This is a genomic window from Proteobacteria bacterium CG1_02_64_396 (genome assembly GCA_001872725.1).
Lineage (GTDB): Bacteria > Pseudomonadota > MNWR01 > CG1-02-64-396 > CG1-02-64-396 > CG1-02-64-396.
Genome location: MNWR01000048.1, coordinates 1 through 56,559, shown reverse-complemented (window position 1 = coordinate 56,559; position 56,559 = coordinate 1). Strand labels below are relative to the sequence as shown.

Sequence of the window (56,559 nt, the reverse complement as noted above, 5' to 3'; positions counted from 1 at the left end):
GTGGTAGAGGCGGTGGGCTTCGGAGAAGCGGTAGGTGCGCAGGGCGTGGCCCCGCCAGCGGGTGGGGGATGGGATCATGGGCGCCTCCATGGCGTTGAGGGTGTTCCATTGATGATGGTAGGAGCGCCGCCCCCGGCGCGATCCATCGGGGCAAGAACGACCAAAAACCAAAACCTATCGCGCCGGGAAGCCGCTCCTACCGCCTTGCGGGGGGGGCCGGGAAGCGCATCAAACAAAAACCCAACCATCCCCACTCGTAGGAGCGCCGCCCCCGGCGCGATCAACGGAGCAAGAACCGGCCAAAAAACAAAACCTATCGCGCCGGGGCGGCGCTCCTACCGCCTTGCGGGGGGGCGGGGCGGCGCCTTAAACAAAAACCAACCATCCCCACCCGTAGGAGCGCCGCCCTCGGCGCGATCCATCGGGGCAAGAACGGCCAAAAAACAAAACCTATCGCGCCGGGGCGGCGCTCCTACCGGCCTGCGGGGGGAGACGGACGAACCATCGATGTTGGGGATGATCCAGGCCAGCAGGCGGTGGCAGTGATCCACCGCCTGAGGCGTCGTATCGCGCTCCGGCGTCATGCCCCCCCCAAAAAAATCGCCGGGCGGCGTTGCCGCCCGGAATCCAAAACCCATCGCGCCGAGGGCGGCGCTCCTACAAAAAAAGGGAAAAAGTCAAAAGAGCAAAGGGTTAAAAGTCCTGGGCCAGACGCAAGCCGTAGTTGGTGCTCCGGAAGTCGGGATTGTCCCTGAAGCGGTTCGCCGAACGCAGGTTGTTCGGTAGGTTGTACCAGGAGCCGCCGCGCAACACACGGCTTAACGAAGATCCCGAGGTCCAAGCCGAACCATCGCCGGGGGCGCCGTTGTAATTGTCGTGGTAGCGATCCTCGACCCACTCCCAAACATTGCCGTGCATGTCGTACAACCCAAAACCGTTGGGGCTTTTTTGCCCCACGGGGTGGGTTTGGTCGCCGCTGTTACCGTCGTACCAAGCGTATTGCCCGGCAACCGAATCGCTATTCCCCCAACTCCACCGCGTCGTTGTTCCCGCCCGCGCCGCATACTCCCACTCCGCCTCGCTCGGCAGCCGAAAATGCTGACCACTGTGTTGGTTCAGCTTGCGAATGAAGATTTGAATGTCGTCCCAACTTACCTTCTCCACGGGGCGGTCCGCCCCCTTGAAGCTGCTGGGATTGCTCCCCATCACCGCCTCCCACAACGCTTGGGTCACCTCGGTTGTCATCATCTTGAAACGGCGAATCTGCACCGTGTGCACCGGCTTTTCCTCGTCATCGACATCGTTGCTGCCCATGGTGAAGCTGCCGGCGGGGATGACGACCATCTCGGGTAGTTCGATGCCCCTTTGATCCAGGGCGATGCCATGAGTCATGTCGCTGCGACCCAGTTCGACCCATTCGGTGTGGGTCGAATACCCCGCACGGCTCGCCTCGATGTGGTACCGCCCCGGCTCCAACTGAATACCGGGCTGGTACGCGGGGCCGATGTTGAGAATGCGGATGCGGGCATCGGAAGGGGTGGCGGCGATGGTTAGGCCAAAGGTGGTTCGTGCAGGCTCGACGTGCGGCGCACTGCCCGCCTTGAGCCGCGCCAGGGTAACGAAAGTGCCATTGGGGAATTGGTCGAGGTAGGCCCTGAATTGGGCCGGATCGGCGCTGTCTTTAATGGCGTTCCAAAAGGCCAACTCCATCGCATTGCCGCCCGAATCGGCCGTCCCGGCAGGGAACGGTCTGGAGGCGGCGGTGACGCCGTCGCTGCGGATGAAGACGAAGGCTCCCCCCTCGTCGTCCACATTGCGAATCGGATTGGCCTGGGGCACCTGGTCGGAGTTGTTGCTGATGACCGCCGCGATGCGTTGGTAGATCTCGCGCGGGGTCACAAAGGGCTGGAGGTTGCCTTGCAGCGCCTTGATGAACTGACCGGCGAAGAGCGAGTGCCCCCCAGAGCTCCCGTCGGCCACCGGCGTTAAATTTCCCGAGGTCATCCCCCAGCGGGAGCGCTCCTTGAACATCGCGGCGTAGTACTTGTCGTCGATCACCTCGGGCATCGCCCGGCTGGCCCCGAACAGGGTGCCCGAGAAACAACTGTCGGAAACCAGCAACACATGCCGGGCCGGAATCGCCTTGAGGTATTTCTGGATGACCGCGTTGTCCATGTAGGTGAACGAATCGCCCGCCGTGGCGCTGGCGGGGATCCACCAGCCGTCGCCAGTCACCCTGTCGAGATCGCCGTGCCCGGCGTAGTAAATCAGCACCGAATCGTCGGGGCGGCTGGTGGTGGCCAAGCGGCGCAACTGCTTTTGGATGCTGGAACCATCGGCGAGGCGGTCGAGCAACAGGGTAACGTCGGTGAAGCCATAGCTCTTTTTAAGCAACTCGGCCACCGCCCTGGCGTCGGCGCTTGCGGTTTGCAGATCGGGGATGTTGGGATCGACATAATCGTCGATACCAATGACCAGAGCGCGGTAGGCCCCCACCTTGACCCCCGCTTGCTGCTCCATCTGCCCCCTGATGGTGATGCCTCGGTCGGCCCAAGCCGAAGACGACAACCCCGCTGCAACCATTGCCACAGCCAGCCATTGTGCGAAAGCCTTCATTGCCGATGCTCCTGTTCGAATATGTCCACCGTGCTCAAATCTTGGGATGAAACGATGCTATGGGGATGGGAACGGCGGGAGAGAGGGGTGTGCCGGGGGTGGCGGCATTGCCACTTCAATCCCGCCTCGATCACCGCCCCCGGCGTGATCGCCCTCACGGCCCGGTCGTCATCTCGGCCTGTTCCTCGGCGAATTCGACGGCAGCGGGGGTCGTGTGGCTCCCCCCCTGGGATGCGACCAGCTTGATCCCTCGACTGCGTACCCCCACATCCCCTTCAACCACATAGACTCCGCCCGCCTCCTGGGTCGGCACCTCCCCCAAGGGGGCTGTGCTGGCGTAGACCGATACCGACTCCTTGCCGAAGGGGGGGGAAACATCCAGATCGAAACGGTCACCGTCGCCGGGAATCGCATACACCACCCCGCCCTGAAAATGGTTGGCGCCACGGTAGGGGTTGGGAAGCAACTGAATCTGGGCACCATCGACCTGGCGGTACACCACCCGCGCATAAAAGGGTTTGTTGCCCTTGAGGTAAATCTGCATCCGCTCGCTGGGGCGGTAATGCTCTTGACTGGTCCAAACCTTCACCGCCAAGGGGGCGGTGGGGTCGTCAATGCCACCCCCGCCCGCTTTTTTGGCCACTCGGGCAATGGCCGCCTCGTCGGGGGTAACCTCGGTGCGGATCCGCATCCCAAAGCAATCGCCCGCCGCCTGATCGCGATACCACCCCTTTTGCAGCACCTCCAAGACCGTCACCTGGGCCGCCGAGTAGGCGGCGATCAGATCCTTGGTCAGCATGGCGTCCTCAACCTCGCTCTGGCTGCGCACATAGGTCGCCGCCGATTCCGCCGCCACCCGCTTGGCGTCGGCCATCGCCTGGGTTTCGGTCTGCTTGCGTGAAAGATCGTCGCCCATGCAGGCGTTGCCCTCGGCTTCGACAATGGTCGAGGAGCCCGCCCAGGCGGGAAGGGCGATCAAGGCGATGGCGACGGCGAACCAAAAAGGGGTAGGGCGCATAGGGCGGTCCTCTTTCCTTGAATGGGGGGATGATGACAACAGGTTAGGCAGGATGACCGGGAGAGGAAAGGATGCGGGGACTTGGTGTGACGATCGCACCTCACCTTGTCGGGGTGCTGGATCGAATCGCGTCGCGTTGCCTCTTCGTATCGCGCCGAGGCGGCGCTCCTACCGGCCTGCGGGGGGCGGGGCGGCGCCTTAAACAAAAACCAACCACCCCCACTCGTAGGAGCGCCGCCCTCGGCGCGATCCATCGGAGCAAGAACCGCCACAAAACCAAAACCTATCGCGCCGAGGCGGCGCTCCTACCGGCCCAATGAAACGAAGGGGTTGCACGAAACATCGCCACCAACGGGGGAACACATCCCTTACAACCCCAACCGCTCAACCCCGCCTCCCCTCGTAGGAGCGCCGCCCTCGGCGCGATCAACGGGGTAAGAACGACCACAAAACCAAAACCTATCGCGCCGGGAAGCCGCTCCTACCGGCCCAATGAAACAAAGGGATCGCACGAAACATCGCCACAAACGGGGGAACACATCCCTTACAACCCCAACCGCTCAACCCCGCCTCCACTCGTAGGAGCGCCGCCCCCGGCGCGATCAACGGTGGCAAGAACTGCCAAAAAACCAAAACCTATCGCGCCGGGAAGCCGCTCCTACCGCCCTGTGGGGGGGGCGGGGCGGCACATCAAACAAAACCCCAACCACCCCCAATCGTAGGAGCGCCGCCCCCGGCGCGATCCATCGGAGCAAGAACGGCCGAAAAGCCAAAACCTATCGCGCCGAGGCGGCGCTCCTACACGTGCTTGCGCTCCCCCATCGGCACATAGGGCTGCCCGTGCCGACCCGTATAAACCTGGGTGGGACGGAACAACACATTGGCTCGCATCTGCTCGTACCAGTGGGCCAGCCAACCGGCGGTACGGGCAATGGCGAACAGCGGAGTGAAGAGGTCGGTGGGGATCCCCATCTTGTGGTAGAGGATGCCCGAATAGAAATCGACGTTGGGCCACACCCCCTTGTCTTGCCCCAGGCTCGTCCCCTCGATCCGCTCCAGCTCTTGGGCGATGGCGTAGTGCAGATCCTTGCCCCCTCCCGCCTCGAACGCGCCCTCCAACAGGTTTTGCAGCACCCGAGCGCGGGGATCTTTGACCTTGTAGACCCGGTGCCCCAGCCCCCAGATCTTCTCTTTGCGCTCCAGCTTGCCGACCAGATAGGGCTCGACGTTTTCCAAGGTGCCGATCTCTTTGAGCATCCCCAATACCCGTTCGTTGGCTCCGCCGTGCAGCGGCCCCGACAGCGCTCCGATGGCGGCGGAGACCACGGTGTAGGGATCGGCCAGGGTCGAGGCGGTGACTAGCCCTGCAAAGGTCGAGGCGTTGATGGTGTGTTCGGCGTGCAGAATCAGGCTGACGTCGAACGCCTTGGCAACCTCGGGTTGGGGATCCTCTTCGAGCAGCATCCACAAGAAGTTGGTGGCATGGTCGAGGTCGTCGCGGGGGGGGACCGGATCGTAGCCGACCCGCATGCGGGCGAAGGTGGCAACCAGGGTGGGGAGCTTGCCAAGCAAGCGGATCGCCGCCTCGTAGACGAAGCGCTCCTGGCTGTACTGAGCGATGTCCTTGATGGGATAGAACATCCCGGTGGCGGCGATCAGCGCCTGAATGGCGTCCATCGGATGGCCGGTGCTGGGCAGCAACTTGACCATGTCGCGCAGGTGCCATTTGATCCTGCGGTGGTAGAGGATGTCGGCCTCCCAGCGGGCCAGTTCGTCGGCGCGGGGGAAACGGTCGAAGATCAACAGGTAGGCGACCTCCAGGAAGGAGGACTCCTCGGCAAGCACCTCGACCGGGATCCCCCGGTATTCGAGGATGCCGCTACCCCCATCAACAAAGCTGATCGAGGACTGCACGGCGGGGACCTTCTCAAGACCGGGACGGTATTCGATGGTGGACATGGCGCCTCCTCGATGAAATGGGACGAACAGCCTCCCCATTTCGATACGCCGCGGCAACCCTGCCGTTTTTGCAATAAAAAAGCCCCGGCCTTGCGGCCGGGGCTTTTTTGGAACTGCACTGGTGCGGTTGGGATTAGAAGCCCATGCCGCCCATACCACCCATACCGCCCATGTCGCCACCGCCGCCCATGGCGGGAGCATCCTTCTTGGGCAGCTCGGCAACCATCGCCTCGGTAGTGATCATCAAGCCGGCAATCGAGGCGGCGTTCTGCAGAGCGGTACGGGTCACCTTGGTAGGATCGACCACGCCCATCTCGAACATATCGCCGTAGACGCCGGTGGCTGCATTGAAGCCGAAGGCGGGATTGGCGTTGTTCTTGACCTCGTTAACGACCACCGAACCCTCGCCACCGGCGTTCTTCACAATCTGACGCAGGGGCTCTTCGATGGAGCGCTTGATGATGGTCACGCCGACGTTCTGCTCGGCCACATCGAGGACCAAGGAATCGAGGGCGGCCAAGGCACGGATCAAGGCGGTACCGCCGCCGGGGACGATCCCCTCTTCCACCGCAGCGCGGGTGGCGTGCAGGGCATCCTCAACGCGGGCTTTTTTCTCTTTCATTTCGACTTCGGTCGCAGCCCCAACCTTGATGACGCCGACACCGCCAGCCAACTTAGCTAGACGCTCTTGCAGCTTCTCGCGGTCGTAGTCGGAGGTTGCATCCTCAGCCTGCTTGCGGATCTGGGCGATGCGGCCCTGGATCGCCGCCTCGTCGCCTGCCCCATCGACGATGGTGGTGTTCTCTTTGTCGATGGTGACCTTGTCGGCCTGACCCAGATCGTCGAGGGTGACGTGCTCCAGCTTGACCCCGATGTCTTCAGAAATCAGACGACCGCCGGTCAGAATGGCGATGTCTTCGAGCATCGCCTTGCGGCGGTCGCCAAAACCGGGGGCCTTGACGGCGCAGACGTTCAGGCTACCGCGCAGACGATTGACCACCAGGGTCGCCAATGCCTCGCCGTCCACATCTTCGGCGACGATGAGCAGGGGGCGACCGGTGCGCACGACCTGCTCCAGCACGGGGAGCAGATCCTTCATGGTGGAGACCTTCTTCTCGAACAGCAGGATGTAGGGCTTATCGAGATCGGCAACCATCCGCTCGGGATCGGTCACAAAGTAGGGCGACAGGTAACCGCGATCAAACTGCATCCCCTCGACCACATCGAGGGTGGTTTCAAGACCCTTGGCCTCTTCGACGGTGATGACACCCTCTTTGCCAACCTTGTCCATCGCCTCGGCGATGATCCCGCCGATCTCCTCGTCGGAGTTGGCCGAGATGGTCCCGACCTGGGCGATGTCGGCCTTGCCGTTCACCGGGCGGGAGATCTTCTTCAGCTCGCCGATCACGGTCTCGACGGCGCGGTCGATGCCGCGCTTGAGATCCATGGGATTCAAACCGGCGGCCACGTTCTTCATGCCTTCACGCAGGATCGCTTGGGCCAGCACGGTGGCGGTGGTGGTACCGTCGCCAGCCACATCGGAGGTCTTGGAGGAGACCTCTTTGACCATCTGCACACCCATGTTCTCGAACTTGTCTTCGAGTTCGATCTCTTTGGCGACCGAAACGCCGTCCTTGGTGATGGTGGGGGCGCCGAAGGACTTCTCCAGAACCACGTTACGACCCTTGGGACCCAAGGTCACCTTGACCGCATCGGCCAGGACATTGACGCCCCGGAGCATCCGGCCGCGGGCACTTTCTCCGAACAACACTTCTTTGGCAGCCATTGCGTTAGCCTCCAGTTACTTGAATTTGAACAGTGGTGGGGGGAAAAGAGATCAACCCTCGACGACGCCGAGAATGTCCTCTTCCCGCATGATCAGGTACTCTTCGCCGTCGATCTTGACCTCGGTTCCGGCGTATTTCCCGAAGATCACTCGATCCCCGACCTTGACATCCAGGGGACGAACCTCGCCCTTATCGTTGACCTTGCCGTTGCCGGCAGCCTTGACGATGCCCTGAATCGGCTTCTCCTTGGCGGAGTCGGGAATGATGATTCCGGACGCGGTCTTTTGCTCTTCCTCGACACGCTGGACCAACACGCGGTCGTGCAAGGGACGAATGCTCATACAGCTTCCTCCTTCAAACAGATGAATGCAGGTTAAACGGGCAATTTCTGCCGGGTGGTAGCACTCCCGGCCAGCGAGTGCTAATCATAGTGTCGCGCCCTGGAGCGTCAAGGGCGGTCGGCTCCAAGAAGTTTTTGACCAACGCCAACGAACGTCATGAGCAAAATCGCCATCAAAACCCCTCAAGATCTTGTCGACATGCGCGCCAGCTGCCGCTTGGCGGCCCAAGCGTTGGCGATGATCGAGCCCCATGTGCTCCCCGGCATCACGACCAACGAACTCGACCGAATCGTGCACGGGTGGATCGTCGGCAAGGGGGCTCACCCCTCCCCCTTGAATTACCACGGCTTCCCCAAATCGATCTGCACCTCGATCAACCAGCAGGTCTGCCACGGCATTCCCTCCGACCGGGCGCTTGAAAAGGGGGACATCGTCAACGTCGACATCACGGTCTATTTCAAAGGATTTCATGGCGACACCAGCGCTACTTTTTTCGTCGGCGAACCGACTGCCAAGGGGCGCCATGTCACCGATGTGGCCCACCACGCCCTGTGGATCGGGATCGACCAGGTCAAACCGGGGGCAACCCTGGGGGACATCGGTCAAGCGATTCAAAGCTTTGTGGAATCCAACCGGTGCAGCGTGGTGCGGGAGTATTGCGGGCACGGGATTGGGCGGGAGTTTCACGAGTCGCCAACGGTGCTGCACTACGGTCGTCGTGGCGAGGGGACGGTGCTCAAACCGGGGATGACCTTCACCATCGAGCCGATGGTCAACTTGGGCAAGGCCCCCATTAAGGTGTTGCCCGACGGTTGGACGGTGGTGACTCGGGATCGCAGCCTTTCGGCGCAGTTTGAGCACACCATTCTGGTTACTGAAGCTGGGGCCGAGGTGCTGACCCTGGCCGAAGAATCGACCGCCCGGACCCGGCGGCTTGAGGATTGAAAAAAATGGGCGACCCATCCGTCGATAGGTCGCCCAAGTGTAAGGAGGAGTCCACGAAACACGCCACAACTCAGTGAGTAACTGATTTGCTACGTCGTGGATCCGTTTAGTAGAGGCCTCTAATACAAAGTTCCGCCTTTTTTTGAGATTACAAAATCTTCACTTTCAGGGGTTTGCAGCCCCTTCTCTCCGCTTAGCAGCCTCTTTGGCTTGACAGGTCGGACACACCCCATAGAGCTCATGGCGGTGCCCCTCTAGGCGGTAGCCGAAACGCTCGGCGACCTCCCGCTGCAAGATTTCAATCGCAGGATTGTTGAACTCGGTGACCTGCTGGCAGCGCACACACACCAGATGATCGTGGTGTTCGTGGGGGGCAACCTCGTAGCGGGCCCGGCCATCGCCGAAGTCGACCCGCAAGATCAGCCCCTGCTCCTCGAACAGTTTGAGCGCCCGGTAGACCGTGGCCAACCCGACTGCGGGATCGATCTCACGCACCCTTTGAAAAACCGCCTCGGCATCGAGGTGGTCGTCGCTACCGAACAAAATCCCAGCGATCAAACGACGCGGCTTGGTCAGGGTGATGCCGCATTGAATCAACCGTTCTTGAATGTCGTTTCCCATGGGGACTTTCCCCTTTCCCACTTTGGTTTAACGCACCAACACGTCGATGGCGTCGGGATCGTCGGGATCGCCCAGCACCCTGAGCATAACCTGATTGGGAATACATACCGCCAACGAACCGACCCGATTAACCCAGCCCTGGCGCACACACAGTTTGTGTTGGCAGGGGCCGTCGACAAAGCGGGCGCGGCCCGAGGCGACCTCAATTTCTGAATCGCCCAGGGGGCCGGGGATGTCGAGCGCCCTCGGGGCAGCCAGCGACAAGGTCTGCACGACTTTGCCCCCCACCGAAACCTCAACCGCCGCCCCGACCGGCATCGACACCACCCATGAAACCGCGACCACAACCAAACAGGCGGCCACGACCAACAACGCCCGGTCGCCCACGGTCGTCGTACGTACCACCAGGGCGCCCAGGGAGCGAAGTGCCGCCCAACGTCCCCCGTCGTCAGCGCGCCCCCCTAGCACCGCCTAATCCGCCATGAAACGGCCAAAGCCGGTCGTGCGATAGATTTTCTGATCCTCATCGATCAGCAGCGCCTCGACCCCGAGCAATCCTTCGGCCAGAGCGAGCCCCTTGTCGATCCCCAGCACGAACACGGCGGTCGACAGGGCGTCGGCCTCGGTGGCGGTCGGGGCGATCACCGTCGCCGAGATCACTCCCCGACTTGAATACCCGGTATGGGGATCAAGGATGTGGTGGTAGCGCTTACCCTCGTACATAAAAAACCGCTCGTAATCGCCCGAGGTGACCACGGCGCGGTCACCCACCGAGACAACCCCGATCACATCGTCCTCTTGGCGCGGATCGGTGATGCCGATACGCCAGGGGCGATCACCCCGTTGGCCGTGCAATCGCACGTCGCCCCCAGCGTTGACGATGATGTTGTCATACCCCTCCGCCCGCAGGGTTTCGAAAGCTCGGTCGATGGCATACCCCTTGGCGATCCCTCCCAGATCGAGCCAAAGGTTGTCGTCGGCAAAGCGGATTTCCCGTCCGCTGGGAGCTTGGCGGATGGCGATGCGGGTCCGACCCGCACTCTTGAGCAGCACTTGAAGCCGGTCGGGATCGGGGGGGGCGGTGGGAGCGACGTCGTTGGAAAAACCCCAGAGCTGATTGAGTTTGCCTAGGGTGGGGTCGAAGCTGCCGCCTGAGATCTCATCGACCAACAGCGCTTGATCGAGCACCTGTCCAATCTCCCAGGACAACGGCGCCCAACCTTGGCCCGCAGCGGCGTTGAGCGCCTTAAGGGGGGTTTGCTTCTGCCACGGGGTCATCAGCGCCTCGATGCGCCGAATTTCGTCCATGGCCGCCTGGATCGCCCCCTGCACCTTGGGATCATCCTTGCGGGCATACACCGAGAGATCGACCACCGTCCCCATCAAAAACTCGGTGACGTGATGGACCGTCATGGCCTCGGCTACGGCCTCTCCCTCCCCCTTCTTGCCGCTGTCGCAACCAGCGACGAGCACCAAGGTAAGCAGCGCCGCTGTCACCCCCCGCAACCACCTCACCCCCCCTCGGGCCATCACTCCTCCACGTCGGTTCAATCGTCAAGCCGCGGGCATCAACAGCGCCTGGGCCTCCCGTGCCGCCGCCATCGCCGCCGCCTGAGCGACGGTGGCATACAGGTGGTAGCGACAGGAATCCTCAAAACAATCGGCGGGATGTACATCCCGGGTCAAATCGGTGAAACACAGCCGCATGAAGGTCATTCCGGCGGCGTTGAGACTCTTGTAACGGTCGCGCCCTGCGTGGATGCGGTAAAAACCGCCGAACACCTCGCCGTCGGCCAGGTACATCACCGGCTCGGCGGTTTGTCCCCCCACCTGATCGACGGTCGGCACCCCCTCCTGAATGAGGATCGAGGAGACCTTCTGGCGATCTTTGATGACATCCATCTTGTTGCGCTGCTTGCGGTTCATTGCCCGCACCTCGTCGGCCGAGGTCACGGTCATGATCCCCATGCCGTAGGTCCCAGCGTTGGCTTTGAGGTAGACGTGGGGGTTTTCTTGGATGCCGTAGCGGCGGTAGGCATCGGCGATCTCGTCGAGGGTTTGCTCCACGTTCGAGACGACGCAGTCGACTTGTCCCTCTTTAAAATCGACCTGATGGCACACCCGGGTGATGGGCTGTAGGAACCAGGGGTCAACCTCAAGGATGGAACTGAGTTCTTCGATGACCTGTTGCAGATGGTGGAAGTGGTCCGACTTGCGGCGGCGGTGCCAACCCAAATCGGCGGCGGGCAGGACCGGCTGACTCAGACCGATCAACTCCTCGCGCACCCCCCCCGACAAGTCGTTGTTGAGCATGACCAGATCGGGCAGTCCCGCCTGCGTCCCCAGAACCGAGCCTTGCCGTTCGATGGGCAACAGTGTGAGCGCAAGCCCCTGATTCCCCTCCAAAACCAACGGCTCGTCGACAAATCCACCCAACGAAACCCGCTTGCCGGTTCCCTCAAGAAGATCGACCAGAACCCTTAAATTATCGACATAAAAGGGGTTTCGGGTATGGGGCTCGGGAATCAGTAGGATGTGGCTAGCGGTCGGAAAATGGCGGTCGAGGTGGCGCTGAAACAGGCGCACTGCCTCCTGCCGGAAGCGGCTGCACAGGTTGTTGAATCCAGCAGGAAAGAGGTTTGCGTCGACGGCAGCGATTTTGAATCCGGCGTTGCGCAGATCGACCGAGGTTAAAAAGGGTGGCGGCACTTGGGCCGAGCTTTCTTGCCACCATTGGGCGACCCGATCCCGCTTGAGGGTCAGCCGGGATTCAAGCTCCCGCAGCATGTGAATCATAAATGCTCCGTCACGACGTCTGCGTCGCCACTTCCACAGGCTGTCCCCCAAATTTACGCAGCGCCCCAACACCGATGTAGAGCGCCAACCCCAGCAACAGCAGCGCCACCACTCCGAGGAAGACGTTGCTCGGCTCGGCGGTCAGGAAGCTGTAACTCTGCCAAACCAACGCCCCCATGGTGGTCACCCACATGAAGATCGCCGGAATCAAGGTAAAGCGCACGCTGCGTCCCTGGGCGAGCAGCACAGTGGAAATCACGAACAGCGCCATCACAGCAATGAGCTGATTAGTGGCACCGAAGACCGGCCAGATGGTGACCCAGGAATTGGTCGCCCCGATCAAAAAGGCGGGCACCAGCACTAACGCCAGGGCCACGGAGGGGTTGCGGAACAGGGGAATCCGCCGCCCCACCGACTCCTGCACCAGAAAGCGGGTGATGCGGGTGGCGGTGTCGAGGGTGGTCAGGATAAAGGTGTTCAGGGCGATCATGGCGATCATGGCGGCGATGGCGACCGAAACGAAGGGGAGCATCTCATGCACAACCCGCCCAAAGGCGTTGCCGAAGACCACAATCCACCCCCCCGCCGCCATCGATTCTTGAAACCCGTAGCTGGCGGGAGCCCCTTCGGGCAGCACCCAGTACAGCCCCCCCGCCACCAACATCAGGGTCATGGTGGCCAACACCCCTTCAGTGAGCATGCCGCCGTAACCGATCAAACGCCCGGCACGCTCACTGGGCAGCTGCTTGGAGGTTGTCCCCCCCGCCACCAAGGCGTGAAAACCCGAAATGGCGCCGCAGGCGATCAGGATGAAGAGCATCGGCCAGAGGGGCCCCTGGGTTGCGTCCACCATACCGGTGAAGGCGGGGGCCTGAATCGTGGGATGGACGACGATCAGACCCACGATTCCCAACCCCAAGGCGATATAGAGGTTATAGGTAGCCAGATAATCACGGGGTTGCAGCAGCCAGTGGACCGGCATCATGGCGGCGGTACCTGCGTAGATCATCAAGGCGACGAACCAGAACTGAATCGGATCCATCCCCCAGGTTGTCCCCTCAACGGCCACCGGATAGAGGTAACCAACCCAAATCGAGGCAAAGTTGACAATCAATGCCGCCAGGGTCGCCAACATCAACGGCGCCCCCTTGCGGTAAACCGCCCAACCCAGCGCCATGGCGGTGGGAATGAGCACCAGGGTCGGGATCACCATCTCGGGCTTGGCGACCAGGGTCTTGGCCCCAACCACCCCGAAGACCGCCACCACCAGGATCATCGCCAGCCACAAAAAGACCGAGAAGATCGTCGCGGCCCGCTCCCCCAACGCTGTGCGGGAGATCTCGGCGATGCTGGCCCCACCGTGACGCACCGAGAGCATCAACGCCAAATAGTCGTGGACGGCGCCGATGAAGATGTTGCCCGCCACGATCCAGAGCAGGGCCGGGAGCCAGCCAAAAGCGGCCAGCACCACGATGGGGCCAATGATCGGCCCCGCCCCGGCGATGGATGAAAAATGGTGTCCGAAGAGGACCGGAAGGCGGGCCGGAACATAATCGACCCCGTCGTTGATCGTCACCGCCGGGGTCGGCTGGTCGCTCGGGACCACCAACCGCGACTCGATCACCTTGGAATAAACCCGAAAGCCGACGAAATAGAGCACCGCCAGCGTCGCCACCATGGGAAAGACGGAATTCATGCCGCCACCCCGATCCGCATCAGCCCGTTCATCGCTTTAGGTCAACCGGCCGTAGGAGTGCATACCCGCCAGGAACATGTTCACCCCAACGAAGCAAAACAGGGTGACCAGGAACCCAGCCACCGACCACCAGGCCATCGGCAGTCCGCGCCACCCCTTCGAAATGCGGGCATGCAGGAAACCGGCGTAGACCAGCCAAACGATCAGCGACCAGGTCTCTTTGGGATCCCAAGACCAGTAGCCGCCCCAGGCCTCGTTGGCCCAAGCGGCGCCAAGGATGATCGCCAGGGTAAAGGTGGGCAGGCCGATCAGAATCGCCTTGTAATTGAGCTCGTCAAGCTGATCGAGGGTGGGGAAATACTTCACTGAGAAGGCGTTGGGATTGCCCTTGCTCTCGGCCCGTTCGCGCAACAGGAACATCATCCCAGCGCCGCAAGCGACCATGAAGGCGCCATACCCAACAAAGTTGGCCGGAACGTGGATTTTCATCCAATAGGACTGAAGCGCCGGGACCAACGGCTTAATCATGCTCCCGTTGTTGGAGGCCAGCCAAAGATCGAAGAGCACCGCTCCCACGATCAAGGGCAGAACAAAAGCCCCCAACGTGCGAACCTGATAACGGCGTTCTAGGTAGAGGTAGATCAAGCCCGTGATGACCGAGAGCAGAATAAAAACTTCGTAAAGGTTGGAGACCGGAGCATGGCCCCATTCGGGGTTGATGAGATAGGTCTCCTGCCAGCGTACGAGCAAACCGGTGAACCCAAAGATCACCGCCGACCAGGTGGTGAAGGTCGCTACCTTGCCGGCAAAGGGGTTACGGACCACCAAATGCACGATGTAAACCACCGCCGCAATCATGAACAGGGCGTTCATCCAGGCGATGGCCGATTGGCTGGCCAGCAGGTATTTCAAGAAGAAGTTCTGCTCGCTCCGTCCGATTTCGCCGCCGTACAGACCATAGGCCGACAGAGTCATGATGGCGATGAAGGCGATGGCGATCAGATACGGGCGAAACAAATACCCGGTGGTGGGAGACCATTGGGTATTAAAAGGTGAAATCGTGGTGGCGTGATCGCTCACGAAGGCATCCTCCTACAGGGAATACATGAAAAAGGGCCGCAAAATACGGCCCTCTGGAGGTCGGGCTACGCTTGGTGGGCACGACCCTTGAGGAGTTCCATGGGATGCCCCTCCTCAACCGGTTTGCCCAGCGCCTCGGTCAGACGTTGCCCCAGCACGTAAAATTGTTGGGCAAAATCGATGACGTTCTTTTGGGTCGTCCCGACCAGATAAACCTCATGCTCCCCTGCCTCTTCGCTGGGCCGCACTACGATGCGCACCAAACGGTGGGGCATGTAGAACATCACCCCCATGCCGAAGACCAACAATGCCGAACCGACCCAGACCAGCCAAACACCGGGATCCCGGGTCATCTGTAGACCGGTGTAGCGCTTCTGTTCCCAATGATCGATCGAGAGCAAGAAGGGGGCAGGGTAGGCGCGCATGAACTCGGGGTTGGTCGCCAAGTTCACGAAACTCCACTGCCGATTGGCATCGTCCCAGCGTTCAATCAGATTTTGGTAATTTTGGTAAATGCGGTACTTCCATGCGCCCTGGCCGTCGCGCAGCACAAACTCGACGCTTGGCCCCACATCCTGAAATTCAGGCGCCACCGGGTTGTCTGAGAAGTTCTGTACGTTGTACTGGCGGAAATCGGTCACCTCAATTGACCAGCCCGACTTGTCGTCCATGATCCGCCCGTGGACCTGGGCTTCGAGCAGGTCTTCGCTGCCGTCAACCCGGTATGCCTTGAAACGGATGATCGAACCGGAGTCGCCGAAAGAGGACTGGTAAATCGTTACCCCGCGGTAGGTGAGCGGCTTGTTAACCTCAATGGTCTGCCGTTTGACCTCTTTGCCATCCTCCAGAATCACCAAGTCGCTCTTGAAGCTCTTGGGGGCACCGGTCTCCCAAAACTCGATGTCGAACGCGTCGCATCGCACCTCGAAGGGGAGTTTCTGCACCAGATACGAGTCGCCGAAAGGCAAATAGAGGTACTGAACCGAGTCGCCCTCGGGGATGCTGATGCTGCCTCGGAAGGCGGTATTGTCTTCCCAGTTCATCTCGTCCTGGGGCTCGATCTGCCCGGTCAGCACCTTGAGCTGCAAAGGGATGTTCCCCCCCAGAAGCCCTCCGAAACAGATCACCAGGATGGCCAAGTGGGTAAAGATGTAACCGACTCGATTGAGACGCCCCTTCTGAGCCAGCAGGTAGGTCGCCTCCCCCGCATCCTCCCTTTGAAAGTGCCACCCCCGTCCACTCAAGGTGGACTGCGCCAAATCCAGCAGACCTTCACGGGATTCGGCGGTGCGGTAGACTTGGCGAAAGTGGTGGTTTTTAAGGGACTTATCGGCGATCACGACCCGATGACGGCGCATGTCGCGGATCATCCGGGGCGTATTGCGCCACAGGCAGGTGGTCACGCTGATGACCAGGAAGATCAAAATCCCCAAAAACCACCATGAGTGGTACATGTCGAACATGCTCAGGGCGCGCAGCACTTCGAACCAGAAAGGGCCGAATTGGTCGCGGTAATCGGCAAAGGGTTGATTTTGCTGCAACACCGTGCCGATGACCGAGGCAATGGCCATCACCACCAACAGATTGATGGCCAGTTTCATGGATGCCAGGGAGGCGACGATTCTGCTCCCCTGGGGTCCGGGGGATCGTTGGACGCTGGAGGACATACCTGGAGGGCTCAACCAAAGAGGAATGGGGAACAACGGTCGGGAAGTCTCGCCGGGAAGGGCGATGCAAACAACCCAGAAAACCCGAGGGACATTGTCGAAACGGGGGCTCCCAGAAAAAGAAACGCCCCGCAGTTTCCCTGCGGGGCGTCCCGGTACGGCAAACGATCAGCCAAATTACTTGGCGAGCGACCGGATGTAGTTCACGAGCGACCACATCTCGGTATCGCTGTAGAGGTCGAGCTTGGATTGTCCGAAGCCCTCCATCTTGGTGTGCTTGGAACCATTCTGAATCAGCCAGAAAATCTCGCCATCGGTACGGGTCTTCTGCCAAACCTTGCTGGTGAAGTCGCGGGGCTTGGGATCCAGCAACTCTGCAGAGCGACCATCGCCCACCCCGGTATCGCCATGGCATGCGCTGCACAGCTCCGTGAAGATGACCTTGCCAGCAGCAACATCGTTCTTCATGGTGGGGTTCTTCATGGTCACGGCCGACTTAGGCGCCCGGGGGGCCAGCGCGTCGGTCTCAGCCATTGCTGTGCTGGCCATCAACCCAAACCCGACCCCGGCGACGGCAGCAAGGCCAATGATGTGGCGAATGCTCATTCTCTTCCTCCTCTTCGCAACGTTTGTTTGCGTATCTCGGATTTTTGTTATACGCGCCGTGTAGGAATCGCGACGCTGTCTCGGGTGTTAAGAGGGGGAAACGAAACACCAAGCACCCTGGGCTTGTCAAGTTTGGTCTCTGGAAGGCGCCCGGTAAACCGAAGCAGAACATTGCTCCCCATTCCTAGAGGTGGCTAAAATCCCCTCGGGCTCGGCGAGCTCCGCTCTTGTGTACCATTTTGGCGAGGCATCAAAGATTGCATTCTTACCTTCGACCCATTAATGCGCTCCTGACCGTCCTGGCCTCCATGCTGTGCTGGTGCCTGGAGGCTGCGGCACAGGATTACGATCTCTCGATCCCCCGTGTCGCGGGCAAGGAATTGCAACTGGCCAGCAGTATGGTCAGCCCCATCCACCTTTCGGACGAAAACCTGGAGCAAGGGCGCATGTTGTTTCGCTCACGTTGCACCTGGTGCCATGGCGACAATGGCCAGGGCAATGGGCCGGGCAGCGAAAACCTGGCCCCCAGGCCCCGTGATTTTACCGACGCCAATTTTCATGCCCTTCGCAGCGACGGCGAGCTATTTTGGGTCATCAAAAACGGCTCAACCGTTACTAAGCGGATGCCTGCCTGGAGCACGATAATCAAGGATTCCGACATTTGGGCCTTGGTCTACTACCTGCGGACCTTAGCGCCCCGACAAGCGGCCAATACCCCCGTCGATGGCCTCACCCCTTTCGGGAACGAACCTCCTGGGCGTGAACCAGCCATCGCACCACGACCTCGTCCAGCATCATCCAGCCTTCACGACTTGCCGCGATCCGCGCACCCCGTTCATTAAGCCAGCCCCCGCCAAGCAAGGTCTCGGGAATCAGGGGGAGGCTGAGTCCGGTCCTGGCCTGGACCCTCTTGCGGACCACCCCCTCGCTTGTCCTCAACCCCGAAAGCAAGGCCTCCTCAAGCCCCTGTTCGGGCAATACCCTCTGCCAAGGCCCCTGATGGGGATCGGCCAAATACCCCTCGGGCGATTTTGGATTGGCCCGTCGCCAGATTTTCCCCTCTTCGCCCCACTTGCCATGCCCCCCCGCCCCCAACCCGATGTAGTCGCCGTAACGCCAGACATGCAGGTTGTGGCGGCAGCGCTGCCCCGGCCGGGCGAAATTGGCCAGCTCGTAAGGCGTTAGCCCCGCCCGATCAACCAGCGCCCAGGTGGTTTCGGTCAGATCGCACGAGAGATCGTCGTCGGGTAGCGCCAACGGTTGGGCAGCATGACCTCTACCCATTGGGGTTTGCGGCTCCACGGTCAGCTGATAGGCCGATAGATGCCCCACCCCGGTGGCCAGCCCCTGCCGCAATTGCTCCTGCCAATGGGCCAAGTCGCGTCCCGGCAATCCGTACATCAGATCGAGACTGACCCTGGGGAAGATCGCCACCGCCTCTTGGATCGCCCGCTGTGCCTGATCTGCATCATGCAGACGCTCCAAGAACCTCAAATCGGCTTCGTCGAAGGACTGCACCCCCAGCGACATACGATTGATTCCGGCATCGCGATAGCTCTGAAAACGGCCGTGTTCCCGAGTGGCTGGATTGGTCTCTAGGGTGATTTCGAGGTCGGGGATGAGTTTGAGCCGCTCCGCAAATCCTTGAATCAGGAAGGCAATACGGTCGGGGGGGAACAGCGAGGGGGTGCCGCCGCCGAAGAAGATCGAGGTGCAGGGGCGCATCGCCATCGCTGGAAAACGGGCGATCTGACCATCGAGGTCGGCCAGAATCGCCGCCGCCATGGCATCGAAGGGGGGATCGCTGCGAACGTGGGCGTTGAAGTCACAGTAGGAGCAACGGTGCAGGCAGTAGGGCAGATGGACGTAGAGCCCGAAAGGGGCTCCCCGCCCTTGGGGCAGGGAGCCCCTCAGAGCCCCTCCAGCTTGGCGACCAGCATTCGGATGGCCCGCCCCCGATGGCTGATCCGATTTTTCTCCTCCTTGCTCAGTTCGGCGGTGGTACATCCAAGCTCGGGCACGAAGAACAAAGGGTCGTAGCCGAAACCGTTCCCGCCCCGCGGTGCCTTGAGGATATACCCCTCCACTACCCCTTCGGCGGTCACGGTGCGCCCGTCGGGCCACACCAGAGCCAGGGCGCAAATAAAGCGGGCGGTACATTGGTCCTGCGGCAATCCTTCGAGTTTGTGCAGCAGCAGGGTGTTGTTGGCCGCGTCCCCCACCCCTGCCCCCTCCAAGGCGGCAAAGCGGGCCGAAACCACCCCCGGAGCGCCGCCCAGGGCATCGACCACCAACCCCGAGTCGTCGGCCAGGGTGGGCAGTCCGGTCGCCCGCGCCGCCGTGGTCGCCTTCTTCACGGCATTGGCGACAAAGGTGGCACCGTCCTCCTCGACCTCGCCAATGGGGTGGGTCGACGGATCGACCACCGACCACCCCAACGGCGCCAAGGCCTGGCGAATCTCCGCCAGCTTGCCCTGGTTGGTCGAGGCGAGCAGGAGGGTCTGCCCCTTCATTGCCCAGCCAGCGCCTTCATTTGGGTTTTGATGAGCTGACTGATCCCTTTACCCGCCAATGCCAGCATGGCGTCGAGCTGCTCACGACTGAAGGGGCGCTCTTCGCCAGTCCCTTGGACCTCGATGAACTCCCCCTTGCCGGTCATCACCACATTGAAGTCGACCTCGGCACTGGAATCTTCGGGGTAATCGAGGTCAAGCACCGGTTGGCCATCGACGATCCCCACCGAAACCGCCGCCACAAAATCACGCAGCGGGTTGGTCGAGATCTTCTTGGTTTTCATCAAGTGGGCGATGGCATCGGTCAGGGCGATGTAGGCGCCAGTGATCGAGGCGGTGCGGGTTCCCCCGTCGGCCTGGATGACGTCGCAATCGAGCCAGATGGTCCGCTCCCCGAGCGCCTTTTGATCGACCACGGAGCGCAGGCTGCGACCGATCAGGCGCTGGATCTCCATGGTCCGCCCCCCGAGCTTGCCTTTGGCCGCCTCGCGCACCATGCGCTGGTGGGCGCTGCGGGGCAGCATGGCGTATTCGGCGGTCACCCACCCCTTGCCTTGATTGCGCAGGAAAGGGGGGACCTTTTCCTCCACCGAAGCGGTGCAGATCACCTTGGTATCGCCGAACGCAATCAGGCAAGAGCCCTCGGCGTGGCGGATGTAGTTGCGCTCGATGGTGATGGGGCGCAGGGCGTCATGGGCCCGGCCGTTGGTGCGCTCTGGCATCGCTGTTCCGTTGTTCGTTGTTGTGCAGAAAAAGAAGGGGAGGGGACGCAAACGCCCCCTCCCCCCTCGAACCCTCAAACGACCGCCTTAACCGGCGCGGACCACATCCTCGGCGATGATCTTCTTGGCAGTGGCCGCATCCTGCCACTCCTTAACCTTCACCCACTTGCCGGGCTCCAGATCCTTGTAGTGCTCGAAGAAGTGCTGGATCTGATCGCGCAGCGCCTGGGGCAGCTGGGTCGCCTCGGTGATGTCTTTGTAGGCCAGAGTCAGCTTGTCGTGGGGGACCGCCAACACCTTGGCGTCGATACCAGATTCGTCTTCCATCTCAAGCACCCCGATGGGGCGGCAGCGAATCACCGAACCGGGAACCACCGGCTGACTGGCGACCACCAGCACGTCGGTCGGATCGTCGTCGAGCGACAGGGTGCCGGGGATGAAGCCGTAGTTCAGGGGGTAGAACATGGGGGTGAACAAAAAGCGGTCCACCACGACGGCGCCGCTGTCTTTGTCGACCTCATATTTCACGTTCGAGCCCTGAGGGATCTCGATCAGGACGTTGATGTCCTCGGGGGGATTTTTGCCGGGGGAGATTTTGCTGATGTCCATGGTTGCCTCTTGAAAGCGGTGAAAGAAAAGTTGCTGCTCAACCGCGCAGCAAATCGTTGATGCTGGTTTTGGAGCGGGTCCTCTCGTCGACCTGCTTGACGATGACTGCGCAGTACAGGCCGGGACCCCCATCCTTGCCGGGCAGGGTTCCCGAGACCACCACGCTGTAGGGGGGAACATAACCCTGCGTGATTTCACCGGTAGCCCGATTGACGATTTTGGTCGATTGCCCGATGTAGACCCCCATCGACAGCACCGCGCCGCGCCCAACGATCACCCCCTCGGCCACCTCGGAGCGGGCACCGACAAAGACGTCGTCCTCGATGATGGTGGGGCTGGCCTGCAAGGGTTCGAGCACCCCGCCGATACCAACGCCACCCGACAGGTGGACGTTCTTACCGATCTGGGCGCAGGAGCCGACGGTCGACCACGTATCGACCATCGTCCCCGAATCGACGTAACCGCCGATGTTCACATACGAGGGCATCAAAATCGCGCCGGGGGCGATGTAGGCGCCGCGCCGCACGGCGGCGGGGGGGACGACCCGAATCCCGGCGGCCCGGAATTGCGCGTCGCTCCAACCGGCGAATTTCAGCGGCACCTTATCGAAGTAGTTCTGATCGCTACCGGGAATCACCACGTTGTCGTTCAGGCGGAACGAGAGCAGCACCGCCTTCTTGAGCCACTCGTTGACCTTCCAACCACGGGGAACGGCAGCGTCGGGCTCGGCCACACGGACGCTTCCGGCATCGAGCGCCGCCAGCGCCTCATCGACCGCCTGGCGGACATCGGCGGGAGCCTGGGCGGGCGAAAACTGGTCGCGGATCTCCCAAGCGGCTTCAATACGGGTTTGCAGGGCGCCCATCGACGACTGGGTCATGCATGATCTCCTTCGAGCTTCTTCATCAAATTTCTGAGGGGGCGGAATTGAACCATAAATGGGGGGCGGGTGGCGATGGAAACGGGGTTGGGGTTTGTCTTTCTTAAAATTGCAGGATTACTGGGAGAGTGGATCGGTTGGCTGCTGCTCGCCCTGGCGATTCTGACCTGGAAAAGCCGGGGGAGGGGGCGTGCCTTGGCCGCTACCTTGTTCGTAACCACCTACCTGCTGGCCATCCCCTTCGGTCGCAACCTGCTCTGTGAGCCGCTGGAGGCCCCTTTCCCCCCCCCAGACGCCGCGGCGATTGCCACGTTTCAGCCCCAAGCGGTGGTGGTTCTTGGGGGTGGGGTGCTGAATTCCCCCCTGCAAGGCGACGCCATCGCCCCCAGCGCACTGGCTCGGCTGAACGTCGCTTGGCGGATGGCCCACGATCTGAATCTCCCCCTGATCGCCAGCGGTGGTGCCATCAAAACCCAACGTTCTGAAGCTGAGATGATGATCGAACAGGCGATGAACTGGGGGGGGATCCCTAAGGGGATTGCCGAATCGAATTCGGCCACCACCCGCAGTAACGCGACCATGGTGCATGGGGTGTTGGCGTCGCTCCGTGTCGAGCGGGTGATTTTGGTGACCTCGGGGATCCACCTGCGTCGAGCCAGCCGCGCGTTTGTGCAAGAGGGGATCGAATTCCTTCCCGTGCCCGCCGACCCACGATGGTTCGTAGCGAACAATTGGCTTACGGCATTGCGCCCCCTGTCGGGCACCTTGAGCGACAGCGCCGACGCCATTCACGAATGGGTCGGCCACCTAGCCGGACGCTGATCCCCCCTCCGGGTTTTCCTGCCGAATCCGCGCCAGGTATTCCTCCCACTCGGTCGGCAGCAAATTCCCCTTGGCCTTGTTGCACTCCTTGCAGCAGGGGACCAGGTTCGATTTTTCGCTGCGCCCCCCCCGGGTCAGCGGAATCAAATGGTCCATGGTCAGACTCTTGGGGGGAAAGTGGCGACTGCAATAATGACAAATGCCGTCGGAACGCCGTCGCTTCCACCAGGCGCTGTCGCGCAGCTCCCGCCCCTTGGCCCGCTCCCGAGCCAGATCCTCCTCGTCGAGCAGCCCCCCCAGCGACCAACCCCTCATGGCATCGCGGCTCACAGGTCGACCATTTCGACCGACCCCAGGGGGATCGATCCCATAAAGGGCAGCGCGACCCGTCCGAACTGGACCGGATCGTCGGTGACCACACACTCGATGGGGGGCTTGTCGGCGGGGCGGGCACCACGTGCGACCACCCCGTGTTCGAACCACAGGGCGATCCGCTGCGCCACCGCCTGGGCCGAGTCGATCCAGGCCAAATCGGGGCGCAAACCCTCCAGCATCCCCTTTAGCAGCGGATAATGGGTGCAGCCCAAAATCACCGTGTCGACGTCGGCTTGCAGCTCGGCCAGGTAGGTTTGAGCCACCGTGGCGGTGACCGGATGATCGAGCCACCCCTCCTCGACCAACGGCACAAACAGGGGACAGGGGAGCGATTGCACGGCGCGGGCTGGGTCGGATTCGTGAATGGCGCCGGGGTAGGCGCCGCTGACCACGGTCGAGCGTGTAGCGAGCACCGCAATCCGCCCCCCCCGACTATGGGCAAGGGCCTGCTCGGCCCCCGGCTCGATCACCCCGAGCACCGGCACCTCGGCATGGGCCTGCAACGCCCCCATGCCCAAGGCCGAGGCGGTGTTGCAGGCGATCACGATCCCCTTCACGTCGCGTTGCAACAAGAAGTCGGCGGCACGCAAGGTGTAGGCGGCCACGGTGCGGGCCGACTTGGTGCCATAGGGGACACGGGCGGTGTCGCCCAAATAGAGGAAACGCTCTTCGGGGAACCGGGCCGCCAGTGCCACCAGCACCGTTAGGCCGCCGACCCCGGAATCGAAAACCCCAATGGGGCGGGGGTCAAACCGAGGGGGGCTTGCCATGACACTCTTCCTTCAGATCGCAGGCCACCCCTTCGGACCGCTTGGTTCGCAATTTGGCCAAACGGCGCTCGCGATGGTGGATTGAGAAACTCAGGCTGCGCTTGTAACCCCACCAGCCACAGCCGATGGCCCATGGCAGGGAACCGAGCACCATCGGCCCCCCGACCTCTTTCATCACCACGGTGACGTAGGCGGTCATCATGGCGATGAAGTCCTGGTTGGGATCGCCCAGCGCCTCGTGGAACAGAGCTGCGAAGGTGTGGTACCCCCCCAATAGATCGGCCCAATGCCCCAGCATCGCCTGGCCGGTCACGAAAAAGATGTAGTACATCGGCACCATGGTCAGGGGGTTGGAGACCCAGACCCAGGCGACCGCGATGACCAGACTGAAATCCCAGTTGAAAAACCTTCGGCAGACCCACCAGGTGAAGGCGGCGCAGTACATCTGGATGCCGACGGTGGGGGTTAGCCCCCAAAGCAGACCGACCAACACCCCTCGGGCGGTGTATTCGGGTGGGTGGGGGCTGCGTTTGAGAGGATGGATCAGTCGCAGGCGAATCGCCCGGTCCCACTGTTCCCAAAGGGAACGGACTGGAGGGATGCGGATGGGAGTACGTGGGCTCAAGTGGAGGACTTCCCCGTGGACAAGAGGGGAATTTCATCCCCGGTTTGCGTCAGGCAAAGGTGTAAATTTCGCAGGCTTTTGTGGGTTTCGACCAGGGTGTTATGGGTTTCGGGATCGACCAGATCGGTCAGGTAGTCGCCCCATACCGCCGGATCGACACCGGTCAGGGTTTCTGAAAAGAAGTTTTTTCTCTGCCGCATCACCGAATGGCCATGCTTGAAGACCGTACTGAGTTCCCGACACATCTGTTCGAGCATGTCGGTCAACTCATGGGCATGACCCAACTTGACCTTGAGGATGACAAACTCTCGCCACATATGGATGTATCCGGCCGCCTTCTGATCGTTCAGACGATAGCCACCCCACACCGGCTCGATGTTGCGGATCAACGCCGCCTCGTAGATCCGTTCGAGTTGTTGGTTTTGCTCCGGATCGTTCTTGCTCAGGACCCTGGCCATGGCCTGATGCCTCACCTCGGCCTTGACCCGTTCGGCCTCTTCGGCCACCTCGGCTCTGAAGCAATCGATGTAGGTACCGTTGTCGGCGGCGAAAATGAAAACAAACAGGGCGGTGAGCGCCGCTGCCGTGACCATCGCCCCCATCGATTCGCTCATGGGGGTGGGGTGGAACAGGGCAAACAGGTCGATCCCCACGATCACCCCTACGGTCACGATCGCCACAATGCGGATACGCCAGAACACCCGCGCCCAAGCCCGCGCCAACAACACAAAACCCTCTTCATAACCGGCCAAATGATTCATCTGCACCAATCGGCGGTGGGCTCGACCGTGCTGACAAAACATGTCGCTGCCCCGAAAACCCTGTCCGTCATCCAGGGGGGCAAACGCATCGTCGAAGAACTTGCGCAACTCTTTCCAGGTGGCCATGCCCCCCCCCTCTGGCTACGGATCTCGGGCCAAAACCAACCCCGAGCTGCGCAGCGCCTGCCAGTTATCGAAACATCGAAGAGCGCCAGCCTCCCGCATCGCCTGCTCAGGATGCTGCCGCAACGGCGCGACCCCCACCCCAGCAAGCCCCGCCGCCAGGGCGGTGGTCATGTCGAGGGGACTGTCTCCCAGGTAGACCGCTTGGCCTGGCCGGGTTCCGAGCCACGCCACCGCCACCCGCAGCAGGGTAGGATCGGGTTTACCCTCCAGGCCGTCCCCCACCCCCAATACCACCGGGAAGTAGCGCCCCCACCCCAACGCCTCAATCAGGGGGCGGGTCCGATCACCCCGGCGGTTGGTGACGATCCCCATGGGGATACCGGCGGTAAAGGCCTCGGCCAGGAATTCGGCGCACCCAGGTAGCGCCTGGGTATCGTCAAGATAAACGGCGTCGTGGGCGGCGTAGAAACAAGCGCGCGCCTCAAGCCAGCGCTCGCCGAACATCTCGGGGAAGGTCTGCGTCAGGGGGCGCCCCACCCGCTGGCGGGTTTGGGCTTCGCTCCACGGCGGCATACCGAAGTGCGCAAAGGCGGCGTTGAGTCCCGCCATGATGGGGCGAAACCCGTCGACCAGGGTGCCGTCGAAGTCGAACAGCAGCGCCCTTGCCTGCAATACCCCCCCCACAGCGGCCATTTATTTAAGCCAGAGCCGGATCGAATCGATGAGCCGTCCCACCATCCCCGCCTCGGGGACGGTGGCCCGAGCCACCAACGGCACCTTGGCCAGATCGCGCCCCTCCAGCGAAACCCGCATGGTGGCGATCTGTTGTCCCTCGGCAACTGGCGCGATCAGGGGTTCGAGGTATTCGACCTCGACCCGCACCTGTCCGGCCCCCTCCCGGGGCACCAACACCTTCAAGGGCTGGGTGAGTACCGCGTCGGCGCTGTCCCGCTCCCCCTTCCACACCTTGACCACCCGGATCGTCTCCCCGGCGGCGAAGAGGGTTTTCAAGGTGAAATTGCGAAAACCGTAGTTGATCAGCCGCAGCGAATCACCCTCGGCCCGTGAGCGGTTACCGGCTCCGGTCACCACCGCCACCAACCGCATCCCATCCTCTTTGCCGCTGGTGACCAGACAATAACCGGCCGATTCGGTATGACCGGTTTTAATGCCGTCGACACGGGCGTCGCGCCATAACAGTTTGTTGCGGTTGTACTGGGAGATGTCGTTGTAGGTGATCTCTTTGTCGGCAAAAACCGGGTAAAACTCGGGGTAGTCGTGCGCCAGCGCCCGCCCGATGGTCGCCAGGTCGTGGGCGGTCACCCGATGGTTGGGGGCGGGCAGACCGGTGACGTTGACGAAATGGGACCCCTTCAGCCCCAGCACCTTGCCTTTGTCGTTCATCCGCTCGACGAAGATCTCCTCCGATCCGGCCACGTATTCGGCCAGGGCGATGGCGGAGTCGTTGCCCGAGGCGGTCGCCACCCCATCGATCAATTGCCCGACGGTCACCAGCTTGTTGGGCTCGATGAACATCCGGCTCCCCTCGGCCTTCCAGGCCTTAACCGAGACCGGCACTTTGTCGTCGCGGTGGATAACCCCGGCCCGCAGTGCGTCGAAGACAACCATGAGGGTCATCATCTTGGTCAGACTGGCCGGTTCGATCTGCTCCTCGCCGTTGAAGTCGTACAGAGGGATGCCGGTGTCGGCCTCGACCAACATGGCGGCCCGAACCTCAACCGGAAAGGGGACCAAATCCTCAGCGTGAACCGGCAGAGGCAGCCATGCCAAAAGCAGAAGGGCGATGCGTAGCGGGGAATGACGAACCAACAAAACCGACACCTCAATTAAGCAGTAGTCCACCAGGGCAAAACCACTTGGCGGACGAAGACAAAACAAAACCGTTGGGGGGGCTGCACTCATGCGCAGGGGTTATGGTGCAACCCCGACCACCCTCAAACCCATAACTTATTACAACAAGTGAAGCGGCGGCTGGGCCGCAACCGCCCGCAGCCGCGCCTCTAAGGCTTCGGGACCCGCCACCATTTCGGGCAATTCACGCGCCCCCTCTTGAGAGAAGGTCAGATGCTTTTGCAGGTGGGTAATCGTCTCACCCCAAGCCGCTTCGTGGATCCACAAGGGCCGCCGAGGCAGCACCCCCACCGCCATCAGATCCCAGGCCATGGCCAGCTCGGCCAAGGAGCCCAATCCGCCATCGAGCACCAAAAAACCCTGGGCGACCGCCAGCATCTGTTCCATGCGGTGGAAGATACTTTCGGCCCGCAGCAGCAGCGCCGCCTCCCCATCCCATTCGCTGGCCAAGCCAAACTCGGGGGCCAACACAATCCGGGCATCCCCCCCGGCGCTGCGGGCGCCGGCAATCGCCGCCCCCATCAACCCATGGTTGCCCCCCACCACAACCCCCCACCCGGCCCGAACGGCGGCCGCCCCATAGGCGGTCGCCACGTCGAACCGGGGGTCGTCTGGGGTAATGGCGGAGGAGCCGAACACGGTCAGCAGGTGCGGTTTCACGGGGCACTCTCGATGCGAGGGGGGGGCAGCTTCGCCGCGCTTAGACGGGCTTTGGCCTCGTTCAGGGTCGAGGCATCGGCGATGGGGCCCACCCGCACCCGGTACATGGGGCCGGAGGCGGTTTCGACCTCCTCGATGAAGGCGTCAAGATCGGCCCCCCGTGCTTGACCACGCAGGGTCAAGGCTCGATCCCGCTCCTTAAAGGCGCCCAGCTGTAAAAACACCGGGTATTCCCCCGGCCATCCCGCCACATCGCCCTGGGGATGTTTGGCCTCGATCCGCCCGTCGGTGGGGGAAAAATCGGTGGTCGCCCCCCCCTCCAGCGATTCGATCCGCACCCTAGCCAGGCCGTGGTCGACGATTCCCAAGCGCTGGGCCGCCCCGAGCGATAGATCGATGATGCGGTCGCCGACGAAAGGGCCACGGTCGTTGATGCGCAGTTTGATACTCTGCCCGTTGCCCAGGTTGGTCACCTTCACCCAGGCATTGAGAGGCAGGATCTTATGGGCCGCCGAGATCCCCCGCATATCGTAGGTTTCGCCGGTGGCGGTGAGCTTGCCGTGGAAGTTGGGGCCATACCACGAGGCGAGCCCCTCTTGGCGGAATCCGGCGGGACTGAGCAGGGGGTAATAGGTTTTGCCCAATACCGTATAGGGCTTACCTCTGGGGGCTTTGAAAGCGTTGCCCGCCTCAGGATGGGTCATGTTGGCCTGAATCACCGCAGCCAAACCGCCGCTGTCCATTTCGGTGTCGGCGTCGCGATGGCCGCCACACCCCCCCAGCGCCAGGGCCACCCCCAAAACCCAAACCCACACCTTCACCGCGCTTGTCCCTCACCCCGCAAGGCGGAGGCGATCTCGGCCACCACCGCCACATAGGGGGCGGCGTGGTTCCAGGCGTAGACGGCGCGAAAGTTCACCCCCTCGCGCCAAGGTTTGGACCACCCCTGCAATTCGAGCAAATCCCCCGACCCACCCCCGGCCACATCGACCAACGCCCCGCCCCGCTCGAACTTATAGCGGCGCAGATAGTTGGCGGTGCTGCCGATGGCGTCGGCCATGCTGGTCCAGATGTCGCGACTGCCGTCGCCGTCCATATCGACCGCATAGGAACGGAAGGTGGAGGGGATCATCTGGCAGATGCCGCTGGCCCCGGCATAAGAGCCCTTGGCCTGTTGGGGATCCTGCCCCTCCTCACGGGTGAACATCAGAAAATTGGCCAGTTCGCGGGTGAAAAAGGGGCGACGGGGCCCCTGCCCCGTTAATGACTGGGTCACCAGGGCGTCGAGCACCCGGTAGACCCCGGTAAAACGTCCGAAATCGGTCTCCACCGCCAAGATGGCAGCGATCACCTCACGGTCGACCCCATAGCGGGCCTCGGCTTCGTGAAACAGCGGCTTGTAGCGTTCCAGCATCCCCCGAGCCCGTTCGATCCGCTTGGCGCTATAGAAGATTGCGCGGTAGCGCTCGTAGGTCATCACCGACTCGGCGGGGCGACGCGCCTGCTCGGCCGCCTGTTCCACGATCCTGGCCTGCCCGACCCAGGCGCGGGCATAATCGACGGGGACCCCCTCCTCCACGACCCGGTCGACCAGGGCCTGATAGCCCGGATGCCGTGCGCCGCTCATGCTTGAAGCCGGTTCATCGGCGGTCGCGAGGGTACCGAATCCGCTCGCCAGCCATACAACGAGCAGTCTTATCGCCATTCGGGTGGGTTGGGTCATGGGGATGTCCTGGAGGGAAGGGGCGCGCATCTTGTCGGTGGTCGATCCGTTCTTGCGCCGAGTGGCCCCGCTGCAATCAATCGCTTGTATGGTAAGAATTTTTTCGCCGATGACCACGACCGCCGGGTCGACCACACCAATTTGATTAGGGGTCTTGAGCCGACCATGCAATCCGCACCCCCCCCATCGCGCCCCATCCCCTTCTCTCAATTCATGACGCGGGCGCTCTACGATCCCGAGTCGGGCTACTACATGCGTCCGCAAAGCCCGTTCGGGGCCGAGGGGGACTTCATCACCGCCCCCACCCTGAGCCCCTTGTTGGCCCAGGTTTTGGCGGGGGCCGTCAAGGCGCTGCTGGCCCAACTGCCCACCCCCCGCATTGTCGAGTGGGGAGGCGGCAACGGTCAGCTGGCCGCCGATTTGATCGCGGCGCTTCAGGCCGAGGGGGTTGAACCGGACTACCACATGGTCGAGATCTCCCCCCATCGCCGGGAGGAACAACAGCAAACCTTGGCGGCGCGGGGTTACCCCCATGTGACCTGGCATACCCCCGACGCCCCCCCCTCGGGAGCGGCCCTGGTGCTGGGCAACGAGCTTTTCGACGCCTTCCCGGTCGAGGTGCTCGAATGGCAGAACGGCGGCTGGATCCACATGGGGGTCGAGCCAGACAGCGCGGGGGGGTGGCGCTGGGCCGCGTTGGGCGCCCCCCCCGCCGACTGGCTTGCCGCCATCCCCGACTACCCCGAACACCCCCGCATCGAGGGGGATCGCGTCGAGATTTGCCTGGGGCTGGCCCCCTGGGTCACCCAACTGGCCCAAACTCTGGGAGGGGACGGTTACCTGCTGGCCATCGATTACGGCGACGACGCTCAGGCTCTGTACCACCCGGCCCGCCGCTCCGGCACCTTGCAGGCCTACCACCGTCACCAGGCCCACAACGAGGTGCTCACCCGCCCCGGCGATCAAGATTTGACCGCCTTCGTCGATTTCTCGGCCTTGGCCCGCGCCTGCGCCGCCCACAACCTACCCCCACTCGCCTTCACCACCCAGGCCCGTTTTCTGGTCGAGGGGGGGATCCTCGACCGACTGCTGCCCCTGACCGCCAACCCGAACGATCCCGACGCGATCCACGCCCTGTCGTTGGCCAAACGGCTGATGCACCACGACGGCATGGGGGAGCGGTTCAAGGTCTTTTTAGCCGGATCCCCTGCGCTTGAGTTGCCTCCTCATTTTCGGGGCAACCGCTTGCACCGGCTTTTTTTGCGTGGCGATTGAAATGAAGGCCTCTACAACCGCAGCGTGCGGACAAAACACAGAGCCCACGGAACGCGGAAGCCGAGGCGGACAGTTGGGCTGCGCCGTAGATTTTTGAGGTCTTCATGAACCATTCGTGGATCGCCACCCGTTTGATCCTACGCGCCCTGCTCGGCCCTTTAACCATGAGCCTAGCGACGCTTGGGGGAATCCTGTTTTTGACCCAAATCCTGCGTATGGCCACCGAAATGGCGGGGCGAGGGTTGGCGGTGGGCGATCTGTTCATCGTGGTGCTCGATCTGATCCCCTTTTTTGCCGGAAACGTCATCCCCATCGGGGCGGGGGTGGCGGTATTGATGACCGGGTCGATCCTCCACCGCGAGGGGATCTGGGACGGACTACGGGCTGCCGGCATGGGACCGGCCCAGCTGCTTCCCCCCTTCCTCATCATCGCCCTGCCCCTGACCCTGATCGGCCTGGCCAGCGCCCACTACTACGGCCCCAAGGCGATGACCCATCAAGCGGAGGTCATCACCGATGCCCGCACCCGACTGGCTCCCGAAAACCTCCCCCCCGGCCAATTCTTCGAAACTCGGGGGGGGCTAACCCTCTACGCCCAGGGGCAGGACGACTCGGGCAACTACAAGGGGTTGTTGATCGCCACCGACGACACCTGGCTGTGGGCCAAACGGGGGGGGTGGCAACGGGGGGAGGATGGTCGCTGGAACATCGCCCTTGAGGACGGCACCCTGCTGCGGCAGTTGGAAGAGGACGGCAGCGAGGTGACCCGCTTTGCTCAGGTGGTGGTGCAAGACCCCCTGGCCATCGTAGGAAGTGGCCGGGCGTTCAAGGCGGGAATCTTGGGGGAAACCACCTGGGAGCTGTTCCAGCATGACCCCGATTGGCAAAACATCGCCCTGGCCCGTTCGACCCTGCCCCTGACCATCCCCCTCATCATGTTGGCGATGTCGGGCTTTGTCTTCGCCGACCGCCGCTCCGGCAAGGGGGGGCTGGGAATCCTGGCGGGGATCGGCGTCTTGCTGGCGGTGTATCTGCTCAACGCCTCGGCAAGCGACATCGTTACTGCCCGACACATGAGCACACTTTGGTTGCCGGTGTTTCCTTTGCTGCCACTGCTTCCCGCCATCGCCCTATCACTACATCGGCTGCGCCTGGGGGGACTGGCCCGATGGTGATCCTTTTTGACCGGGCGATTATGGGCGCCTTGATCGGCAAACTGGGCATCACCCTGCTGGTGGTGGTGGGGCTCTACCTGACCATCGATCTGTTCGAATCGATGCGTCGCTTCGCCTCTCTGCCTGGGGTCGATTTTGCCCTGATCGCCATGTGGGAGCTGCTCAAGCTGCCCGCCATGTTCATTCAAATTGGCCCCCTGGCGCTGCTCATCGCCGGGGTCATCGGCTGGAACCAGTTGCTGGCCTCCGGAGAATTGACCGCCTGGCGCAGCGGCGGGACCGGCCTGATGCGACTGACCCGCCCCTTCGTCTTCATGGCGTTGGCGCTGGGGGCGCTCAACGTGGCGATCAGCGACTGGGTGATGCCGGTCAGCGATCCGCTGATGCGCAACATCTCGAAGGTTAAATTCGGTGAGCCGCTACCCGACGATGTCGAGGGCGATTGGCTGCGCATGCCCGACGGCACCATCTACCAGCTCCACTTCCCCCCCCAATCGCCCGTCCCCACCGCTCTGACCCGCATCGTTTTCGATGGCCAAACCCAACCGAAGGAGCTGATCCGCGCCCAAATCGAAGTGCTCACCCCCGACGGCGTTCGGCTTTCGCAAGGAACCCGGCTGTGGCACACAAACGACGGCTGGCAGCGCCGCGACCTGGCGGGACAGGTTTTGCCTCTGCCCCCCAGCGTCCGGCAGTCGATGGAGCGGCAGTTCAATCCCCGCCGTTTCAGCTCCTCGGCGCTGGCGCAAATGCTGTGGGCGGGTCAGCTCCCCGAATCGACCCTGATTCAGATCCAGAAATCGCTGTGGGAGCGAGGACAAACACTGCTCTTGCCGGTCGCGTTGATGCTGCTGGTGCCGTTGCTTGGAGGGCTCAACCCCCGCGCCGGTGGTGCCACTTGGCGGGTCGCCGCCGCCATCGGCGCCGGTTTTGGGCTTCATGTCGTGGAGCAGGTCGCCCGGCGCATCGCCGAAAGCGGCGCTCTTCACATGGGGGTCGCCATTGTGGGGCCGACCCTGATTCTAGGGCTCTTGCTGGGAGGGTTACTGCGCAGGCGCGATGCCCGGCTGTAAATCCCATCGGGTTGAACATCCCTGATTCGGCCATCAAAAAAATTGTGTGGTCCCCCCCTCTCTTTCCCGATCAACTGGCCTGCACCAATGTGACGCCCTAGTGACACTAGGCCTGAGTCGATACGAGCGCGGCCCACCGCGCCACCCCGCCGGACCGACCCGAGCTTCCGGGCGGCCCAACAACCTGGAGGAAAGAGATGAAGCCCAACACCACCACCCGTCTGCTGCTGCTTGCGGCCGGCGTCGCCGCCGCCCCCTACGCCCTGGCCACCAACGGCATGGATTTCGCCGGTTACGGCCCCATCGCCGAAGCGATGGGCGGCGCCTCCTACGCCTACGACAACGGCACCGCCGCCATGCAGAACAATCCGGCCACCCTGTCGTTGATGGAGAGCGACGCCCGCTTCGATGTGGCCTTGGGTTTTCTACTGCCCACCATTAAATACAGCCCCGCACCGGGCGCGGCCGAACAAACCTCCGACGGCACCATGTACCTGATGCCCGGCCTGGGTTACGCCCGCCGTGAAGGAGCGCTGACCTTTGGTTTGGGGGTGATGGGTCAAGGGGGGATGGGGACCAAATGGGGGACCAAACTGAGCAATGGCGCCCCTTACGAGAATTACTCGAACATCCGCTACGGCAAGTTGATCGTCCCCCTGTCGTACAAAGTGACCGACCAATTGGCCGTGGCCGCCGCGCTGAACTTCGGCTACGCCGACATGGAAATGAAGATGCTCGCCTCGGGGGCCGACATGTACTGGATGTCGTCGCCAGCCACCCAGGCGGCGTTGGGCTCCATGATGACCGCCACCCTGATCGGCAACCCCCAGGCTGCATCCCTCGATTTTTCGGGCGGCGACAAAGCCAGCGCCACCGGCTGGGGGGTTCGTCTGGGCGCCACCTTCCAACCCAGTGACGCCCTGACCCTGGGTGCGATCTACAACTCCAAATCGCACCTGAGCGCCATGAAGGGCAAGGTCAAGATCAACATGATGAACACCGGCGGTGGTGTCGACACCATCAACGGCGATCTGGCCCTGCCCAACTTTCAGTGGCCCGACTCCTACGGCGTGGGCGCCGCCCTGCACATGGGCGACCTGATGCTCACCGCCGATTACGAGCGGATTAACTGGTCGAAAACCATGGATACCTTCGACGCCACGGTCAGCGCTCTGGTGGTCAACGGCACCAGCATGGCGGGCGAAATGAACCTCTCCATGCCCCTGCACTGGAAGGATCAAAACGTCGTCAAGCTCGGCGCCCAGTACCGCATGGACAGCCTGACCTTCCGGGTCGGCGCCAACCTGGCCAACAACCCGGTTCCCGACGGGTACGCCAACCCCTTGCTGCCCGCGATCTATCAGAACCACGTCACCGCCGGTCTTGGCGTCCAGCTTGGTCGCAGCGACAGCATCGACTTTTCTGCCGTCTACACCCCCAAGGTGAGCACCACCCATACCTACCATCAGGGGGATGCGGGGACCGCCGCTGCTGCGCCTGGATCCATCACCACCGGCACCGGCACCTCCAGCGCCGCTGGCGGCGGCGCCCAGATCATGTACTCGCACCTGTTCTGATTCACCGTTTCCGGACCTCCTCCGGACTGTTCGGGGCCCTTCGGGGCCCCTTTTTTTATGGGCTTTTTCGGCGCAAAGGTTGCCCCCATCCCCGCCCTTCTGTTCAATGTGCCCCACCATCACATTCCAAGGGGGAAGCGCCGAATGATCCAACATACCAGCCTGCCGTCCGCCTTGATCGCTCAGGTCGAAGCCCAGCCCGACAAAGTGGCGTTGATCACCGCCGACGGCACCCCCTGGAGCCGCAGCGCCCTGCTCGCCCAGGGTCGACGCATCGCCACCGCCTTGATCCGCGACGGTCTGGCGCCCGGGCAAAAGGTGGCGATCCTCGCCCCCAACACTCCGATGTGGCTGGCGGTCGACCTGGGCATTCAGATGGCGGGCGGAGTGGTCGTCCCCCTCTACACCACCGGCAGCCTTGAAGACACCGGTTTCATCCTGCGTGACTCGGGGGCCAATCGCCTCTTCGTCGGCACCACCGATCTGCTCGACGCCATCACCCCCCTGATCCCCCGTCTTCCGGCCCTAACCCGCATTTGGGTCGAGGGGCTAACCGACAGCTACAGCAACGAGCTGGTCCACCCCCTCGAAAGGCTGGAGGAGCTCGACGTCGATCTGGTCGCCAAACGCATCGCCCCCATCACCCGGCAATCGGAGGCGACCATCGTCTACACCTCGGGGACCGGGGGGCTGCCCAAAGGGGTGGTTATCACCCAAGGCAATCTGATGTCCAACATCGAGGGGACGCTGGCCATTCTTGAGATGGGACCAGGGGATCGGACGCTGTCGTTTCTGCCGCTGTCCCACATTTTCGAGCGGATGGTGTGCTGGCTCTGCCTGCTCGGCAGCGTCGAGATCGCTTTTGCCCGCAAACCCGAGACGGTGGTGGCCGACATGGAGCGACTGCAACCAACGGTGGTGGTGGCGGTACCCCGGTTTTATTCGGTGGTGCGCAGCCGCATTCTTGCCCAAATCGCCCGTCTGCCCGGCTGGCAACGCCACTGGATGGAACGGGCCTTTGCCGCTGGCCACCGCTGGAGCCTCGAAGCGGGGGGCAACCCCGGCCCCCGACCCATGGGGCTGCGTTGGCTCGACCGGCTCTTCCTCAAAAAGGTGCGGGCCAAATTCGGCGGAAAAATCCGCTTTTTCGTCAGCGGCAGCGCACCCCTTCCTGAAGAGACCTTCCACTGGTATCGCGGCTTGGGGCTGCCCATCGTCGAGGGGTACGGCATGACCGAATCCTCCCCGGTACTCACCGTCAGCCCCATCGACAATCCCCGTCCCGGCTCGGTGGGCAAGGCGATCCCCAACGTCGAACTCAAAATCGCAGACGACGGAGAGATCCTGGCCCAAGGGCCAAGCATCATGCTGGGGTACCACAACCAAGAGGACGCCAGCGCCCACGCCCTGCAAGGGGGGTGGTTGCACACCGGCGACATCGGCACCCTGGACGACGAGGGATTCCTGCGCATCACCGACCGCAAGAAAGACCTGATCGTCAATTCGGGTGGCAAAAACATCGCCCCCGGCTACCTGGAATCGCTCATCACCTCAGACCCCTTGATCTCCCAGGCGATGGTGCTGGGCGACCGCCAACCCCATCTGGGCGCCCTGATCGTGCTCGATCCCGATCAACTGGCCGCTCTTTGCGTCGAAAAGGGGCTGGAGCAGCCGGTGGAACCGGCCCGTCTGGAGCGCGAGGTGCTGGGCCGCATTCGCCGCCGCTTGCAGGATCGCCCCAGCTTCGAGCAGATCCGCCGGGTGCGGATCCTGAGCGAGCCGTTCAGCATCGCCAGTGGCGAGCTGACCGCCACCCTCAAACTGCGCCGCAAGGTGGTCATCGCACGCCACGCCGAGGCAATCGCCTCCCTCTTCCCTTCCCACCAGGACGAAACCCCATGAGCGATGCCGTCGCCACCCACTGCTACCACTGGCACCTGGATCGCCCCCACGCCGAGGCGATTCTGGCGTTGCTTGAGGAAGCCGGGATCACCGCCATGGTGGAGGACGCGCAGGACGAGCCGATCTTCGATCAAGGGGAGCTGTGGAGCCGCTGCATCCTGACCGCCTACCCCACCGAGGATGAGGAGGAAGCAATGTTGGCCTTGGTGCGGGGCAAGGGGTGGCCCGAGCCGGAACGCGAAGCGATTCCCGACTGGAACTGGCAGGAGGTCTGGAAAATCCACTTCCCCCCTTTGCCGGTCGGGGAGCGGCTACTGGTGATCCCCACCTGGCTTGAAGTGCCCCCTGAATTCGAGGGGCGGTTGGTGATTCGCATCGACCCTCAGCAGGCCTTTGGCACGGGGGGACACGAGACCACCCATCTGTGCCTTGAAGCGGTTGCGACGGCGCTGGAGACCGAGCCCAAACCCAAGACGGTGCTCGATTTCGGAGCCGGATCGGGGATTTTGGGGATTGCCGCGGCGTTGCTTGGTGGGGTGGCGGTCAGTGCGGTCGACATCGACCCGGTCGCCACCGCAACAGCCCAAGCCAACGCCGAGCTCAACGGGGTCGCCATGACCTGCACCACCGCCGACACCCCCCCCAGCCAAACCTTCGATCTGGTCATCGCCAACATCTTGGCCGGGCCGCTGATTGCCCTGGCCGACAAGATCGCCGCCACGGTGGCGCCAGGGGGAAGGTTGATCCTCTCGGGAGTGCTCAATACCCAAGCCGAAGAGGTCGCTCGTGCCTACTTAGCGCAGGGTATGACCCGTATCGAAGAAACCAGGCGGGGGGATTGGTGGTGTGGGGTGTTCGGGGCGGAGGCTTGAACCGGGAGCAACCCGTTCGGCGTCAACCCTGGGGGCTCGGCTGGGGGAGCTGGATTCGTCTGACGGGGGGGGTGGTCTTGACCGCCGCCGGGGTCGCGTTGCTACTGCGTCAGGATTTAACCCCACCTCCTCTTCCCTTTGGAACGGTTTGGTGGTGGCTCCTCCCCGCCCTGCTGGCCGAGGCGGCCATTCCCTTCGTGAACACCCAGCTTTTGCTGCGCCAGCTCGGCGGCATGGGCACCCACACCGGCTACCGCCCCTTATTGCGGATCGGCCTTTGGGGGACGCTGCTCAACATCGTGTTTCCGTTCGGAATGGGGGTTTTGTTGCGGGGGGCGTGGCTCAAGCGCCATCACGACATGAGCGTGCCCCACATCGGCCAGCACATCGCCCATGTGCACCTGCTGCGTATTGCGGTCAACGTGGCGATGTTTTTGGTTTTGCAGGGGGCTATCGCGGGTGATCTTTTTGCCTTTGGCTCAGGGGTGCTGGGGCTATTAGGGCTATCCCGACTACCCAGGCAAAAGGGGCTGCTGCTGCCCACCGCCCTCCCCTATCCGCTGCTTGCGGTCCAGCTACTAGCCCTCGATCAACTGTTGGGACTGAGCTTTCCTACACTCTACCTGCTGTTGCTACCCCTGGCTTTGTACCTCTCGGCCATGATTACCCTGGCGCCCGGTTCTTTGGGGGTGATGGAATCGCTGTTTGTCCTCTTAGCCTTGGCCTTTGACTTACCGGCCCATCAGGCCCTTTGGCTGGGGCTTATGCTGCGAGGGGTTCATTTGACCGCCATCGCGCTGCTGCTTGTTGCCACGACAAGACCTACCCCCGCAGCAACGCCTGCCACGCAGGCTCCTCCCCGTAACCGAACCGGTTCATGAGGGGGCCGCACAGCTCGTCGACCAACCGAGCCTGATTGCCGCTCCAGCTTTGCCACCGGGGCATCGCCTGAAGCCGACCGGCATTGACCTTTTCTTCCCGCCCCAACCGCTCCTGCCCCTCGGGACGCAGCTGCACCCCCAAGAAGTCGGCCAACCCCTCCATCGTATGACGCCCCTCACCCACCAGGTCTTCATAGCGTAGGCGCAGATAACGCTCCCCCAACGGCCTACCGGCCTCCTCCAACCAGCGATTGACCCACCCCCACCACACCGTCAAATACTCGAAGGGGGTGTCAAAATCGATGGGGCGACCGCTCAATCGGGCCATGTCGGGATACCAAAACGGCACGTGGCGCGACAGCCAGCCCTTGGCCCCGATGCCAAACCCGTGGTTGAACGCCGAAGCGACGAAATCGCGGGGGTCGCGCACCACATGGACGATCCGCACCCCTGGAAATGCGGGCTCCAGCAGGTCGGCCAAACCGAAGATCAGCGGGTTGGATTCGATCCGCACGCTGTCGCCCCCCCTCATGCCAGGATGGGTCCAGCGCAAAAGCCGGATGGCCAGGCGGTCGGCAATTGCTCCGTCGAGATGAGCGTGGGAGACCAAACGCAGCAACCGTGAGGGGAAGGGTTCGTGCTCAGCCCAAACCGGCTGGGCAGCATTGGCCCTGAAATACTCGGCCAAAAACCGGGTAGCGGTCCGTCCCGAGGAGAGAATGAAGGCGCGGCGCTCCATCACTCCCCCTTACGCAGCAACCACAGATAGGAGGGCGACATCCCGGGAATCAGGCGATAGAGGGTGCGCATCAGCAGGGCGGTGAAGGAACCGGGCCGGACCACATCGTCGGCCTCGAAGTGGGCCGGGTCGTCGAGAACCTTGCCGGTGACATCGATGCACTCAAAACCCGACACCAACGCTCTGAGTCCTTTGGGACCCAGCAACTGCTCGTAGTAGCCCTCCCCTTTGCCGCTCCAGCGCATGAGCCGATGGGCCAGAGGGCGCGGCAACCACGACAGCAGGGGAATGCGATAATGGGGCTCGATCACCACCCAGCGGTTGGTGGCCGAGAAAAAGCAGGTCCCGCCAGGACGCAGCACTCTGTGAATCTCTGCCAGAAGCTGGCGGGGGTCGGGGACGTGTTCGTAGATATGGGCGCAGATCACCACGTCGAACACCCCGTCGGGGAAGGGGATGTGCAAACCGTCGGCCACCACCAAATGCAGGGGAGAATCGTCAAGGCTGGCGGCAAAACCGATGGCGGGTTGGTCGATGTCGATCCCGACCATCCAAGCGGCATGATGGGAGACCTCCCGGGCAATTAGGCCGGTCGAGACCCCGACATCGAGCACCCGCGCCGCCGCCAGATCGACCCCCCCCAGATCCTCCAGCACCCGCACGATCTTGCGCCCCTTTTTGGCACGCCCCTCGACGTCGGTGAGCAGGTCATGGTGCAGGGCGAGGTAGTCGTTTTGGTAGCCGCGATCCTCGCTCATGGTGTTTGTCCTTGTCGCACCGACTCGAAGACACGGGCATAGCGCCGCGCCACTGCATCCCAGGTGTAGCCGAGGATGAAGTTGTAGGCGGCCTCGACCCGCTCATTGCGCTGGGAGTCATCCAATCCCGCCAAGATCGCCTGGGTCAGAGAGGGGACATCGGCTATGTCGCACCAATGCACCAGATCGGAGGGTTCCACAAAAGGGATGACCCCAGGCAAGCGGGTGATGACGGCCGGTACCTGAGCCGCCATTGCCTCTCCCAAGGTGATCGGGATCCCCTCCGAGAGGGAAGGAATGACCACCAAGTCGGCCCCTTTGTAATAGGGGTAGAGGCTACCGGGGATGCGACCCAAAAGGTGCACGTGCTCTTCGAGACCGAGCTGAGCAATGTGGCTGCGAATGCTGCGTTCGTACCCTTGGCGACTCCCGCCAGCCAAAAACAGCACCACATCGGGATGGCGCTTGACCACTTCGGCCATCGCCGAGATCAGGTATTGCACCCCTTTGCGAGGATCGACCCGCCCCAGATAGCCGATCAAGGGGCCGCTACCACGTCGCAGATGGACCAGATCGGCACGCTGTGCCGCCTCAACCTCGGCGACGTCGATGCCACTGGGAACAAGGTGCATCCGGGGCGCAGGAACCCCCATGGTCGCCAGGGCAGCGCGGGTATTGGCATCCTCGGTAATGATCGCATCGGCGCAGCCGACCATCCTTTTTTCGTAGGCGATCTTCAGCCACCCCTCGTAAAGAATCTGAGCCAACAGCTGCAGCGAGGGCAGGCTGCGGAACTCCCGCCATTTGGCCCCGACGTCCATCCCCAGGGTTTCAAAACTGCCATGGATGACGGCAACCCCCTTGGCTTTAAGGGCCCCTGCAACCTTGGGCAACGCCAGATCGTTGAGGTTGAATCCTTGCACCACATCCCACCGCTCCCGGTCAGCATCGGCCAGCACCTGTCGCCAAGCTCGGCCACTGAACCCCTGCACCGGATAGTCGGGATTGAGGGAGGCAAAGGGGGCAATGGTGCGCACCTCAATGCCGCGATAGGTCGCCCACTCGGCCATCCCTTCCCGGCGCAGCACATATGCCACCACTCGGTGCCCTTGTGCGACCAGATTCGCCGCCACCTCGGTCGCCACCTTGGAGATGCCGCCGATGCGTTGATCGGCCAGATCGGTAACGACGAAGGCGATGTTCAAGCGGCCAATCCCTGGGCTCTCATCCACCGACCGACCGCCGCACCGATCCGCTCAACTTCGGGTGTTCCCATGCCCAGGTGGGTTGGCAGGGAGATGCCCCGAGCCGAGAGATCCGCCGCATGGGGGGTCGGCGTCGCGAAGGCTTGATAGGGAGGCATTCCGGTCAATAGCGGAAAAGCAACCCGTGAGTCGATCCCTTGGGTTTTGAGAAAAGCGATCAGAGCATCACGTTCGGGGGCGCCGCATCCTTTGGGCAAAAGAGCGGTGTAGAGCCAGTTAACGCCGTGCCGCCCTGGTTCGTGTTGGGGATAGGAAAAAAACAATCCCGCCATGACCCGGTCGTAATCGCGACGCAGGGCGGTGCGACGGGCCAGGATATCCTCGATCCGCTCCAACTGAGCGCACCCAACCGCCGCCTGAAGATTGGTCATCCGGTAGTTGTAACCAACCTCCAAATGCCAATAACGCCGGGCCTTATCCATGCCGTGATCGCGCAGCATCGCCATGCGATCACGCAATTCTGGATCGGAGGTCAGGCAGACGCCCCCCTCGCCGGTCGTGATCACTTTGTTGCCGTAGAAGCTGAAACAGCTGATGGCGCCGAAACTTCCAACCCTGCGCTCTCCTACACTGGCGCCATGGGCCTCGGCTGCATCCTCCACCACAGGAATTCCCACCTTGTCGGCCACTGCGACAATCCCCTCGATATCACATGGCTGCCCGTAGAGATGGACCGCCATGACAGCTTTGGTCCTGGCGGTTATGGCTGCAGCAACGGTGGCGGCGTCGGGTCCCCAATAGCCAGGAGCACTGTCGACAAAGACAGGTGTCGCCCCCAGGTACATCACTGCATTGGCGCAGGCGGCAAAGGTCATGGCGGGCACGACGACTTCGTCCCCTTCACCCACATCAAGCGCCTTGAGGGCAAGATGCAGGGCAGCCGTCCCCGAATTAAGGGTCACACCATGTTCCCGACCGCAATACGCGGCAAATTCCCTTTCGAATCTCAGGACATATTCGCCGATGGAGGAGACCCAGCCAGTGTCGATGCAGTGATTGAGGTACTCCCGCTCTCTTCCCTCAAACATTGGCATACTGATCGGAATAAAGGGCAGGTCGCTCATGATGGATCCTGAGAAAAGATGGAGGGCGGGATTAATCGTTATGTCGTTGGGTAAACAAACTAGAGAGCATTTCAGCTAAGAGACCCATCAAAAAAACGATGACGCCCAAGCTGATGAGCAATGCCCCCATATTGGTGAAGTGGCCATGCCACAGCGTGAAAAGAGAATACCCCAACCCTATCCCCCCAAACGCGAATGCAACTGGAAGAAAAACCTTCATTGGGGAAAAAAGGGTGATGAGTTTGACGATAATCAGCAGAAACCGCGCCCCATCACGCGCCACCTTGATATTGCTCTTTCCCCCTTGCCGGGGACGCACGGTAATCGGGACGTAATGCACGTTAAGCCCCGCCTTGAGGAAGGCCAGCGTCGAGGTCGTCGGATAAGAATATCGATTGGGAAACAGGTGCAAAAAGGGGAGAACGGCCTCTCGTCGAAAAGCACGAAACCCTGAGGTGAGGTCCTGCACAGGAAATCCGGTCAACCAACTGGCAAAACGGTTGAGAAACGCATTACCGAGGCTGCGTTGAATCCCGGCTTGGCTTTCTTTGGTTCGTGCCCCAATGACCAGATCGTAGCTTTCAATATGTTCAAGCAATTTGAAAATTTCAGCTGGATCGTGCTGCCCATCGGCATCCATCATGACCACGATATCGCCTGTTGCAGCGCGAATTCCGGTGCGCACCGAGGCGCCATTGCCTTTGTTATAGGGATGGCGGACAACTCGGGCACCTGCCTTAGTGGCCGCGCTGGCAGTTTCATCTTCCGATCCATCGTCCACCAACACAAATTCCGCATCAGGAAGGATCGAGCGTAAACGCCCGATCACCCCACCGATATGACCCGCCTCGTTATAAGCCGGAAGAACAACTGAAACTTGCTGTTTCATGGCTCGCTCTTACGGTCTGCAGGTGGGTTGCGTGGCATTTGCTGAATCCGATCAAGCATCATCTGGAGGGTTTTCCGTTCCGAACTCAAGCTAATCCTGGCAATTCCCCGCTTTAGCGTGCTGATAGCCTCCTGCCGACGCTCCCCAACCAGCAGGAACGTCGCTAGATCTTGGTAGGGAAATGCCATATTTGAATACAGCAGCATCCCTTGTCGCAACGTTGCCTCTTCCTTTTCTTGATCGCCATCAAGGTGATGTACCGTTGCCAAAATCCGGATGACTTGTGGGCTCATTCCATCTGACACCAAGAACCTCAAGAGATAAAGGGCCTTTTCTTTCATTCCCTGGCTTGCCAAGTATCCTGCAAGCCCCTCAATGGCAAGCCGACTTCCCGGGGGAAGTTTCGGGTTCTCAACTTGGGTCTTTAGTATATTCCACCATTTTTCAAGGTTTTCTCCATTTTCTACTCTTAAACAATATAGAACCCGATTGCTGATCGTGAAAAAATCTATTGGATCAAAATCGTACGCTTTATCCAACATCTCACCCGCTTTTTTGCTCATTGGGTCCTGTGCCAACAGGGCAACTGCGTAGTCATGATATGAGGCCGCATAGCTTGGATTCTTCTTAATTTGTTCTTCCCAGAACAACACTGGATTGACCCACTCAAACGCACGATTCTGAGCTGCCACAATCCAAACAACTGCCATCCCTACTATGATCCCCAAGAATAGCTTGGCAAATCTTGGCCCTCGTTTGATGACTGCATAAGACAACATTGGCCAACCCACCGATACTGCAAAGGCGGCAGGCAGGTAGACGCGGTGCTCAAAAGCAAGTTGGAGTGGGAATATGGACGATTCAAGACTGTGAATGGTGTAGTAGCCAAAAATTAAAAAACCAAGCCAAATTTTCTTAGCCCGAATAGACCACACCGCAACCCCAAAAACCGCCACATGAGCCATAATAGCAATAGCTGTCGTCCAGGGCGTGAACAAGCCAGTTGATAATTCGGGCGCCAAGTAAAAAGCAACTGCGTCAGGGGATGGTGCCAACAATAGAAAGAAATAAATCCAAAGGATTCGTGTTTCTGTTAACAGTCGCTCGCCAAGGGTAAACTCGCGATTCTGATAAACCTCTATCAAATCTTGAAATATATCTTCCTGTAGCACAAAACCACCAACAAAATAAAGCATCCCCAAAATAATCGACAAAACAATCATCAACACCCGCGTTGAAAAAATCTTACGCAAAAGCCAAAGATCAAAAACCCATACAACGACCACCATGGCGGCCACTTCTTTGGAAAAGAGCCCCAAGAGTAACGATAAAAAAGCAGCCCAAAACCAGCCTATTACTTGCCCACTGCGCCAACCTTGAATATCGATCTCTTCCCAGGCCCGATTCCACAACCAGTATGACAACAATGAAAAGAATGCTGCTAACACCGTCATCCGCTGCACGATGTACACAGGGGTATCAAGCAGTAAGGGATTCAACATCCATAACATGGCCCCCATTGCTAGCCAGAGGAGGGGGGGCGTCACCTTGAACAATCGCGACCACTGGATCATAAGCGAGAAAATCAGAACCCCGATCCCCGCATGGATTGCTAGGCTCTCAAGCCTCATGTAGATCAAGGTGCCGCCGTGAATATAGACATCCAGACCGAACGAAAAGAATGCCACCCACCTCTTCCAATGCTGCCCGTGGAAATAATCGATGATGTATTGCCATGACGGCTCAAAGGACTGCACCCAGGGATTGACGATTAGATTCTGGAAATCGTCAAAATAGTTAGGGCTATTTAAGGCAGGGTAAATCGCCAAAACAGACAAACCAAACCCTACCACCCACAAGGCCAGTCGTTGCTTGATCACACCATCTCCACGGCAAAAAAAAGGGGAGGCTTTCGCCTCCCCATTCCTAACAAATAACTATCGAATCAGTCAATCGTGGTATGAGACAAGGTTCCATCTTGATCAATGGTCCAGACATCGATGGTTGCATCGCTATCCAAGTTGCCGGAGATCCGAGCCGTGAACTTGCCAGTCGATGCAGTGGCGATGGTCACATGGCCATAATACTTGAAGGAACTATCGGACCAGCCGATGGAGGTCATCTTGGCTGCGTAATAACCCATCTCAGCCTGATATGCAGCCTGCATAGTACGGGCATTAGCCAAGATCTCCTTAGCCTCAGCCGTCTTGGCTTTCTTTGTGTACGACTGGAACGAAGGGATGGCCACGGCAGCCAAAATACCAATGATCGCCACGACAATCATCAGCTCAATCAAGGTAAAACCGGATTCATTGCGTTTCATGACATGCCTCCTGTGGAACTACTGTTAAAAGGGAAAGGCAACCGAGCCCATCCCCGTGTGAACAATCAATCAATTGAAGAATGAACCAAGGCTCCTTTTGCATTGATGGTCCAAATATCCATATCCGCATCTCGGTCCAAATTTCCCGAGCATCTTGCGCTAAACCCATTGGTCGTCGCCGAAATCACCCCATATACGTAGCGCCCATCCGGCTCCAACCCCATCCAGCCTATGGTTGATAGGCTCGCGCCGTACTCCCCCATCTCAGCCCGATAGGCTTGCTCCATGTCGCGGATCGACGCGAGCCCTCTTTGGCATTCTGTCGCCTTTGCCTTGTTCTGGTAGCCCGTAAAAGCCGGAATCGCAACCGCAGCCAAGACACCAATGATAGCTACCGTGATCATCAGTTCGATTAATGTGAACCCATGATCAGAGCCCATTTCCCCACCTCGAAGTGTTTGGGCTACGGCAGGGTATGTACTAGCATGAGCCATGCCACTTCCCTCCAGGTTGCACTGCTTGCAGTAAAACATCCACCAACTGCTGGGCATTGCCTGCATTTCGGCCCTCAAACCCCAGGCCATCTTCCAGATGCAGCCGACACGCCGGACACCCCGTCACCACCCCATCGACCCCCGAACTGACAATCGACGTCACCTTGCTCTGACGTAGGGCGTCAGCATGGTGGTATTCGGTGAACATCCGTGCCCCCCCTGAGCCGCAACACCGCCCGGCATCGGGTAGATCAACCCAGTTGGGTGCCACCGCGTCAAGCAACTGCCGGGGCTGACGAACCACCCCTTGTGCGCGTGCCAGATGACAGGGGTCATGCCAGGTGATGCGCTCTTGGATCGGCGTGACCTCGACCTGACCCGATGCAATCAATCCCGGCAAATCGACCCGATCCACCAAAAACTGGTGAATGTCTAACACCTTGCTACTGAAGGCCTTAGATGCCTCATCACCCAGAAGATCGCCGTATCCCTTGAGGCTATGCCCGCACGAGGCGCAAATGGCGACGATGGCATCAACCTTGAGATCGGCCATCTGTTGCACATTCAAACGGGCCATCTTTTCTTGAGCGGCTCGGTCGCCCAACGCCCGCGCCGGGGTGCCGCAGCAGACCTCGTCGGGCAGAACCACCTCGTAGCCCAACCGGGTTAACAGCGCGATGGTGTTGCGTCCGGTGGTTTGCTCCCAAAACGCAGTGGCGCAGCCCACGAAAAATGCGATCCGTCCTATGCAATTTTGGCGCCGATCGGTGAGTTGTATCACGGATGGGTAGCCCTGTTGAAGCATGGGGCCACCGACTTGAGGCCAAACCCGGCGCCCCCTGCCGACCCACCTTCCCAGCCACCCCCAGCGCTCCAGCATCAGACGCAGGGGGCCAGCCAAGCGCATGGCCGCCCCCATCAAGCGGGGTCGCGTCAGGAGAAATGGGATCACCCGTCCGACCAGAGGGTGGCAGGCGGCCAACCCGTCCGGGGCGCTGCCCGACTGGCGCCCACGCAAAACCATCTCCTCGCGTACCCCCTGGAAGATCTTGGTTAACCTCACCCCAGAGGGGCAACGGGTCTCGCAGTCTTTGCAGTCGAGGCAGGAAAACAGATCGTCGATCAGCGCCTCATCAAGCCAGGGCAGTCGGCCAGTAATGGCTCCTTCCGACAAAACCAGGCGCCCTCGGGCAGAACGGCTTTCTTGAAGATCGACGAGGTAGGTGGGACAGGCAGTTTTGCAGGCTCCGCAGCGAGTACACAGCGACAGGTCGCCCACAAGATCGAGCAGTGCGGGTTGCAGATCGGGCAGAGGGTGAATCGGTGGAACAGTGGGGATCATCGGTGGTAGGGCTCGCCGCGCAGGATGGTGCTGGCCCGGTAAAGCTGCTCGGCCAACACCACCCGCATCAGAGGGTGGGGCAGGGTGATGGGGCCGAAACTCAGCGACAGGTCGGCACGGGCGGCGACCGCCCCGTCAACCCCATTGGGGCCGCCAATGATCCAACTCACTTCACGGATGCCTCCGTCGCGCCAACGGCCGATTTGCTCGGCCAATGCCACGCTGTCGATCCCCTTGCCTTGACGATCAAACAACACCACGGGACCTGAAGAGGCCAGTTTTTCGAGGATCCGCTCCCCCTCTTGCCGCATCGCGGCGTCGGGATCAGTCCCTTTGCGCAGCGGGGTTTCGGGGATTTCCAACCATTGAGTGGGGAAGCTTCGGTCCAGGCGCTGCCGGTATTCCTGCCAGGCGGGCGCCAAAAAGGCCGCCTGGCCCTTGCCGACCGTCAGCACCCGAAAACGCACGTTATTGATCCGCTTCGAAGGCTTCCGAGGCGGGCGCGGTCCAGAGTTTTTCGAGGTTGTAGAACTGACGGGCTTCGGGGAGGAAGAGATGAACGATGACATCGCCCAAATCCATCAGCACCCAATGGCAGGTCGTCAGCCCCTCGGGACGCATCCCTTTGATTCCCATGTCGCGGGTCGCCTCTTCGACTGCATCGGCCAACGCCTTGACCTGCCGGTCGGAGTTACCGGTGGCGATCACCATGAAATCGGCCAAGGGGGTACGGCCCGCCAGATCAAGGGTCACCACATCGACCGCTTTTTTGTCTTCCAGCGCTTTAACCACAGCGGCCAACACTTCGGCGGGGCTCAGGTTGGCGGGAAGAACCAAGGGATTTTCGGCTTCACTGACAAATGACATTACAACTCCAGCGCCGCCTTAGAGACGGCCAACAAAAGTAGCTTGAACTTCAACCATGATTTCGGCGGGCAGACGTCCGATCAAGGATCGCCCCTCCCGTACCGCCTGTCTGATTCCGGTGGCCGAGATGTCGACTCTGTGCATCGAAACCGGGAATACCGCGCCGCTACGTCCCACCACGCTATTTGCGGGGGTCCAGCGCCCCACACCTTCGAGCCATGCAGGAGCTTGCATCGTTTCTCCCCCTCGCCCAACGACCACGAAGTGGGCCAACCCCAATAATTCCTCCCAGCGATGCCATGTTGGCAATTGTACAAAAGCGTCCCAGCCGACAATCCAAAAAAGCTCAGCCTCAGGCAGTTGCCCCCGCAACCGGGTCAGGGTATCCCATGTGTAGGCGGGGGTACTGCGGCGGATCTCTCCGTCCCACACATCGAGGCCCGGAATTCCCGCCGCCACTCGGCGGCACCATGCCAGGCGCTTTTGTGCCGGAGCAAGGTCGGGATCGTCCCGATGGGGCGGTTGCCCTGCTGGAACCAGCCAGACCCCATCCAAACCAAGGGCCGACCGGGCCGCCCCCACCATCGCCAGGTGGCCGTAGTGGATGGGATTGAAGGTCCCCCCCAGTAGCCCCAGACGCGGGCACTCGCTCACCCCCGAACCTGCCCCTCGCCGAAGACCACCCATTTGAGGGTCGTCAACTCAAAGGCGCCGACCGGACCGCGGGCATGCAGCTTATCGGTCGAAATGCCGATTTCGGCCCCCAACCCGTACTCGAAGCCATCGGCAAAGCGGGTCGAAGCGTTGACCATGACGCTGGCCGAATCGACCTCGCGCAAGAAGCGCATCGCCCGCCCGTGATGATCGGTGATGATCGCCTCGGTGTGCCGCGATGAGTGGGCTTCGATGTGATCGAGCGCCTCGTCCAGATCGCCCACGACCTTGAGATTCACAATCAACCCCAGGTGTTCGGTATCCCAATCCTTGCGGTCGGCGACTTTAAGCCGGGGATCCAAAGCGACCGCCTTGTCGCAACCCCGGATTTCGACCCCGGTTTGGATGAGCACGTCGGTCAATTCTAGGAGCCATTCCGACAGCGCCTCATGAACCAAAATCGTCTCGGTGGCGTTGCAGGTACCGGGCCGCTGCACCTTGGCATTGACCGCAACCTCAAGCGCCATCGCCCGGTTGGCGTAGCGGTCGATGTAGGTGTGACAGATGCCGTCCAGGTGTTTGATGACCGGAATGGTCGACTCCTCACTCACCCGAGCCACCAACGACTTACCTCCCCTGGGGATGATGATGTCAACATAGCGGTCGGCTTTGAGCAGCGCCCCCACCGCCAAGCGGTCGGTGATCGGAACGAGCTGGATCGCCTCTTCGGGCAGGTCGAAAGCACGAAGCCCCTCGACCAGCAGGGCGTGGATGGCCCGATTGGAACGGATCGCCTCGCTACCGCCACGCAGAATCACCGCGTTGCCCGATTTCAAACACAGGGCAGCGGCGTCAGCGGTCACGTTGGGGCGCGACTCGTAGATCATGCCGATCACTCCAACCGGCACCCGCATCTTGCCGATCATCAACCCGTTGGGGCGACGGCGCACCTCCCCCATCTCCCCCACCGGATCGGGCAGAGCGGCAATTTGCTCCACCCCCACCGCCATCGCCTCGATGCGGGCGTCGGTCAGGGTGAGGCGATCGAGCATCGCCTCGGAGAGCCCCTTTTTGCGCCCTGCCTCGATGTCGAGGGCGTTGGCCGACTGGATGGCGTGTTTGGCTTCGCGAATGCGGCGGGCCATATCGCGCAGCGCATCGCTCTTAACCCCCGAGGGGGCCCAAGCGATCTGGCGGGCGCTCGCACGGGCTTGCTGCCCCAGGGTCTGGATCAAAGCAACGGCGTCGGTGCTCATGAGACCTCCAACAGGATCATATCGTCGCGATGGACGACCTCGTCTCCATCGTAAAAACCCAGCAGTTCTTGAATTTTTCCGGTGGACCGTCCGGCAATCACCCGCAAATGCTCGGCGCTGTAGGCGGCCAACCCCCGGGCGAGGACAGCCCCGTCCCCGGTGACAATCGCCACCGCCTCCCCCCGCTCGAATTCCCCTTCAACCGCCTTCACCCCAACTGGAAGCAGGCTCTTGCCTTTGCCGAGCGCCGCCGCCGCGCCTTCATCAACCGTCAACCTACCCCCTTCGGGCAGCTCGGCAATCCAGGCTTTGCGGGCCGACACCGGATCGCGTTGGGTGCGAAATAGGGTGCCGAGCGCCTCACCGGCCACGATCCGCTCGAAGAGTTTCTCGTGGCGGGCGTCGACCAGAATGGTGGCGGCCCCCGCTCGCGTGCAGCGGCGGGCGGCTGCAATCTTGGTGACGATCCCCCCAGTCCCCGAGGAAGAGCCAGGGCCACCATCAAACTTAGCCAGCAACGGATCGAGGGCGTCGATCGAACCGATGGGGGCCGCATTGGAATCTTTGCGCGGGTCGGCACTGTACAGCCCGTCCACATCCGAAAGCAGAATCAGCAAATCGGCCCCCATCATCACCGCCACCAGGGAGGCCAAGGTGTCGTTGTCCCCCACCTTGCGCAGCTCCTCGGTCTGCACTGTGTCGTTTTCGTTCACGATGGGGATGCAGCCCCAATCGAGCAGGGTATCGATGGTGTTGCGGGCGTTGAGGTAGCGACGGCGGTTCTTCAGATCGTCGTGGGTGAGCAGCACCTGGGCGGGAAGGATCCCCTCGGGGGCAAAAGCCTCGGTGAAGCGACGGATCACCCCCGGTTGGCCAATGGCGGCCAGCGCCTGCTTCATGCGGATGCGCGAAACGTCGACCCCGCTCAAGCGACGTGCCATTTGCTTGCGCCCTTCGGCCACCGCACCAGAGCTGACCACGATGACCTCGCGCCCCTGCTGCCGCAGGTGGGCCATACCGGCAACCCAGCCGCGAAACCGGTGTTCCAGTACTTGGGGATCGTCGCCGGTCAGCATCGACGAGCCGATTTTGATGACAATCCGCCGTGCGCCGGTCATCAAGACGGCCCGCGCCGCCCCATCCTGCTTCATGGTTTTACTCCCGCACCCAGATCACTTCGGGGCCGTCGTCGTCCTCTTCGCTCTGCTCCTCAAAATCCTCCCGCTCCCCGCGCTCGGAACGTTGAGAGATGGTGGTCAACGGGACGGGGGGCTCAAGCTCACCCAAAGCCTTTTCGATGTCGAGCAACAGAGGGCGCAGCCCCTCGCCGGTGGCGGCGCTGATGAAATAAACCGGACGATTCCCCGCCTCGGCCTCGACCTGAACGCGCAAATCGGCACGGGCGTTCTCGGCCAGCGTGTCGATCTTATTGATGACCAACCAGCGGGGCCGCTCGGCCAATTCAGGGGCGTAGGCATGCAACTCCTGCTCGATCACCCCGATGGCGGCGATGGGATCGGACTCGAATCCGCTGCCGTCGACCACATGGAGCAAAAGCCGCGTGCGCTCGACATGGCGCAAAAAACGGTGTCCCAACCCCGCCCCTTCGGCGGCCCCCTCGATTAAACCGGGAATATCGGCCATGACAAAATCGGTATCGTCGCCGCGCACCACCCCCAGATTGGGCTCCAGGGTGGTGAAGGGGTAATCGGCGATCTTGGGACGGGCTCGGGTGCAGGCGGCAATCGTGGTCGACTTGCCGGCGTTGGGCATTCCAACCAGTCCTACGTCGGCCAGCATTTTGAGTTCAAGGCGCAGACTCAGCTCCTGCCCCGGCCAACCCTCTTCAAAACGGCGCGGCGCCCGGTTGGTGCTACTTGAAAACCGGGCGTTACCCCGACCTCCATCGCCCCCCTTGGCCACCACCAGTTGCTGCCCGGCCAAGGTCAAGTCGCCCAATATGGTGCCGGTCTCCTCGTCGAAGACCATGGTGCCCACCGGCACCTTGAGCAGCAGGGTCTCGGCGGAGGCTCCGGTGCGATTGCGCCCCATGCCGTGGCCACCGTTCTTAGCCCTGAACAGTCGCTTATGACGGAAGTCGATCAGGGTGTTGTAGTCGGCATCGGCCTCCAGCACCACATCGCCTCCACGTCCCCCATCGCCGCCGTCGGGTCCCCCTTGAGGGATGAATTTTTCCCGCCGGAAGGAGCAACTGCCCGCACCGCCCTGCCCACTTCGCACCACTATACGGACCTGATCGATCACGTTGCCGCCCCGTCCTGCTCAAGAATTCCGGAACCTAAAAATCAAAGGCCCGCGACCCGGATCACCGGGCGCGGGCCATTGGATCTTGGCTGTCAACTTCGCCTAAAAAGGCGAAGCGCCGTGGATCACGCCACGGAAACCAGCTTGCGCCCCTGACGGTCGCTGTGGAACTGAACCTGCCCGTTGGTCAGGGCGAACAGGGTGTAATCCTTGCCCACGCCAACGTTCTGACCGGGGTGAAAAGTGGTGCCGCGCTGGCGAACCAAAATATTGCCGGCAATCACCGCTTCGCCACCGAATTTCTTCACGCCCAGCCGCTGCCCGCGACTGTCGCGTCCGTTACGGGATGAACCACCCGCTTTTTTATGTGCCATGGCTTAATCCCCCTTATGCGTTGACTTCGATCGACTGGATGCGCAGGACGGTCTGTTCCTGGCGATGACCGTTCTTGCGTCGATAGGTATTGCGGCGGCGCTTTTTGAACACGATCACCTTGGGGCCACGATCCTGACGCAGCACCTGGGCCTTAACCACCGCCCCGGCCACAACCGGCTGACCCACCTGGATACCGTTCTCGTCGCCAACCAACAGCACCTGATCCAGGGCGATTTCGCCGCCCTCTTCTGCGACCAGACGTTCGACGGTCAGGAGTACACCCGGTTCGACGCGGTACTGTTTGCCGCCGGTCTTGATGACTGCGTACATTGCTTCAACCCCTTGCCTTCACAGGCCCCCGAAGAGACCGGGCGACCCGACAACCCCGTAGGGCCGTCCTGGTTAATAAATGCATATTCTTAAGTCGATCGCGCCCCTTGGAGCGCCCTTACCATCGGCCCCGCTCCAGCCGGGCCCATGAAAAAGGGCGCGGATTTTACGGTCGCGGCCCCCGCTGTCAAATCCAATCTCGATTTTTCCGCAAGAAAACCACTTCGACCCCGGGGATCCTTCGTTGACACCCCAAAAGCCATTCCTATAATGCGCGGCCCTTGTGAAAGGCGCTGGGCACCGCATACCCCTAGGACTGAGCCCCCTGCCGGTATCGACGGTCGCCTCGCAACCCGAGCTGTTCGCACGTTGCACCGGTCTATAAACCGCAAACGGGACGTCACCGATGAAAACTTATTCCGCCAAGCCGGGCGAGGTTGCCCGCAACTGGTATGTGGTCGATGCCGATGGGCAGACCCTGGGCCGCATGGCCACCGAGATTGCTCGCCGTCTGCGCGGCAAACACAAACCCGAATTCACCCCCCACATCGATACCGGCGATTTCGTCATCGTGATCAACGCCGAAAAGGTGAAGCTCACCGGTAACAAGTGGACCCAGAAAAACTACGACCATCACACCGGTTACGTCGGTGGTCTCAAGCGTATCCGCGCCGACAAGATGCTCGACAAGGATGCCACCCGCATCATCACCGCGGCGGTCAACGGGATGCTTCCCCGTGGCCCCCTGGGCAATAAGATGGCGACCAAGCTGAAGGTCTACACCGGCAGCGAACATCCCCATACCGCCCAGCAGCCGATCACCCTTGAGTTGGGGGCTTAAACCATGCAACAACGTTTTTACGCCACCGGCCGCCGTAAGAGTTCTGTCGCCCGCGTGTGGCTGACCCCCGGCGGTCAAGGCAACATCGTCATCAACGGTCGCTCCATCGAGGAGTACATGGGTCGCGAGACCGGGCGCATGATCATTGCCCAACCTTTGGAGCTGACCGGCACCAATGGCCAGTTTGATATCTCCGTCAACGTCAGCGGCGGCGGCATCGGCGGTCAAGCCGGCGCGATCCGTCACGGCATCGCCCGCGCCCTGACCGCCTTCAACGCCGATCTGCGCAGCGCCTTGAAAAAGGCCGGTTACCTGACCCGCGACGCCCGTGAAGTCGAGCGTAAGAAATACGGCCTGCACAAAGCCCGTCGGAGCCATCAGTTCTCCAAGCGCTGATCGCTTCGCACAGCAGTCCCAGAAAAGGGGAAGGTGGCTACCTTCCCCTTTTTCTTTTGGTGCTGGTCGTCTCTTTGGATCGGTCCCACACGGAGGGGCTTTGTCCCACCCCCCGCTTCAGGTCGCCTCTCTCGGTTCGGGCTCCCGTGGCAACGCCACCGTGGTGCGCGCCGACCAGATCACCTTGCTGGTCGATGCCGGTTTTTCAACCCGGGAGATCGTGGCCCGATTGGCCCGTTTGGGGGTCACTCTCGACGAGATCGACGCCGTCGTACTCACCCATGAGCATGGCGATCACCTGGTCGGCGCCGGTACCTTGGCTCGCCGGGTCGGCTGCCCGGTCTTGGCGACCCAGGGCACCTTCAAAGGGGGGGCCAAACGGCTGGGGCGCCTCGACAACACCCAGGTGCTGCGTCCCGGCCAATCGGTACGGTTGAGCCACGTCGAAATCCACCCTTTTACGGTTCCCCACGACGCGGAAGATCCCATCGCCCTGACCTTATATTGTGACGGGGCCCACTTGGGGATCTTCACCGACATCGGGACACCGACCGACCTGACGGCGTATCATCTATCCCGCTGCAACGCCGCCCTGGTGGAGTTCAATTTCGACCCTCAGATGCTGCGCGACGGCCCCTATCCTTGGCCTCTCAAGGAGCGGATTGCCGGGCGGCACGGCCATCTAGCCAACGACGAAGCGGCCAGGCTTCTGAACCAATGTGGGGCGCAACAACTCCAGTGGGTCGCCGCGGCCCACTGCAGCCAAACCAACAACACCCCGCAGAGGGTGCGCGATGCCTTGGACCGGTGCCTACCGGAACAAGAGGCCCTGAGCCGACTGTTGACCGATCAAGACCATGGAATGCCCTGGATGCCGGTGTGGGCCACCCCACCGGTTCCCTGACCCGAACACGCGGCGCCCCGGCCACCTGCCGACCGCCGAACCTATGAGGGAAAAGCATGATTCCTCGTTACACCCGGCCCGAAATGGCCCGCATCTGGAGCGACGAAAACCGCTTTCGCAAATGGCTCGACATCGAGGTCGCCGCCTGCGAAGCCCAGGCCCAACTTGGGGTGATCCCCAAGGATGCGGTCGAGGTGATTAAAGAAAAGGCCAATTTCGACGCCGCCCGGGTGCACGAGATCGAAAAAGAGGTCAAACACGACGTTATCGCCTTCTTGACCTCGGTCTCGGAATACGTTGGCCCCGAGGCCCGCTTCATCCATCAGGGGATGACCTCCTCCGACGTGCTCGATACCGCGTTCGCCTTGCAACTGCGCGAAGCGGCCGACCTGCTGTTGCAGGGGCTCGACGGACTGATGCAGGTGCTTAAAAAGCGAGCCCTCGAACACCGCGACACCATCATGATCGGCCGTTCCCATGGCATTCACGCCGAACCGGTCACCTTCGGCTTGAAACTGGCGGTCTGGTTCGACGAGATGAAGCGCAATCGGGTGCGGCTGATGCGGGCCCGCGAGACGATCTCGGTGGGAATGCTCTCCGGCGCGGTCGGCACGTTCGCCAATATCTCGCCCAAGGTGGAGGAGTTCGTCTGCGAAAAACTGGGATTGCGCCCCTCGAAGGCCTCGACCCAGGTGATTCAACGTGATCGTCACGCCGAATATTTCTCGACGCTCGCCATCGTCGCCGCCTCGATCGAGAAGATCGCGGTTGAAATTCGCCATTTACAGCGCACCGAGGTTTACGAAGCCGAGGAGTATTTCTCGGCGGGGCAGAAGGGCTCTTCCGCCATGCCCCACAAGCGCAACCCGGTCTTGAGCGAAAACCTCACCGGTCTTGCCCGCCTGATGCGGGGTTACGCCGCCAGCGCCCTTGAAAATGTCGCTCTGTGGCACGAGCGGGATATCTCCCACTCTTCGGTGGAGCGGATCATCGGCCCCGACGCCACCGTCACCCTCGACTTCATGCTGCACCGGGCGATCAACGTGATCGACAACCTGCTCGTCTACCCCGAGCGGATGAAGAAAAACCTGGAGATGACCGGCGGCCTGCCCTTCTCGCAATATGTGCTGCTGCTGCTCACCCAAAAGGGGATCAGCCGCGAGGCGGCCTACCGCATCGTGCAGCGTAATGCCATGAAGGTCTGGGAGGAGGGGGGGCAGTTCAAAGACCGGCTGCTCGACGACCCCGAGGTCACCAAGGCGGTCTCGGTCGACGAGATCGACAAAGCCTTCGATATGGGCTACCACACCAAACACATCGATACCATTTTCGAGCGGGTCTTCGGCTAGGAGTCTGTCGGACTTGAGCGTCCGTAGCGAGCCGAGTGGGGAATCGAGGCCAAATTTTCACGGTTTTGAGGATCATAGTGGTGGCTATGTGACGAAAAACCGG

Annotated in this window: 57 protein-coding genes; 13 read left to right on the top strand and 44 right to left on the bottom strand. The window is 61.6% G+C overall.

The window, feature by feature from the left end; genetic code table 11:
* Nucleotides 1-693 precede the first annotated feature (693 nt).
* The 5 genes from AUJ55_05890 to AUJ55_05870 all read right to left on the bottom strand — a co-directional run bounded on the left by AUJ55_05890 (nt 694) and on the right by AUJ55_05870 (nt 7,721).
* A complete protein-coding gene (locus tag AUJ55_05890) occupies nt 694-2,616 on the bottom strand; it encodes a hypothetical protein (protein ID OIO57998.1) in 1,923 nt (640 codons plus the stop codon).
* A 154-nt stretch (nt 2,617-2,770) separates the two neighbouring features.
* Nucleotides 2,771-3,634, bottom strand: coding sequence for a hypothetical protein (locus tag AUJ55_05885; GenBank protein ID OIO57997.1), 864 nt, complete (start codon nt 3,632-3,634; stop codon nt 2,771-2,773).
* A gap of 798 nt (nt 3,635-4,432) precedes the next feature.
* Nucleotides 4,433-5,593, bottom strand: coding sequence for a citrate synthase (locus tag AUJ55_05880; GenBank protein OIO57996.1), 1,161 nt, complete (start codon nt 5,591-5,593; stop codon nt 4,433-4,435).
* Between the two features lie 133 nt (nt 5,594-5,726).
* Nucleotides 5,727-7,379, bottom strand: a complete 1,653-nt coding sequence (locus AUJ55_05875) for a chaperonin GroL (protein OIO57995.1) — start codon at nt 7,377-7,379, stop codon at nt 5,727-5,729.
* Between the two features lie 51 nt (nt 7,380-7,430).
* A complete protein-coding gene (locus AUJ55_05870; protein OIO57994.1) occupies nt 7,431-7,721 on the bottom strand; it encodes a co-chaperone GroES in 291 nt (96 codons plus the stop codon).
* 156 nt (nt 7,722-7,877) lie between these two features.
* On the opposite strand from AUJ55_05870, the gene AUJ55_05865 reads away from it, so the two are divergent.
* Nucleotides 7,878-8,666 (top strand): type I methionyl aminopeptidase, encoded by a 789-nt coding sequence (locus AUJ55_05865; protein ID OIO57993.1) that lies wholly within the window; start codon nt 7,878-7,880, stop codon nt 8,664-8,666.
* A 165-nt stretch (nt 8,667-8,831) separates the two neighbouring features.
* Here AUJ55_05865 and AUJ55_05860 read toward each other — a convergent pair whose 3' ends face one another.
* From AUJ55_05860 to AUJ55_05800, 13 genes are all read right to left on the bottom strand, one after another.
* Nucleotides 8,832-9,287 carry a hypothetical protein gene (locus tag AUJ55_05860; GenBank protein OIO57992.1) on the bottom strand — a complete coding sequence of 152 codons (456 nt, stop codon included), beginning with the start codon at nt 9,285-9,287 and terminating at the stop codon, nt 8,832-8,834.
* Between the two features lie 27 nt (nt 9,288-9,314).
* The gene (locus AUJ55_05855) at nt 9,315-9,704 is read right to left on the bottom strand and encodes a hypothetical protein (GenBank protein OIO58005.1); all 390 of its coding nucleotides are present in this window, start codon (nt 9,702-9,704) and stop codon (nt 9,315-9,317) included.
* A gap of 54 nt (nt 9,705-9,758) precedes the next feature.
* Nucleotides 9,759-10,817, bottom strand: a complete 1,059-nt coding sequence (locus tag AUJ55_05850) for a hypothetical protein (GenBank protein OIO57991.1) — start codon at nt 10,815-10,817, stop codon at nt 9,759-9,761.
* Between the two features lie 24 nt (nt 10,818-10,841).
* Complete coding sequence (locus tag AUJ55_05845; GenBank protein OIO57990.1) at nt 10,842-12,083, bottom strand: glutamate--cysteine ligase; 1,242 nt, start codon at nt 12,081-12,083, stop codon at nt 10,842-10,844.
* 10 nt (nt 12,084-12,093) lie between these two features.
* On the bottom strand, nt 12,094-13,779 hold the full coding sequence (locus AUJ55_05840) for a carbon starvation protein A (protein OIO57989.1): 1,686 nt from the start codon (nt 13,777-13,779) through the stop codon (nt 12,094-12,096).
* Between the two features lie 36 nt (nt 13,780-13,815).
* Nucleotides 13,816-14,859, bottom strand: coding sequence for a c-type cytochrome biogenesis protein CcsB (locus AUJ55_05835; GenBank protein OIO57988.1), 1,044 nt, complete (start codon nt 14,857-14,859; stop codon nt 13,816-13,818).
* Nucleotides 14,860-14,924: 65 nt separating this feature from the next.
* On the bottom strand, nt 14,925-16,460 hold the full coding sequence (locus AUJ55_05830; GenBank protein OIO57987.1) for a hypothetical protein: 1,536 nt from the start codon (nt 16,458-16,460) through the stop codon (nt 14,925-14,927).
* A 243-nt stretch (nt 16,461-16,703) separates the two neighbouring features.
* Nucleotides 16,704-17,132, bottom strand: a complete 429-nt coding sequence (locus AUJ55_05825; protein ID OIO57986.1) for a hypothetical protein — start codon at nt 17,130-17,132, stop codon at nt 16,704-16,706.
* Nucleotides 17,133-17,861: 729 nt separating this feature from the next.
* Entirely contained in the window at nt 17,862-19,034 is a 1,173-nt protein-coding gene (locus tag AUJ55_05820; GenBank protein OIO58004.1) for a hypothetical protein, read from the bottom strand.
* Nucleotides 19,035-19,042: 8 nt separating this feature from the next.
* Nucleotides 19,043-19,645 (bottom strand): non-canonical purine NTP pyrophosphatase, RdgB/HAM1 family, encoded by a 603-nt coding sequence (locus AUJ55_05815; protein ID OIO57985.1) that lies wholly within the window; start codon nt 19,643-19,645, stop codon nt 19,043-19,045.
* On the bottom strand, nt 19,642-20,367 hold the full coding sequence (locus tag AUJ55_05810; GenBank protein ID OIO57984.1) for a ribonuclease PH: 726 nt from the start codon (nt 20,365-20,367) through the stop codon (nt 19,642-19,644). Before AUJ55_05810 ends, AUJ55_05815 begins: the two co-directional genes overlap by 4 nt.
* Before the next feature lie 87 nt (nt 20,368-20,454).
* Complete coding sequence (locus tag AUJ55_05805; protein ID OIO57983.1) at nt 20,455-20,976, bottom strand: inorganic pyrophosphatase; 522 nt, start codon at nt 20,974-20,976, stop codon at nt 20,455-20,457.
* Between the two features lie 37 nt (nt 20,977-21,013).
* A complete protein-coding gene (locus AUJ55_05800; GenBank protein OIO58003.1) occupies nt 21,014-21,841 on the bottom strand; it encodes a 2,3,4,5-tetrahydropyridine-2,6-dicarboxylate N-succinyltransferase in 828 nt (275 codons plus the stop codon).
* 90 nt (nt 21,842-21,931) lie between these two features.
* Between AUJ55_05800 and AUJ55_05795 the strand changes: the two genes are divergently transcribed.
* Complete coding sequence (locus tag AUJ55_05795; protein ID OIO57982.1) at nt 21,932-22,678, top strand: hypothetical protein; 747 nt, start codon at nt 21,932-21,934, stop codon at nt 22,676-22,678.
* Here AUJ55_05795 and AUJ55_05790 read toward each other — a convergent pair.
* From AUJ55_05790 to AUJ55_05750, 9 genes are all read right to left on the bottom strand, one after another.
* A complete protein-coding gene (locus tag AUJ55_05790) occupies nt 22,664-22,993 on the bottom strand; it encodes an HNH endonuclease (protein OIO58002.1) in 330 nt (109 codons plus the stop codon). The genes AUJ55_05795 and AUJ55_05790 overlap by 15 nt on opposite strands.
* Before the next feature lie 11 nt (nt 22,994-23,004).
* The gene (locus AUJ55_05785) at nt 23,005-23,823 is read right to left on the bottom strand and encodes a glutamate racemase (GenBank protein OIO57981.1); all 819 of its coding nucleotides are present in this window, start codon (nt 23,821-23,823) and stop codon (nt 23,005-23,007) included.
* A complete protein-coding gene (locus tag AUJ55_05780; GenBank protein ID OIO57980.1) occupies nt 23,801-24,313 on the bottom strand; it encodes a hypothetical protein in 513 nt (170 codons plus the stop codon). Before AUJ55_05780 ends, AUJ55_05785 begins: the two co-directional genes overlap by 23 nt.
* Nucleotides 24,314-24,444: 131 nt before the next feature.
* Entirely contained in the window at nt 24,445-25,335 is an 891-nt protein-coding gene (locus AUJ55_05775) for a hypothetical protein (protein OIO57979.1), read from the bottom strand.
* A 15-nt stretch (nt 25,336-25,350) separates the two neighbouring features.
* Nucleotides 25,351-26,028, bottom strand: coding sequence for a hypothetical protein (locus AUJ55_05770; GenBank protein OIO57978.1), 678 nt, complete (start codon nt 26,026-26,028; stop codon nt 25,351-25,353).
* Nucleotides 26,029-27,165: a hypothetical protein gene (locus tag AUJ55_05765; GenBank protein OIO58001.1), complete on the bottom strand. Its 1,137-nt coding sequence runs from the start codon at nt 27,163-27,165 to the stop codon at nt 26,029-26,031.
* Between the two features lie 141 nt (nt 27,166-27,306).
* On the bottom strand, nt 27,307-27,867 hold the full coding sequence (locus AUJ55_05760) for a hypothetical protein (GenBank protein OIO57977.1): 561 nt from the start codon (nt 27,865-27,867) through the stop codon (nt 27,307-27,309).
* A complete protein-coding gene (locus tag AUJ55_05755; GenBank protein OIO57976.1) occupies nt 27,864-28,688 on the bottom strand; it encodes a hypothetical protein in 825 nt (274 codons plus the stop codon). Before AUJ55_05755 ends, AUJ55_05760 begins: the two co-directional genes overlap by 4 nt.
* The gene (locus tag AUJ55_05750; GenBank protein OIO57975.1) at nt 28,685-29,761 is read right to left on the bottom strand and encodes a hypothetical protein; all 1,077 of its coding nucleotides are present in this window, start codon (nt 29,759-29,761) and stop codon (nt 28,685-28,687) included. Before AUJ55_05750 ends, AUJ55_05755 begins: the two co-directional genes overlap by 4 nt.
* Here AUJ55_05750 and AUJ55_05745 point away from each other — a divergent pair.
* From AUJ55_05745 to AUJ55_05715, 7 genes are all read left to right on the top strand, one after another.
* Nucleotides 29,756-30,865 carry a hypothetical protein gene (locus AUJ55_05745; protein ID OIO57974.1) on the top strand — a complete coding sequence of 370 codons (1,110 nt, stop codon included), beginning with the start codon at nt 29,756-29,758 and terminating at the stop codon, nt 30,863-30,865. The two genes, AUJ55_05750 and AUJ55_05745, sit on opposite strands and share 6 nt — an antisense overlap.
* Nucleotides 30,866-30,969: 104 nt before the next feature.
* A complete protein-coding gene (locus tag AUJ55_05740) occupies nt 30,970-32,040 on the top strand; it encodes a hypothetical protein (protein ID OIO57973.1) in 1,071 nt (356 codons plus the stop codon).
* On the top strand, nt 32,034-33,113 hold the full coding sequence (locus tag AUJ55_05735) for a hypothetical protein (GenBank protein ID OIO57972.1): 1,080 nt from the start codon (nt 32,034-32,036) through the stop codon (nt 33,111-33,113). The genes AUJ55_05740 and AUJ55_05735 overlap by 7 nt, the downstream gene beginning before the upstream one ends.
* Nucleotides 33,114-33,310: 197 nt before the next feature.
* Nucleotides 33,311-34,690, top strand: a complete 1,380-nt coding sequence (locus AUJ55_05730; GenBank protein ID OIO57971.1) for a hypothetical protein — start codon at nt 33,311-33,313, stop codon at nt 34,688-34,690.
* A gap of 324 nt (nt 34,691-35,014) precedes the next feature.
* Nucleotides 35,015-36,592, top strand: a complete 1,578-nt coding sequence (locus tag AUJ55_05725) for a hypothetical protein (protein OIO58000.1) — start codon at nt 35,015-35,017, stop codon at nt 36,590-36,592.
* Nucleotides 36,589-37,464: a ribosomal protein L11 methyltransferase gene (locus tag AUJ55_05720; protein ID OIO57970.1), complete on the top strand. Its 876-nt coding sequence runs from the start codon at nt 36,589-36,591 to the stop codon at nt 37,462-37,464. Before AUJ55_05725 ends, AUJ55_05720 begins: the two co-directional genes overlap by 4 nt.
* Nucleotides 37,461-38,345, top strand: coding sequence for a hypothetical protein (locus AUJ55_05715; protein OIO57969.1), 885 nt, complete (start codon nt 37,461-37,463; stop codon nt 38,343-38,345). Before AUJ55_05720 ends, AUJ55_05715 begins: the two co-directional genes overlap by 4 nt.
* Here AUJ55_05715 and AUJ55_05710 read toward each other — a convergent pair.
* From AUJ55_05710 to AUJ55_05630, 17 genes are all read right to left on the bottom strand, one after another.
* The gene (locus AUJ55_05710) at nt 38,287-39,084 is read right to left on the bottom strand and encodes a hypothetical protein (protein OIO57968.1); all 798 of its coding nucleotides are present in this window, start codon (nt 39,082-39,084) and stop codon (nt 38,287-38,289) included. The genes AUJ55_05715 and AUJ55_05710 overlap by 59 nt on opposite strands.
* Entirely contained in the window at nt 39,084-39,842 is a 759-nt protein-coding gene (locus AUJ55_05705; GenBank protein ID OIO57967.1) for a hypothetical protein, read from the bottom strand. Before AUJ55_05705 ends, AUJ55_05710 begins: the two co-directional genes overlap by 1 nt.
* Nucleotides 39,839-41,047, bottom strand: coding sequence for a hypothetical protein (locus AUJ55_05700; protein OIO57966.1), 1,209 nt, complete (start codon nt 41,045-41,047; stop codon nt 39,839-39,841). The genes AUJ55_05705 and AUJ55_05700 overlap by 4 nt, the downstream gene beginning before the upstream one ends.
* Nucleotides 41,044-42,171, bottom strand: a complete 1,128-nt coding sequence (locus AUJ55_05695) for a hypothetical protein (protein ID OIO57965.1) — start codon at nt 42,169-42,171, stop codon at nt 41,044-41,046. Before AUJ55_05695 ends, AUJ55_05700 begins: the two co-directional genes overlap by 4 nt.
* A gap of 31 nt (nt 42,172-42,202) precedes the next feature.
* On the bottom strand, nt 42,203-43,060 hold the full coding sequence (locus AUJ55_05690) for a glycosyl transferase (GenBank protein OIO57964.1): 858 nt from the start codon (nt 43,058-43,060) through the stop codon (nt 42,203-42,205).
* Nucleotides 43,057-44,940, bottom strand: a complete 1,884-nt coding sequence (locus AUJ55_05685; GenBank protein OIO57963.1) for a hypothetical protein — start codon at nt 44,938-44,940, stop codon at nt 43,057-43,059. The genes AUJ55_05690 and AUJ55_05685 overlap by 4 nt, the downstream gene beginning before the upstream one ends.
* Before the next feature lie 65 nt (nt 44,941-45,005).
* Nucleotides 45,006-45,383 (bottom strand): hypothetical protein, encoded by a 378-nt coding sequence (locus AUJ55_05680; protein OIO57962.1) that lies wholly within the window; start codon nt 45,381-45,383, stop codon nt 45,006-45,008.
* A 65-nt stretch (nt 45,384-45,448) separates the two neighbouring features.
* Complete coding sequence (locus AUJ55_05675) at nt 45,449-45,823, bottom strand: hypothetical protein (GenBank protein OIO57961.1); 375 nt, start codon at nt 45,821-45,823, stop codon at nt 45,449-45,451.
* A gap of 40 nt (nt 45,824-45,863) precedes the next feature.
* On the bottom strand, nt 45,864-47,219 hold the full coding sequence (locus AUJ55_05670) for a hypothetical protein (protein OIO57960.1): 1,356 nt from the start codon (nt 47,217-47,219) through the stop codon (nt 45,864-45,866).
* Nucleotides 47,216-47,686, bottom strand: coding sequence for a hypothetical protein (locus tag AUJ55_05665; protein OIO57959.1), 471 nt, complete (start codon nt 47,684-47,686; stop codon nt 47,216-47,218). Before AUJ55_05665 ends, AUJ55_05670 begins: the two co-directional genes overlap by 4 nt.
* Nucleotide 47,687: 1 nt before the next feature.
* The gene (locus AUJ55_05660; GenBank protein ID OIO57958.1) at nt 47,688-48,086 is read right to left on the bottom strand and encodes a ribosome silencing factor; all 399 of its coding nucleotides are present in this window, start codon (nt 48,084-48,086) and stop codon (nt 47,688-47,690) included.
* An 18-nt stretch (nt 48,087-48,104) separates the two neighbouring features.
* Nucleotides 48,105-48,773, bottom strand: a complete 669-nt coding sequence (locus AUJ55_05655) for a nicotinate (nicotinamide) nucleotide adenylyltransferase (protein ID OIO57957.1) — start codon at nt 48,771-48,773, stop codon at nt 48,105-48,107.
* Nucleotides 48,737-49,996 carry a glutamate-5-semialdehyde dehydrogenase gene (locus AUJ55_05650; protein OIO57956.1) on the bottom strand — a complete coding sequence of 420 codons (1,260 nt, stop codon included), beginning with the start codon at nt 49,994-49,996 and terminating at the stop codon, nt 48,737-48,739. Before AUJ55_05650 ends, AUJ55_05655 begins: the two co-directional genes overlap by 37 nt.
* A complete protein-coding gene (locus AUJ55_05645; protein OIO57999.1) occupies nt 49,993-51,114 on the bottom strand; it encodes a glutamate 5-kinase in 1,122 nt (373 codons plus the stop codon). Before AUJ55_05645 ends, AUJ55_05650 begins: the two co-directional genes overlap by 4 nt.
* Before the next feature lie 37 nt (nt 51,115-51,151).
* Nucleotides 51,152-52,261: a GTPase ObgE gene (gene obgE / locus AUJ55_05640; protein OIO57955.1), complete on the bottom strand. Its 1,110-nt coding sequence runs from the start codon at nt 52,259-52,261 to the stop codon at nt 51,152-51,154.
* Nucleotides 52,262-52,386: 125 nt separating this feature from the next.
* The gene (locus AUJ55_05635; GenBank protein OIO57954.1) at nt 52,387-52,635 is read right to left on the bottom strand and encodes a 50S ribosomal protein L27; all 249 of its coding nucleotides are present in this window, start codon (nt 52,633-52,635) and stop codon (nt 52,387-52,389) included.
* Between the two features lie 13 nt (nt 52,636-52,648).
* Nucleotides 52,649-52,966, bottom strand: coding sequence for a 50S ribosomal protein L21 (locus AUJ55_05630; protein OIO57953.1), 318 nt, complete (start codon nt 52,964-52,966; stop codon nt 52,649-52,651).
* A gap of 406 nt (nt 52,967-53,372) precedes the next feature.
* On the opposite strand from AUJ55_05630, the gene AUJ55_05625 reads away from it, so the two are divergent.
* From AUJ55_05625 to AUJ55_05610, 4 genes are all read left to right on the top strand, one after another.
* Entirely contained in the window at nt 53,373-53,807 is a 435-nt protein-coding gene (locus tag AUJ55_05625) for a 50S ribosomal protein L13 (GenBank protein OIO57952.1), read from the top strand.
* A 3-nt stretch (nt 53,808-53,810) separates the two neighbouring features.
* Nucleotides 53,811-54,203: a 30S ribosomal protein S9 gene (locus tag AUJ55_05620; GenBank protein ID OIO57951.1), complete on the top strand. Its 393-nt coding sequence runs from the start codon at nt 53,811-53,813 to the stop codon at nt 54,201-54,203.
* A gap of 100 nt (nt 54,204-54,303) precedes the next feature.
* Nucleotides 54,304-55,107, top strand: a complete 804-nt coding sequence (locus tag AUJ55_05615) for a hypothetical protein (GenBank protein OIO57950.1) — start codon at nt 54,304-54,306, stop codon at nt 55,105-55,107.
* Nucleotides 55,108-55,163: 56 nt separating this feature from the next.
* The gene (locus tag AUJ55_05610; protein OIO57949.1) at nt 55,164-56,456 is read left to right on the top strand and encodes an adenylosuccinate lyase; all 1,293 of its coding nucleotides are present in this window, start codon (nt 55,164-55,166) and stop codon (nt 56,454-56,456) included.
* The last annotated feature ends 103 nt before the right edge of the window (nt 56,457-56,559 follow it).

Coding starts and splice junctions, on each gene's coding strand:
- AUJ55_05890 (OIO57998.1), bottom strand. CDS start 2,616: ATGAAGGCTTTCGCACAATGGCTGGCTGTGGCAATGGTTGCAGCGGGG.
- AUJ55_05885 (OIO57997.1), bottom strand. CDS start 3,634: ATGCGCCCTACCCCTTTTTGGTTCGCCGTCGCCATCGCCTTGATCGCC.
- AUJ55_05880 (OIO57996.1), bottom strand. CDS start 5,593: ATGTCCACCATCGAATACCGTCCCGGTCTTGAGAAGGTCCCCGCCGTG.
- AUJ55_05875 (OIO57995.1), bottom strand. CDS start 7,379: ATGGCTGCCAAAGAAGTGTTGTTCGGAGAAAGTGCCCGCGGCCGGATG.
- AUJ55_05870 (OIO57994.1), bottom strand. CDS start 7,721: ATGAGCATTCGTCCCTTGCACGACCGCGTGTTGGTCCAGCGTGTCGAG.
- AUJ55_05865 (OIO57993.1), top strand. CDS start 7,878: ATGAGCAAAATCGCCATCAAAACCCCTCAAGATCTTGTCGACATGCGC.
- AUJ55_05860 (OIO57992.1), bottom strand. CDS start 9,287: ATGGGAAACGACATTCAAGAACGGTTGATTCAATGCGGCATCACCCTG.
- AUJ55_05850 (OIO57991.1), bottom strand. CDS start 10,817: ATGGCCCGAGGGGGGGTGAGGTGGTTGCGGGGGGTGACAGCGGCGCTG.
- AUJ55_05845 (OIO57990.1), bottom strand. CDS start 12,083: ATGATTCACATGCTGCGGGAGCTTGAATCCCGGCTGACCCTCAAGCGG.
- AUJ55_05840 (OIO57989.1), bottom strand. CDS start 13,779: ATGAATTCCGTCTTTCCCATGGTGGCGACGCTGGCGGTGCTCTATTTC.
- AUJ55_05830 (OIO57987.1), bottom strand. CDS start 16,460: ATGAAACTGGCCATCAATCTGTTGGTGGTGATGGCCATTGCCTCGGTC.
- AUJ55_05825 (OIO57986.1), bottom strand. CDS start 17,132: ATGAGCATTCGCCACATCATTGGCCTTGCTGCCGTCGCCGGGGTCGGG.
- AUJ55_05815 (OIO57985.1), bottom strand. CDS start 19,645: ATGAAGGGGCAGACCCTCCTGCTCGCCTCGACCAACCAGGGCAAGCTG.
- AUJ55_05810 (OIO57984.1), bottom strand. CDS start 20,367: ATGCCAGAGCGCACCAACGGCCGGGCCCATGACGCCCTGCGCCCCATC.
- AUJ55_05805 (OIO57983.1), bottom strand. CDS start 20,976: ATGGACATCAGCAAAATCTCCCCCGGCAAAAATCCCCCCGAGGACATC.
- AUJ55_05800 (OIO58003.1), bottom strand. CDS start 21,841: ATGGGCGCCCTGCAAACCCGTATTGAAGCCGCTTGGGAGATCCGCGAC.
- AUJ55_05795 (OIO57982.1), top strand. CDS start 21,932: ATGGAAACGGGGTTGGGGTTTGTCTTTCTTAAAATTGCAGGATTACTG.
- AUJ55_05790 (OIO58002.1), bottom strand. CDS start 22,993: ATGAGGGGTTGGTCGCTGGGGGGGCTGCTCGACGAGGAGGATCTGGCT.
- AUJ55_05785 (OIO57981.1), bottom strand. CDS start 23,823: ATGGCAAGCCCCCCTCGGTTTGACCCCCGCCCCATTGGGGTTTTCGAT.
- AUJ55_05775 (OIO57979.1), bottom strand. CDS start 25,335: ATGGCCACCTGGAAAGAGTTGCGCAAGTTCTTCGACGATGCGTTTGCC.
- AUJ55_05770 (OIO57978.1), bottom strand. CDS start 26,028: ATGGCCGCTGTGGGGGGGGTATTGCAGGCAAGGGCGCTGCTGTTCGAC.
- AUJ55_05745 (OIO57974.1), top strand. CDS start 29,756: ATGCAATCCGCACCCCCCCCATCGCGCCCCATCCCCTTCTCTCAATTC.
- AUJ55_05740 (OIO57973.1), top strand. CDS start 30,970: ATGAACCATTCGTGGATCGCCACCCGTTTGATCCTACGCGCCCTGCTC.
- AUJ55_05735 (OIO57972.1), top strand. CDS start 32,034: ATGGTGATCCTTTTTGACCGGGCGATTATGGGCGCCTTGATCGGCAAA.
- AUJ55_05730 (OIO57971.1), top strand. CDS start 33,311: ATGAAGCCCAACACCACCACCCGTCTGCTGCTGCTTGCGGCCGGCGTC.
- AUJ55_05720 (OIO57970.1), top strand. CDS start 36,589: ATGAGCGATGCCGTCGCCACCCACTGCTACCACTGGCACCTGGATCGC.
- AUJ55_05710 (OIO57968.1), bottom strand. CDS start 39,084: ATGGAGCGCCGCGCCTTCATTCTCTCCTCGGGACGGACCGCTACCCGG.
- AUJ55_05705 (OIO57967.1), bottom strand. CDS start 39,842: ATGAGCGAGGATCGCGGCTACCAAAACGACTACCTCGCCCTGCACCAT.
- AUJ55_05695 (OIO57965.1), bottom strand. CDS start 42,171: ATGAGCGACCTGCCCTTTATTCCGATCAGTATGCCAATGTTTGAGGGA.
- AUJ55_05690 (OIO57964.1), bottom strand. CDS start 43,060: ATGAAACAGCAAGTTTCAGTTGTTCTTCCGGCTTATAACGAGGCGGGT.
- AUJ55_05680 (OIO57962.1), bottom strand. CDS start 45,383: ATGAAACGCAATGAATCCGGTTTTACCTTGATTGAGCTGATGATTGTC.
- AUJ55_05675 (OIO57961.1), bottom strand. CDS start 45,823: ATGGGCTCTGATCATGGGTTCACATTAATCGAACTGATGATCACGGTA.
- AUJ55_05670 (OIO57960.1), bottom strand. CDS start 47,219: ATGATCCCCACTGTTCCACCGATTCACCCTCTGCCCGATCTGCAACCC.
- AUJ55_05660 (OIO57958.1), bottom strand. CDS start 48,086: ATGTCATTTGTCAGTGAAGCCGAAAATCCCTTGGTTCTTCCCGCCAAC.
- AUJ55_05655 (OIO57957.1), bottom strand. CDS start 48,773: ATGGGTGGTCTTCGGCGAGGGGCAGGTTCGGGGGTGAGCGAGTGCCCG.
- AUJ55_05650 (OIO57956.1), bottom strand. CDS start 49,996: ATGAGCACCGACGCCGTTGCTTTGATCCAGACCCTGGGGCAGCAAGCC.
- AUJ55_05645 (OIO57999.1), bottom strand. CDS start 51,114: ATGACCGGCGCACGGCGGATTGTCATCAAAATCGGCTCGTCGATGCTG.
- AUJ55_05635 (OIO57954.1), bottom strand. CDS start 52,635: ATGGCACATAAAAAAGCGGGTGGTTCATCCCGTAACGGACGCGACAGT.
- AUJ55_05630 (OIO57953.1), bottom strand. CDS start 52,966: ATGTACGCAGTCATCAAGACCGGCGGCAAACAGTACCGCGTCGAACCG.
- AUJ55_05625 (OIO57952.1), top strand. CDS start 53,373: ATGAAAACTTATTCCGCCAAGCCGGGCGAGGTTGCCCGCAACTGGTAT.
- AUJ55_05620 (OIO57951.1), top strand. CDS start 53,811: ATGCAACAACGTTTTTACGCCACCGGCCGCCGTAAGAGTTCTGTCGCC.
- AUJ55_05610 (OIO57949.1), top strand. CDS start 55,164: ATGATTCCTCGTTACACCCGGCCCGAAATGGCCCGCATCTGGAGCGAC.